Source organism: Ruania zhangjianzhongii, assembly GCF_008000995.1.
Classification (GTDB): Bacteria; Actinomycetota; Actinomycetes; order Actinomycetales; family Beutenbergiaceae; genus Ruania; species Ruania zhangjianzhongii.
Genome location: NZ_CP042828.1, coordinates 4860420 through 4918090 on the forward strand (window position 1 = coordinate 4860420; position 57671 = coordinate 4918090).

Genomic DNA, 57671 nt, shown 5'->3' on the forward strand with positions numbered 1-57671 from the left:
CACGGCGCGGATGGAGCTGCGCAACTGGTCCGGGGAGACGTCCTTGAGCAGGTAGCCGGAGGCGCCGGCGCGGATCGCCTCGAGGATCTCGGCATCCTCGTCGAAGGTGGTGAGGATGACCACCCGGACGTGGTCGAGCTCGGGGTCGGCGCAGATCGCCTCGGTAGCGTCGATCCCATTCATCTCCGGCATCCGCAGGTCCATCAGCACCACGTCCGGGCGGGTGCGACGCACCTCAGCGACCCCGGCCCGCCCGGTGCCGGCCTCGGCGACCACCTCGATATCGCCGTCGTGGCTGGCCAGGGCGGTCAGCCCGGTGCGCACCACGGCCGAGTCGTCCACCAGCGCGAGGGTGATCATGCCCCGAGCCTGCCAGGAAGGTCAGCCTGCACCAGATAGCCCCCGCCGGTCTGGGCACCCGCGCGCACGGTCCCGCCGAGCAGTCGGGCCCGCTCCACCATGCCGGTGATGCCGTGCCCGGCCGGCGCGTCACCGCCGCGACCGTCGTCGCGCACCTCGATCCGGAGCCGCTCACCCTCGAGCACGAGCCGCACCTGCACAGCGCTCGCCCCGGAGTGCCGGAGCACATTGGTCAGCGCCTCCTGCACGATCCGGTACCCGGCGGCCTCGATCGGAGCAGAGAGCCCGCCCTCGGCCACTGCCTGCTCCAGCTCGACGGCGATCCCCGCCTCCCGGATCGAGGTCACCAGGGCGCCCAGCCCGGCAAGGCCCGGGGAGGGCGCTGACGGTCCGGCGTCGCTGCGCAGCACCCGCACGGTGCCGCGCAGCTCCCCCAGGGCTGGCGAGGTGGCCGACTGGATCGCTCCGATCGCACGGCGAGCGGCGCCGTCGTCGTGCCCGATCGCCTCCTCGGCCACGTGCGCGTGCACGGACACCACCGAGAGCGTGTGGCCGATCACGTCATGCAGGTCGCGAGCGAGCTGGACCCGTTCGTCCTGGGCGTGCTCACGTGCCTGCCGGACGGCGGCCTCGGCGGTGAGCGCCGTGATTCGTTCCGCCTGCGCCCGCGCCTCCCGGCGCAGCCGCACGCTCACGCCGAGGGCGATGGCGGCGGCGATCAGGGCGACGTTGGTGATCAGCTCGTAGGAGACGAGGTAGGCGGTCGGCAGGCCCTCGTGCACCCGGAAGTAGGAGGCCACCGCGGTGAGGACGCCGCCGCCGAACTGCGGCGAGGGTGCGGGCCTGCTCCGCGCAGGAGTACAGCGCCGCCACTGCCGGCAGTGCGATACCGATCGGCGGGTAGTCCAGGGCGTAGTAGGCGAAGATCCCAAGCACGGTCAGGGTGAGGACGAGCCGCGGCGCGTACCGGCGCCAGAGGATGACCAGACCGAAGGCGAGCGCGAACAGGTACGCCCACGGGGACTGCGGGACCTCACGCTGCCAGTCGGCGGCGATCACCACGGCCACCCCGAGCGCGATCCCCGGCGCCGAGCAGCACGTCCGTCACGCGTGGGTTCACACCGGCAGCCTACGGAGCCGGCCTCAGATTGGGTATCGACCCCCGGAGCAAACCCGGGTCGCTCCGGGGCGACAGCGCGGGTCGCTTCGGGGCGACAGCGCGGGTCGCTCCCGTTCGACCCGCAGGTCCTCCCGCCGCGACCCGGATCGACCACACCGGGTGGATGTGCCGGCAGGTCCGGGATTCCTAGCGTCGAGGACATGCACACACCACCCCCACCCCCGCCGCCCGGCGGCCCCTCCCCAGCACCTCGCGATCCACACCGGCCGCAGGCCAGAGGGCCCGTCCCGCCGGCTGCTCAGCACCCCCGGCCGCCGATCGTCTGGCAGGCGGTGTTCGGCCTGGGCGCGCTGATGCTGCTCTGGCCCTTGACCAGCCTCACCGGGGTGGCCGACCTGATCGGCGCACCAGCGCGGGCGATCGCAGTGATGGCAGTCATCGGTGCCGCGTGCGTGGGTGTGGTGGGTCTGGGCGGACTGCCCCGGCCGATCCTGACCCTCGTGCTGACGGGAATGGCCGGCGGCGGTTATCTGCTCCTGGCCGACCTGTTCGTCGGGATGGGTGTCGCCGGTGGCGTCAGCGCTCTTGCGGTGCCGTTCGTCCTGCTGGAGCTGATCGGCGGCGGTGCACTCTGGGGCGGGCTCGCCGGGTTGGTGGCGGCCGGAGTGCAGAAGCTGCGAGGAGTGCGCTGATGGCGAGGAGCCGCAGCGAGGCGCCACAGCCTTCATCGCCGAGTGACCGAATGACCGGGCTGACCGGGCTGACCGGGCTGACCCGGCGCCGGCTGCTGCTGCTCGGCGGAGCCGGGCTGGCCGGGGCGGGCGTGGCCGTACTGGCCGGCTGCTCGACGGCGAGCACCAGCAGCGTGAGCGAACCGGAGGAGTTCGACACCCCGCTGCCGATCCCTCCGCTGGCGGAGAGCCGGTGGGAGGCCGGGACGCGCACGTTCTCGTTGCGCGCCCAGGAGGGCAGCTGGCAGTTCCAGCCCGGCGCGCACGGCGCCAGCACGTGGGGGTTCAACGGCCCCTACGGCGGACCCACGTTACGGGCGAACGTCGGGGAGCGAGTCGCTGTGGAGGTCGGCAACGACCTGCCGGAGGCCACCAGCACGCACTGGCACGGGATGCACCTGCCGGCGGAGATGGATGGTGGCCCGCACCAGATGGTCGAACCGGGGGATACCTGGCGCGCAGAGTGGGTGATCGGGCAGGCGCCGTGCACGCTCTGGTACCACCCGCATCCGCACGGGCAGACCGAGCGTCACGTCTACCGCGGGCTGGCGGGGATGTTCTGGCTGGACGACCCGCAGGACCCGGTGACGCAGGCTCTCCCGCACACCTACGCCGTCGACGATGTGCCGGTGATCATCGGCGACAAGACCTTCGATGACCAGGGCGAGCTGGTGATCGACGATGGTGGCAACGAGGTCGGTCTGCTCGGCGACGTCGTCACCGTCAACGGGGTAGCCGGTGCCCGGCTGGAGGTGACCACCACACTGGTGCGGTTGCGGATCCTGAACGCCTCGACGGCTCGCATCTACTCCCTCGGCATTGCCGACCGATCGATGCTGATGATCGCTTCGGACGGCGGCCTGTTGCGGTCTCCGCTCGAGCTCGAGCGGGTGCGGCTCTCCCCGGGCGAACGGGCCGAGGTGCTGGTGGCGCTGGACCCCGGCGACGATGTCCGGCTGCACTCCTTCGAACCGGAGCTGGGGTCCGTGGCGGCACCGTTCGCCGTGGGTGCGAACGACTCCTTCGACGTGCTCCGGCTGGTCGCCGCCGACGAGCTGGCCGCCTCGGCGGAGGTACCCGAGCAGCTCGCCTCGTTCGGCCTGGATGCCGCGGCGGTGGGCCCCCGGCGGCGGTTCGAACTGGAGGACCGGGAGATCAACGGTGCACGGATGGACATGGCCCGGATCGACGAGACGGTCGAGCTCGGCGACACCGAGATGTGGACCGTGGTCAACCGGAACCTCTTCCCACACAATTTCCATGTGCACGATGTGCAGTTCGAGGTGCGCAGCATCGACGGCGAGCCGCCCCCGCCGGAGCTCGCCGGCCGGAAGGACACCGTGTACCTGGAGCCACAGCGCGAGTACGAGCTGCTGATGCAGTTCATCGACTACACCGACCCGCAGATGCCGTACATGTACCACTGCCACCTGCTCCGGCACGAGGACGAAGGGATGATGGGCCAGTTCGTGGTGGTCCAACCCGGTGAGCGGGCTGACCCGTCGATGATCAGCGGCCACGGCGGGCACTAACAGCAGTCGCGAGCGCTCCCTCGTGCGAGGTGAATCGTCGCGAAAGCCGCGCAGGCGAGCGTTCGCGATCCCTGACCAGTCGCGAGCCTGGTCAGGCCGCGGACTTCTCCCGGACCTGGCGCTGGATCCGGCCGAGCATCCCACCCATGCCGCGCAGCCGCAGCGGGCTGACCGCCTGCGCCAGGCCGAGCCGGTCGGAGATGTCCCCCGGCACAGCGAGTACCTCGGCCGCGGTGAGCCCGTCCAGGCCTTCCTGGAGGATCCCGGCGAAACCGCGGGTGGTCGGCGCCTCGGCGGGGGCGGAGAAGATCAGGTGCACCACTGACTCTTCACCCACGCCGGCGGCGTCGTCGATCTCGGCGATCAGGAAGATCGGCGACTGACACTCCGGCACCGGCTCGAGCAGCTCCGGGTGTTCGGCATAGCGCTCCGGGAGGTCCGGCAGACCCTGACTGAACTCCAGCAGCAGCTGCAGCCGGTCCGGCTGGGACAAGGCGTTGAAGTCGTCGACGATCGTGGCCAGCGCGTCCGGGAGATCCGCAGTGGCTCCGGCAGTCATCGAGAGGGCACCTCTCCGGGTTCGCTACCCACGGCGATCGGGACGCGGACCGAGTTCCCCCACTCAGTCCACGAGCCATCGTAGTTCTTGACGTCCTCGAAGCCGAGCAGGTGCTCCAGCACGAACCAGGTGTGGCTAGAGCGCTCCCCGATCCGGCAGTAGGCGATCACCGGCTCCTCGGCATCCAACCCCTTCTCCTGCCGGTAGATCTCCTCCAGCTCGCCGCGGGACCGGAACGTGCCGTCCTCGTTCGCGGCGCGGGCCCAAGGCACCGACTGCGCTCCGGGGATGTGCCCACCGCGGACCGTGCCCTCCTCGGGATAGTCCGGCATGTGCGTGCGCTCTCCGGTGTACTCCGGCAGCGAGCGCACGTCCACCAGCTGACCGCCGAGGAAGGCCACCACGTCCTCCTTGAAGGCGCGCAGCGTGGTGTCGTCGCGCTCGACCACCGGGTACTCGGTAGGTGCCGGGGTGGGCGCTTCTGTGGTGAACTCGCGGCCTTCGGCCACCCACAGCGCCCGACCGCCGTCGAGCAGACGGACATCCTCGTGACCGAAGAGCGCGAACACCCAGAGCGCATAGGCCGCCCACCAGTTGTTCTTGTCGCCATAGATCACCACCGTGTCCGTGCGCGCGATCCCCTTGGCAGACATCAGCTGGGCGAACCCCGCACCATCCACGTAGTCCCGGGTGACCGGGTCGTTCAGCTCGGTGTGCCAGTCGACCTTGACGGCGCCCGGGATGTGCCCTGTCTCGTACAGCAGGACATCCTCGTCGCTCTCCACCACCACCAGGCCGTCACTGCCGAGGTGCTCGGCGAGCCAGGCGGTGCTGACCAGGCGCTCAGGGTTGGCATAGGCGGCGAACTTCGGGTTGTCGTCATAGGGCAGCGGCATGGGGGTCCTCCCTCGAGGCGGATCGGGCACTACCTCGATGGTCTCACCTGGATGGCACCGGGCTGACCTTCCGTCCCGCCAGTCCACACTCTGGTCGGTGCGGCACACCTTCCTCAGCCGCCTCGGCGACTGTGCCGAGACGGTGGCTGCTGTGGGTCGATCAGACCGGTCTCTTCGTCCACGTCCCCGATGTCGGTACCTGCGGTGTCCGCCTGACCGTCCTGGTTCATATCTGCCGAGCGAGCGCGGCTGGCGTCCCAGCGCAGCATGATCGCGGCGAGCAGCGCGGCCAGCACGGAGGCGATGAGAATCGCTGCTTTAGCTCCGCTGATGTGCGTCTCGTCGGTGAAGGACAGCTCGGCAATCAGCAGGGCCACGGTGAAGCCGATCCCGGCGAGCAGACCCACGGGCAGCAGGTCACGCACCCCGATCCGGTCCGGCAGACGCAGCGGAGAGAGCCGGGTGACCAGGAAGGTGACGCCCAGCACGCCGACGACCTTACCGAGCACCAGTCCGAGCACGATCGCCGGCACCACCGGCTGGGCGAGCACGGCCGCGATCCCCTCGCCGCCCACCAGCGAGACCCCGGCGGAGAAGAAGGCGAACACCGGGAGCGCGATCCCGGCGGAGATCGGCTTGACCCGGTCCTCGAGCTGGTGCGTGCGGCTGTGCTGCTCGCCGTGGCGGAGCAGCGCCGGAACAGTCAGCCCGAGGAGCACGCCGGCGATAGTGGCGTGGATACCGGCCTCGTGCATGAGCGCCCAGGCGAGCAGCGCCAGCGGCAGCAGCAGCCACCAGCGCATCCTGCGCATCCGCACCAACACCGCAAAGACGGCGATGACCACCAGCGAGGCAGCCAGATACTGCAGCTTGAGCTCGTCGGTGTAGAAGATCGCGATCACCACGATGGCGAGGAGATCGTCCATCACGGCGAGGGTGAGCAGAAAGGTACGGATCGCCGTCGGCAACCCGCGGCCGAACACCGCGAGCACGGCGAGGGCGAACGCAATGTCTGTGGCGGCGGGGATCGCCCACCCGCTGAGCGCGGCGGGCTCACCGGCGAGGACCACTACCGCGGCATAGATCCCGGCCGGAACGGCCATCCCACCGACCGCCGCGAGTATCGGCACTCCTGCCTGTTTCACGTCCCGCAGACCGCCGGCCACGAACTCGTGCTTGAGCTCGATGCCGACGACGAAGAAGAAGATCGCGAGCAGGCCGTCGGCTGCCCACGTGCCGAGGGAGAGGTCCAGGTGCAGTGCCGCCGGCCCGAGCACCGTCTCGGTGAGGGCGCTGTAGGCGTCCCGGATCGGGGAGTTCGCCCAGATGAGCGCGATTGCCGCAGCCCCGATGAGGAGCATGCCTCCGGTGGTTTCCCGGGTGACCCAGGCTCCGAGCCGCGCCCGAGGAGACAGACGCGGGGCGGGAGACGGCGGTTCGTGGTGGTTGGTCATCAGACTCCAGGGCGTTCATCGAGCACGTTGCTCATCGCACAACCGCGCACACTGGCACGGCTGCCGCCGACCAGACTTCCCGGCACACCACCGATCAGCCTAACGTCACTCGTTCCCGGAGGCCGCCCTGGCACCTGTGGTGGTACCGCCGCGCGCTGCCCTGGTGCTGTGCTGGCGCATCGGCACGGTCACCGGCGAATCGGCGGCACGGTTCTGGGCGTCACCCGCTGAGCAGGTCGCGACGGCGGAGCGTGGCAAACCCGAACAGCACCAGCACAGTGGCTGCCGCGGCGAGTAGCAGGTAGGTCAGCACGGTCGGCTGGTAGTAGGGGCTGATCGCGCCGAAGGGTGACACGGCCCGGTAGAGGCTGTCGGGCAGGCCGGCCTTGACGGCCAGCTCCGCGACGATGCCGAGGGTGAGGGCGAACCAGCCGGCGATCGGGGCGATGCGTGCGTGCAGACCGAACGCTGCGAAAGTCACGGCGATGATCACCCAGACGGCCGGCACCAGCGGCATGGTCCACGACAGTGCGCGCCACAGCTGGCCGGTGCCGCCCGTGCCGATCGAGCCGCCGAGCCCGAGCCCCAAGCCCAGGGCCAGCTGCAGCAGCACGGGAGTCATCAGGGCTACCGCGAGTCTGCTTGCCGCCCAGTGCGCCCTGGTGAGGGGAACGCTCAGCAGAGTGGCGGCCACACCCCCGGACTCCTCGCGGTGCAGCCGAAGCGTGGCCAGCACTGCTGGTATCGCGGCGATCAGTACGAAGACGAAGACCACGTAGACGAAGAACGCGTCGGCCGGGTCTTCGACTCGCATGGCGGCCGCCCACTCACGTACCCAGGCCAGATCGGCGTACTCGGCCATCGCGCGGGACCCGGCAGCACCCATCGCGAGACCCAACGCGAACAGCCCGCCGGTCCAGGCGACCAGCTCCGATCGCTGCAGTCGCAGGGCCAGCCGGAACGGGCCACGCAGCGATGGGGTCGCCGTCGCTCGGCCTGGGCGCGCGGCGAAGACCGCACCGCCGACATCGCGGCGGGCCGAGCACGCGAACGCCAGCGCGACCAGCGCGCCGGTCAGCAGGAGGGCGAGCAGCAGCGGCCACCAGCGCGTCCCAGCGAACGGTCGTACCTGCTCCAACCATGCGTTGGGGATCACCCAGCTCAGCCAGGACAGAGAGTCACCGGCGAGATCGGCGACACCACGCAGGTAGTGCATCGCGAAGAAGACGAGGAACGCACCCAGACCTGCAAGCCCCGGACGCTCGGTGAGCTGTGCCGCGACCGCAGCCAGTGCCGCCGAGACCACGATCGCCCCACCCCCGACCGCTCCGACGGCAGCCGAGCCGGTGACCGGCAGACCGATCCCGACGAGTCCCAGCCCGATGAGACCTGCGACGAGGACCCCGGCCGCCAGCGTCACCGTCAACGCCGCCGCCAGCGGCGCGTGCCGACCGACCCCTGTGGAACCGAGGAGTTCGCGCCGTCCGGTGCTCTCCTCCCCCCGGGTGTGGCGCGCCACCAGGAGGGCGGCGCCCAGTGCGCCCACCAGCGTGGTCACCGCGAAGGTCTGCTGCGCAGTGAGTGCAGCGATCGAGGACCCGAACGCCTGGCTCTGGAAGAGGACGAACATCGGTACGGCCTCGATCTGATCCAGCCTGTCCTGCCGGGCAGCCGCCGTCGAGTAGGTGCTCTGCACCGCCGAGGCGGCACCGAGCGCGCTCGCGAGGGTGAGAATCAACCAGACCGGGATGAGGGCCCGATCCCGTCGCACGATCAGTCGCATCAGGCCGGGCGTCCCGGTGAGCTGGGTGGCCATCGCACCCCCTCGTAGTGCCGGAGGAACAACTCCTCGAGCGTGGGTGGCGCAATGACGAGCCGGCGCGTACCGATGCTGGCGATCCGGGCCAGCAGTGGGTCGAGCCACTCGGTGTCGACCTCGCACCGGAAGGTGTCGCCGTTGATGTCGGCGTCGTGAACGCCATCCAGACGCATCAGCGGGCCAGGGTCACCGACCAGCTCAGCATCGACGACCGTCCGGGTGAGGTGTCGAAGGGCGGCGAGAGAACCGGATTCGGCAACGCTGCCCTGCCGAACGATGGTGACCTGGTCACAGATCGCCTCGACCTCGCCCAGGATGTGGCTGGACAACAGCACCGTGCACCCCTCGGCAGCTGCATCGGCGACACACGATCGAAAGACCTCCTCCATCAGTGGGTCCAGTCCCGCCGTCGGCTCGTCGAGGATCAGCAGTTCGACGTCCGCAGCCAGGGCGGCAACGAGCGCGACCTTCTGACGGTTGCCGGTCGAGTAGCTTCGGCACTTCTTGGTCGGATCGAGCTGAAACTGCTCGATCAAACGGTTCTTGCGGGCAGGATCGACGCCGCCTCGCATCCGGGTCAGCACATCGATCACCTCACCGCCGGTCAGGTTGGGCCACAGCGCGACGTCGCCAGGCACGTACGCGAGGTTCTCGTGCAGCGTGGGGTCGGACCACGGATCTCTGCCCAGCACCTCGACTCGGCCTGAGTCGGCACGCATCTGCCCGAGCAGGATCCGGAGCGTGGTCGACTTACCGGCACCATTCGGACCGAGGAAGCCGTGCACCTGTCCGCGTTCGACGGTGAGACCGAGACCGTCCAGTGCTCGGGTCCGGCCGAATGTCTTGACGAGGTTCTCGATTCGGACGGCCTTATTCGTCATCAGTTTCCTCCGCGCGCGGCGGGTACTCGTTCCGCAGCCGTCGCCCTTCGGGCGTGGCAAGGAAGCTCGCCATCGCTTGGTACACGTCCACCAGCGCGGCAGGAACGCGGACGTCGCCCAGGGTGTCGATACCCAGTTGACGCGAAAGGTGACGGTGCAGCACGAGCGTGCTCAGGTGCATGGCGCCCATGACGGCTGCGGCGTCGCGGGCACGGGCCGAGCCCACGGGAAATCGGTCCGGCCACCGGCTCGAGAGCCACCGCTCGGCGACGTCCACACCGGAGTCGAACAGCTCGTCCGCGGCAGCAGAGCCTTCCACCAGCACCCGCGCGAGGTACCTGGTGCTGAGCTCGGTCGCGGCCGTGCTGGCCACAGCGAAACCGGGCTGGGCGTGGCCAGCAGCCGCTCCGCTGGCGAGTTCGAGGTACTGGCCAACGGCGTACTCGTCACAAGCGCGGCGCAGACCGGCTTTTGAGCCGAAGTGGTGCTGCACCAGCCCGGTCGACACCCCCGCTTCCTGAGCGACTGCACGCAGCGACGCCCCCGCCACACCGTGTTCGGCAAACATCCTCAACGCCACGTTCCGCACCCGTGCGCGGGCGGTGAGGTCCAGGGTCGCGTGGTCGATACTCTGCGCATCCATGACATCGACCATACAAGTGCGCGGTATCCAATACAAGCGTGCGGTCGGGGTTCGGGGTGACCAACTGCGGCCGAGTCACCACGCTGGACGCGGGCTGGGTGACGGTGCCGCTGTCGGGCAGGAGGCAGGTCCGGGGCGGGTGGACGCGACTGGCGCCGTTGGTCTCGGCGACCGAGCGGGCTACCTATCGGTCGAGCTGTAGTCGACGCCAGGTGAGGCAGGTCAGCGCCACGAACGAGATCGGCACTACCGCGGTCAGGGCGAGCTGCCCGGCGTGGACCGTGCCGGGCTGGAGCGCCCAGAGGGCCGGGGCGGACACCGGCAGCCAGGCGGCGGTCTCGGGCGATGCGATGGCGGTGACCTGCGCCGCGATCAGGACGGCGAGGGTGACGGCGATACCGGGCAGAGTGCCGCGGCCGAGAGTTGCCGCCCAGCCGGCCGGAGTGGCGATCAGCCCGGTGAGGAACGTCAGGACGGCTTGGCGGGACAGTTGGCGCAGCACCTCGTCGTCGATGGGGCCGAGGCCGAGGATGCGGCCGGCGGCGAGGACGAGGAAGGTCAAGGCGAGCGCGACGGCGGCGGTCCAGACCAGGTGGATGCACAGTTTGCCGAGGGCGATCATCGGCCGCGTGACCGGCAGTGCGAAGAGGCCGGTGATGGTGCCGTCGGTGAATTCGCGCCCGAACGTCCAGCTGAGGGCGACGCCGAAGGCGAGAAGCGCTCCGGCTGCGGTGATCTGCGCGGTGACTCCGGTGAGCAACGTCCAGCCGGACTCGCCGGCGAGTGGACCCAACTGGGTCAGGATTTGCTCGTTGCCGGCCCGCGCTGCGGCGACCAGGATCAGGGCGAGCAGGGCGATGCCCATCACGACGAGGAGCGTGGTGGTCTGCAGCACCCGGGAGGCGAGGGCCTTGCGCAGCTCCACCTGCAGCGCGGTCCAGAAGGCGGTCATCGACGCTCTCGCTTCTCGTCGTCGGCGTGGACCATCTCGAAGAAGGCCCGTTCCAGGTCAGGTGTGCCGACATCGAGAGTGCCGACGACGCGGCCGTGGTTGAGGACGGAGATACGGTCCGCGATCCGGGCGACTTCGTCCAGATGGTGACTGGACACCAGAACCCCGGCCCCGGCGGCGGCCCGGCGCAGCAGAGTCTCCCGGAGCAGAATCACACCGGCCGGATCGAGGGCGTTGGTCGGCTCATCCAGCACGATCAAGGTCGGGTGGTGCTGGAGAGCGGCGGCTACGCCCAGGCGCTGCCGGTTGCCCTGCGACAGCCGACGTGCCGCGACAGCGGCATAGCGGCCGAGGCCCAGCTCGATGATGGCGGCATCGACCACAGCGGCGACGGCGTGGGACTCGACACCGTGGAGGCGGGCGGCAAGTGCAAGGTTGGTGCGGGTGTCGAGCTCGGGATAGGCGAAGGGCTGCTCCACAAGGTGGCCGACCTGGCGCCACGCGGCGGCCGGCATCCGGTCCAGGCGAGCGCCGTCGATGTGAATGTCGCCTTGACTGAGCCGCAGCATGGCGAGGATCGCGCGCATCACCGTGGTCTTGCCCGCGCCGTTCAGGCCGACGAGTGCGTGCACCCGGCCTGCTGTCACCGCGAGGTCGAGACCGAACAGGCCCGCGTCGGGCCCGAACGCCCGGGTCGCGCCGCGCACGCGCAGGAGATCCGTCACCGCTCGCCTTCTAAGGTACGCAGCGCCGTCTCGAGCGCTGCAGGCAGGGTGAGCTGCTCGTCGCGGGCCCACTCGAACAGCGCAGCCGTCAGCACCGCCAGGACCGCGGCTGCAGCCGCGCGGGCGGCCAGCGCCGAGGCGCCACCGGCGATGAGCTGGTCGCCGATGAGCCGTTCCGTGGCCGCGTTGACTCCGATGCTGCTCGCCCGCAACGACGGCGAGCCCGCGATGATGCGCACTCGCCGCCGCACCAGCTCCGATTCCGGCTCCGACAGCCCGCGCAACGCCTGCCGGACGCCACGCGTGGCCCGGATCACTGGCGCACCGCCTACCGGCTGCGCCGCCACCGCATCCGCGATCACCGGATCATACGGATCGGTCAGGATGACGAGCTCTTTGCTGGCGAAGTGCCGGAAGAACGTCATCTCCGTCACCTCTGCGGCGGCCGCGATCTGCGCCACCGTGGTCCGTTCGAAGCCCTGCGCCTCGAACAGCTCCAGTGCGCACGCGACCAACCGCGCACGCGTGCGCTCCGACCGAGACAAGACCATCCTCAAATGTTAGTGACTAACATTTGCTGTGTCGAGACTCGTGTGGAAGTCGTGCCAGGGTCGGCGCGCCGTCGCCATCCCTCTTCGGCCGGCGCGAGGCGAGGGCGTCCACACCGTGGTCGAGAATTCAGGGAGCGGCCTCAGCAGCCGGCAGCGGGGCAACGGCGACCACGCGGCGGCGAGCGCCCTCGAGCAGGAACCGCTGGCCGACGAAGGCCACGGCCAGGAGGACGAGGAGCACGATGCCGCCCCAGCTTGCCCCGGACGAGACAGCGGCCATCGCGGCGTTCAGCGGCGCCAGCGCGAGGGTCAGAATACCGAGGGAGCCGAGCACGAAGACCGGCCAGCGCACCACGAACAACACGCACAGGAGCAGGGCTACCGCGCCGAGGACGACAAGCCCTGGCAGGAATGCCGTGAGCAGCTGATCGGCAGTGAACTCCGTACCGGGAGTGGCCCCGGTGCCCAGATCCCGCCCCCTGCGGCTGAGCTGAAATCCATAGGTCATGACCCCCTGGGAGCCGACGGCCGCCTTCATCACCAGGATGCTCACCAGTCCGAGCACCGTGGGCAGAGCGGCCGCTGCGAGGTAGAACCAGAACGCGGGCAGAGTGAGCTTCTTCGAACGGCTGAGCATGATGCCTTCCCGCCAGGAGCGAATGGGCACCGAGGTCCGCTCCAGCGTCCCGTCGTCCCTGTTGACGAGCCAGATGCTAGCGAACCCGGTGAACGGCCGTCTAGCAGGGGTGAGGAACAAAGCGACGCACCCGGTCGTTGGAACCCGCGTCCGTCATCACTCGAGGCGAGAGGGGCTCCGTGTCGACCGAGGTCATCAAGCATGAACAGCAGCATCTGGATCGGCTGTACCAGCGTGTGGACGAACTGAGGGGGGAGGCGAGCCACCAGCTTGCCGAGACGCTGCGCGCGCCCGGCACAGATTCCACCGCGCTGCTGGACCGGGACGCCCGGATCAGCCAGCTGGAACAGCGCACGTCCGAGCTGGCGCGTGCGGAGCAGGGGCTGTGCTTCGGTCGGCTGGACCGCACCGATGGGTCCACCAGCTATATCGGCCGGATGGGCCTACGCTCGGCGGACCTCGACTCGCTGGTGATCGACTGGCGGGCCCCGGCCGCCGCGGACTTCTACACCGCTACCGCGGCCAGCGGCTCCGATGTGCGGCTGCGCCGCCACCTGCTCACCCGCGGGCGCTCGGTGGTGGGCGTCAACGATGAGCTGCTCGAGATCGATTCCGACGGCGGAGCACCAGGGGCACAGTCCAGTTCCGGTGCCAGCGGCGAGTTTGTCGGCGAGGCGGCGCTGATGCACGCACTGACCAGTGAACGCACCGGCAGGATGGCCGATATCGTCGCCACGCTGCAGTCCGAGCAGGACGCGATCATCCGGTCCGGGCCGGACGGCATGCTCGTGGTGCAGGGCGGCCCGGGCACGGGGAAGACGGCGGTGGCCCTACACCGCACCGCCTACCTGCTCTACAGCCACCCGACGATCGCCGACCGTGGTGTCCTGGTGCTCGGCCCGAGCCCGGCGTTCCTGGACTACATCGAGGCGGTGCTGCCTTCGCTCGGGGAGACCCAGGCGGTGACGGCCACGCTGGAGACGCTGCTGCCCGGAGTCGTGGCCACCCGGACCGAGACGGCCGCGGCCGCCGCGGTAAAGGCGCTGCCGCTGATGGCCGAGGTGGTGACCCGCGCGGTGCGGCGTCAGGAGGGCTCCGAGAACGCGACAGCGGTCACTTACCAGGGTGACGTCTACCGGATCGGCGCCGACCTGCTGTCCCGCTGCACCGAACGGGCCCGGCTCACCGGTCTGCCGCACAACGAGGCCCGCGCCACGTTCACCGGTGAGCTGCTCGATCACCTCACCGAGCGGGTGCTCGCCGGGGACCAGCAGCTCTACGACGACGCCGACCGCGGCTTCGAGGCCGAGCTCGCGACGCTGGACGCCGCGCTGGCGAAGGGCACCGACAGGCTCCCAGCCGCAGTCGAGGGAGCCGGTACCGAAGTGACCGGGCTCGCCGCCGGGCACGAGGCACCGCGGATCCGGCAGGAGCTGAGCGTCGATCCAGCGGTGCAGACATTGCTGGCCGAGCTCTGGCCGGAGCTGACCCCGGCGGCCTTGCTGGAGGAGCTGTATGCCGATCCGGCAGTGCTCGCCGAGGTGGCCCCCGAGCTTGATCCGGGTCAGCGGGAGGCGCTGCGGCGGCCGGCCGGCGGTGGCTGGTCCAGCGGTGACGTCCCGCTGCTGGACGAAGCCGCCGAGCTGCTCGGTGAGGACGACAGCGCCGCCGAGTCCCGCCGCCGCGCACAGCACGAGGCCGGGCTGGCCTATGCCCAGCAGGTGATCGCCGCCAGCGGCGGGCTCGGCGTCTCCGCCGCCGAGCTGGCGGACCGGTTCACCGAGTCCGACACCCGGCCGCTCGCCGAGCGGGCAGCCGCCGACCGCACCTGGGCCTACGGGCATGTGATCGTCGACGAGGCGCAGGAACTCACCGCCATGCAGTGGCGGATGGTGCTGCGCCGGGTGCCGACCCGGTCCCTGACCGTGGTCGGCGACGTCCACCAGACCGCGGCGGTCGCCGGCACCACGGCCTGGGACGAGCTCGCCGACGCGAACCCTTCGCTCGCGATCCGGCAGGTGGAGCTGAGCATCAACTACCGCACGCCGGAACCGATGATGGCGGCCGCCGTCGACCTGCTCCGCACAGTGGAGCCGGACGCATTGCTGCCGGAGTGCGCCCGCACCGCGGGCGCACCGCCCTGGGTGCGCCCCAGCCAGGGCGAGTTCGCCGAGGACTTGGCCCGCGCCGTCGTCGACGAACAGCACCAGGTGGCTGACGGCACGTTCGCCGTGGTCGCCCCGCACGAACGCCTGGTGGAGATCGCGATGATCGTGGAGGCCGCACTGCCGGGCGCCTCGTTCGGAGCGGACGTGGACTTGCGGGCACCATGCGTGGTGCTCACGCCGGAGCAGGCCAAGGGCTTGGAGTTCGACGGCGTCCTGGTGGCGGATCCGGCGACGATCCTGGACGGGCGGCGCGGGGTGAACGGCCTGTACGTGGCGATGACCCGCGCTACCCAGCGGCTCGGGCTGCTCTGCGACGGTCCGGTGCCGCCGGCGCTCGGCGGCTGAGCGGTCCACACCGACGATGCCGACGAACCGGCACGATCGTACCGGTTCGTCGGCTCCGTAGCTCCCGCACGACCGATCCCATCCCCAACCGGCACGATCGTGCCGGTTGGGGATGACGGAGCTCCTCCATCCGGCATACTGGCCACCACCGGCACGATCGTGCCGGTCTTGGAGGTAGTAGTGGGAGTCGGACCGGACTTGGCCGAGCAGGTTGTCGCGCGCCGCAAAGAGCTGGGCCTCAGGCAGGAGGATCTCGCACTCCTTGCCGGCGTCTCCGAACGGTTCGTGCGCCAGCTGGAAGCGGGGAAGCCGACCGTGCGGCTGGACACCCTGACTGCCGTCCTGGATGCCCTCGGCTTGGAAATCGCTCTGGTGCGCCGTGAGGTGGGCGGATGACCGCCGCACCCGACCCTCGCGAGGTGCGCACCGCCGTCGTGCTGAAGCAGGGAAAGCGCGCGGGGACGCTCCGGCGCGAGGACGACGGGGTCTGGTTCCGCTATGACGAGGACTACCTGGACAGCAACGGCCCGGCGGTGGCGACCACCCTGCCACTGACCGACGAGCCACGGGTGACCCGCAGCGGCGGGGTGCCCGCCTACTTCGCGAACCTGCTTCCCGAAGGACGCCGCCTGACCGCGCTACGGCATGCGGTCAAGACCAGTGCGGACGACGAGCTGTCGCTGCTCCTGGCGGTCGGATCCGACCCAGTCGGTGACGTGCAGGTAGTGGCGGAGGACGCTCGAGCCGAGGCGCAGGCCGGGCCGCCGGTGTCGGAACAGGTGGATGTGGCGGACTTCGCCACCATCGATTTTGCCGATCTCCTCGCGGAAGCCGGGGTCGGCGATCCCGCGGCGCTTGCCGGAGTGCAGGACAAGGTCTCCGAGCGGATGCTCTCCCTGCCGCTGGCCCATGGCGGGCGTCGGCACTTCCTGAAGTTTGAGGTCCCCGAGTTTCCCCGCGTCGTAGACAACGAGGCCTATTTCCTCACCTTGGCCCGGCGCCTCAGGCATCCGGTAACCGGGGCGCAGGTGGCTCGCGACCGCGCCGGCCGTGCCGGCTTGCTGGTCACCCGCTTCGACCGGGAGATCGAGGCCGCTGGGAAGGTGCGGGCACTGCCGGTCGAGGACGGGGCACAGCTACTCGATATCCACCCGGCGCAGAAGTACACAGCGACCAGCGAGGCGCTCGCCACGCGCATCGGCGCCGTGTGCGCCGCACGCCCGGTCGCGCTGCGCGCTGTGCTGCAGCAGCTCCTCTTCGCCTGGCTCACCGGGAACGGCGACCTGCACGCGAAGAACATCTCCGTGCTGGCCTCCGGGGCCGAGTGGCGCGTAGCGCCGATCTACGACGTGCCGAGCACCCTGATCTACGGGGACCACACTGCCGCACTCACGATCGCCGGCCGCCGGTCGAACCTGTCCCTGCGGGCGTTCGAGGAGTTCGCCGACGCCGTCGGGCTGCCCGCCCGCGCGGCGAGCGCGACAGTCGCCGCGGTGCTGGCGGCGACCGAGCCTGCGATCGCTGAGATCGAGAGCGGCCCGGAGTGGCTCGAGACCCGGGCGCGGCGGGACCTGCTGCGCGTGCTCCGGCGTCGGCGCCGCGACCTCGGCGGCTGACCGCGGCCCGGTCCGCCCGCGGCCGGGCCGTGCCGGTCAGCTCTCCGGCTGGCGCGGGGCGGAGCCGAGGGCACCGGCGATCCGCTGCTCCAGGGCGTCCGTGGTCGGCTGCGGCAGCACGATCAGACCCTGCAGCTCGCGGGTGGCGCGCTTGTAGGCGCTCTGCCGTTCGGCCTGGGTGGCGGCGGAGTCCTCGGCCAGCGCGAGCAGCTTCTTCGCCCGCTCCAGGCTCTGCCGTTCCTCCGGGGAGAAGTCGGTGGCGCGGCGGCGCCGGGCCTCCCGCTCGGCGATCTCGAAAGTGAGGGTGAACTCCCGGACCGCTTCCCGATAGCGCTCCAGCAGCTCCGGGTTGCGGAGCTCGGTGGGATCCTCCGGGCGGAGCCGGTCGACCTCCTGCTTCGCCCGGTGGAAGTCCACGGTGACCGGTTCGCGCATGTCCGTCATCACCGGGAAGTCGATCAGCTTGGCAACATCCAGCTCGTAGTCCAGCCAGCGGCGCTCGGTCTCGGTGTGCTCGGCGAGCAGCCGGTCGATCTCGCCGGTGCTCGGGCTAGCTGCGGCCGGAGGTGGCGGCGGGACTGCCTGCTGGCCCGCCTGTCCGTACTGGATCCGGGCCAGCTCGAGCTTGTCCTTCCGGCGCTTCTCGTCCCACTTCTGGGCGCCCTTGATCCAGCCGCCGATGATCCCGCTGAGCGGGAAGATCAGCCACCAGAAGCCCCAGATATTGTCCACAGGTCCAGGGTAGCGGCGGCGGCGCCCACCGCCGAGGCACATTTCCGCGTCCGAGGTCCGGGACACCAACCTCAGACCGCGTCCGCGACCTCCGCTGCCCCTCAGTCGGCAGTGGTGCGCGGGCTGTAATACTGGCTCGGTGCCGTCTCCGCCCGCCGGTCAGCGTGAGCCGACCGCGCACCATTCCTCATGAGCCTTGCTCGCGCCGTCCTCGACCTGAGCCCGCTGCGCGCCAGCCGGGCGTTCCGGGATCTGTGGCTCGGCTCCTCGGCTGCGGCGCTGGGTGGGCAGTTCGTCATGGTCGCCGTGCTGTTCCAGGTGTGGGAGCTGACCGCGAGCGCGTTCTGGACCGGAGCGATCGGGCTGGCACGGGCAGTGCCGCTGATCATCTTCGGCCTGGTCGGCGGCGCCCTCGCAGATGCGGCCGACCGCCGTCGAGTGGTGCGCTGGACCACGGCGGCACAGCTGGTCGCCGCACTCGGCCTGGCCACTCAGGCGCTCCTGCAGGTGGACTCGCTGGCGCTGCTGCTCGGCCTGGTCGCACTCCAGGCCGCTTTCGGTGCGCTCGGCATCCCGGCCAAACGGGCGCTGACACCACGGCTGCTGCCGGCGGCGCAGGTACCGGCCGGGATCGCGCTGCAGCACCTGAGCTTCCAGATCGCCATGCTGGTGGGCCCGGCACTGGCCGGGATCCTGATCGCCGAGCTCGGCCTGACCTGGGCGTTCACCGTGCAGGCGGTGACGTTCGTGCTGGCGTGGCTGGGCGTGCTGCGGCTGCCGAGCCTGCCCCCGCTGGAACGGCCGGACCGGCCGGGGCTGCGGGCGATGGCCGACGGCGTCCGGATGGTCTGGCGCCGTCCGGTGCTCCGGGGCTCGTTCGTCACCGACCTGTTCGCCACCCTCCTGGTGATGCCGATCTCACTGTTCCCACTGATCAACGAACTCCGGTTCGGCGGGTCGGCGAGCACTTTGGGACTCCTCCTGTCCGCAGTGGCGGTCGGCGGTATCGCCGCCGGCCTGTTCTCCGGCTCGTTCACCCGCGCCCGGCGCGCCGGGTTGGTCCAGCTGGTCGCGGCCGGCACCTGGGGGCTCGCCCTGGCGGGGTTCGGGCTGGCCCAGCCACTCTGGCTCGCCCTCGGGCTCCTCGCCGTGGCCGGGGCCGCGGACACGATCTCGGTGGTGACCCGTGCGGCGATGGTGCAGCTGGACACTCCGGACTCCCACCGGGGCCGGGTCTCCGCGGTGGAGTCGGTGATCGGACAAGCCGGGCCGGACGTCGGCAACTTCCGTGGTGGTGTGGTTGCCGGGCTGACGTCGGCGCCGTTCGCGCTGGCCACCGGCGGGATCGCCTGCGTGCTCGGGGTGGCATTCGTCGGCTGGCGGAACCGGGCGCTGCGGCAGTACGAGCCGCCGACGGCGGAGGTTCCGCAGTCGGGTCAGTGACCTGGCCATACGGTCACCATTCCCGTGTGGCCTGCGCGTACGGCTTGCCCAAATCGATCCGACACGACACTGTGGGACGGGCATCAGTCTCCGACGGGCGGATTGGACAGTGGCGACCAACAAGCGAACGGACTCCGAGGACCCCTCGACATCTCAGCAGGCGGAACCGGACGGTAACGGCGCCGCCGGCGGACTGACCGGCGCCGATGACGGTCTGCCGGAGTCCGTCCACCTCCCGCGGAAGATGCAGATCCACGACGAGGACAGCGACGAGGCGATCACCGCCAAGCTCCGCCACCATGGGGTGCGGATCGGCAAGGGACTGGTGGCGCCGCGCGTGTTCTGGCCCGCACTCATCCTGGTCATCGCTGTGGTGGTGTTCGCGCTCATCGCCCCGGCTGTGACCGACACGGTCTTCACGGGGATGAACAACTGGATCGTCGCCAGCCTCGGCTGGTACTACATGGTGGCGGTCGGCGTGTTCGTCGTCGTGGCGATCGGCATCGGCGTCTCGAGGATGGGCAAGATCCGCCTCGGCCGGGATGACGAGAAGCCCGAGTTCGGCCTGATGTCCTGGTTCGCGATGTTGTTCGCCGCCGGTATGGGCATCGGCCTGGTGTTCTACAGCGTGGGCGAGCCGCTCGGCTACATCACCACCGACATCAAGCCCGGCTGGGAGGGGAGCGAGGCGGACATCGCCGGCCTGGCGATGGCGCAGACCTTCATCCACTGGGGTCTGCACCCGTGGGCGATCTACGCCATCATCGGGCTCGGACTTGCCTATGCGATCCACCGCAGGGGCCGACCGGTCTCGATCCGGTGGGCACTCGAACCCCTGCTCGGCGATCGGGTGAAGGGCTGGATGGGCGATCTGATCGACGTCCTCGCGGTCGTCGGCACCCTGTTCGGGATCGCCACCTCGCTGGGCCTGGGGGTGCAGCAGATCTCCTCGGGAATGGCCGCGATGGGGGTCGTGGAGGAATCGAGCAACACGCTGCTGGTCGTGCTCATCGTGGTGATCAGTTTCCTGGCCACGCTGTCGGTGGTCAGCGGTGTGGGCGCGGGTATCAAGTGGCTCTCGAACATCAACCTCTCATTGGCCGGGTTACTGCTGATCAGTGTGCTGCTGCTCGGGCCCACCATCTTCCTGCTCCAGAACCTGGTGGAGTCGCTCGGGGTGTACCTGGCGAACCTGATGAGCATGACGTTCGATGTCGGCGCGTACCAGCGCGGTGAGGGAGCTGCCGGCTGGTTCTCGAAGTGGACGATCTTCTACTGGGGTTGGTGGATCTCCTGGTCACCGTTCGTCGGTGTGTTCATTGCCCGGATCTCCCGGGGCCGCACCATCCGGCAGTTCATCGCCGGCGTGCTGCTGGTGCCGACGATCGTGGGCTTCGTGTGGTTCTCGGTGCTCGGCGGGGCAGGGCTGTTCCTGCAGATGTTCACCGGCACCGACCTCACCGAGGGCAACCTGAACGAGGACGGCTTCCTGGTCGCCGAGAGTGTCCTGTTCGACGTCCTCGGCTCCCTGCCGCTCGGCACGGTGTTCTCGGTGATCGCGATCTTCCTGGTGGCGATCTTCTTCATCACCTCCTCCGACTCCGGCTCGCTGGTGGTGGACATGCTCGCCTCTGGCGGGCATCCGAACCCACCCACCTGGTCCCGGGTGCTCTTCGCCCTGCTCGAGGGCGCCATCGCCATCGCCCTGCTACTCACTCCGGGTGGTCTGGGCTCGCTGCAGGCGGCGGCGCTGGCCACGGCATTGCCGTTCAGCGTGATCCTGTTGCTGATGTGCTGGGCGAACATCCGCGCACTGCAGGTTGATCACCGGGTTCGAGAACGCGACGAGATGCTGGCACGGCTGGACCGGGTCACCGACCACGTGACCGAGGAGGTCACCGCGGACTTCTCCCGGTACCCGAAGCTGGAGACGTTTGTGGATGACCGGATCGACTACCGGATCTCCCGCACCCGGAACCCGTTGACCAAGGCGAGCCGGGCTGCTCGAGCGGCTGGCCGAGCCGGTGAGGGGCCTGACGGCGGCTGAGCCGATAGCGGTTCCGGCCTCTTCTGGCCGGAGCCGCCGGGGTTGGGACGCACCCAGCGGTCACGGGTCTCCGAGCGCGTAGGTATATCGCCCCGTGGTCCAGTTCATGGTGGCGTTGTAGCCGAAGCCGCTCATCGTGCCGTCTCCGTTGTCCTCGGTCGCCACGAAGCACTCGAAGACGGTGGTCTCCTGATCCAGGTCGCCGACAGAGCCGCCAGCCACCGGGGAACACATCACCGAAAGCACCTCTGCGGCATCGATCAGGTCGTCCCCGATGTGCTCTTCTGCCATGGTCTGGACTGACGCCTCAATCTCCGGCACCATTCCTTCGCGGAGCTCACGCTCCTGCTCGTCACGGCTCTCCTGCTCTTGCGCAGCCGCCTCTGCCGAGGCTTGTTCCGCTGCCTCTATTGAGGCCTGTTCCGCCGCCTGCGCGCTAGCCTCCTCCGCGGCCTGGGCGCTCTCGTCTTCGGCAGCTGCCGCGGCCGCCGCAGCACTCGTCGCCTGTTCCGCCGCCGCCCGCTGCTCCGCGCGGTCCAGCTGGAACAGGGCGACGCCGCCACCGATCACTGCCGCCACCACGAGCGAGGCGATGAAGGCCACCAAGGTTCGTGTGCGGCGGTTCGGGCCACCGGTAGAACCAGGGGGAGGAATGGCGAGCCACTGCCGGCCGTCCCAGTACTGCTGGCTCCCGTCCGAGGTGGGATACCACCCCGCGGGAGCACCTCGAGGCTCGTCCATGAGTGCTCACGTTCCCACTGCGAACCCGTCCGTCATTGGCCGGTCTCGGCAGTGTTGCTAGTGCCACAGTATTCCGTCTGAACAGCCGTCTTTGGCTGGTCGTGACCGCGAGCATAGACCACGCGCGGCCAACCCGTGGGGGGTTCGACCGTCCTGCCTGACCGCCGACGCCTCGCGCGGCCGTGCGGCTCGTACGCGGCCGCCGACACCACCTCAGCTGTGCCGGACCACCGTGGGGTGCACCTGCTGCGCCCCGTCCACCTGCACCTCGGTGCCCCGAACCTGCACCCGCAACGTTCCGCCGTCGAAATCGGTCAGCTCCAGGTCAGCATTCGCAGCACCGTACGCGTGCATCACCCACGGCCGGCCGACCAGCTCGTCGGTGTTGCGCACCTCGGCGCCGACCTCGACCCTGGGCAGCACGGTGCCGGTCCGAACCAGCACCGGCATCTGCTCCAGCCCCACCGTGCGGCTGTGGAAGCCCGGGCCGGTCACCACCGAGCCGTCCAGGATGTCCACCCATTCCCCCGCGGGAACGTAGAACCGTCGGGTCACCGGCGCGGTGCCGTCGTCCAGGACCGGCACCACCAGCAGGTCCTCCCCGAGCAGGAACTGATCGTCGATTCCGGCCGCGAACGGATCCGTCGGGAACTCCAGCGCCAACGGCCGCAGCATAGGCAGTCCGGCGGCCGCCGAACGGTGCGCGGCCTGCCAGAGGTAGGGCAGCAGCTCATACCGCAGCCTGATCCAGTCCCGGCAGATCGCCAGCGCCTGCTCACCGAACTGCCACGGCTCCCGCGGCCGCAGCCCGTGTGCGCGCATCAGCGGGGACAGCGCCCCCAGCTGGGTCCAGCGCACGTACAGACCCGGGGTGAGCTCGGGCCCGAAGAACCCGCCGATGTCGTGGCTCCAGAAGCCGGGGGCGCTCAGCGCGTAGGACAGTCCGCCGCGCAGCGTCGCCTGCAGCCCGGCGACGGTGGACTCCGCGTCCCCGCCCCACTGGCCCGGATAACGGTGTGAGCCGGCCCAGCCACTCCTCCCCCAGACCAGCGGTGCGCGGCCGGTGTGAGCGCCGAGGTGCTCGCTGACGGCGCGGTTGTACAGCAGCGGGTACAGATTGTGGGCGTGCACGGCCGGGGTGCCGTCGGCGAGGGCAGCATCGTCGGGAAGACCTTCACCGAAGTCGGTCTTGAACACGGCGACGCCGTCGTCGAGAAAGTCGTCGTGCAGGTGCTGCCACCAGCTCCGGGCCGCCGGGTTGGTGAAGTCGATCAGCGCCCGGTGGCGGCCGTCCGGGGTCGGCGTACCGGCCACTTCGGCGATCTGCCCCGCGGCGTCACGAACCAGGTAGCCCGCCTCCGCCGCTTCGGCGTACCGCGGGGAGTGCGGGTCGAGGTAGGGCAGCTCCCAGATCGAGAGCCGGCAGCCCTGCTCCCGCAGCGCAGCGACGAACTCGGCCCGGTCGCCGAACCGGTCGGTGTTCCAGATGAAGTCGGTGTTCAGCCGGTCGACCACCAGCCAGTCCGGGTCCAGGTGCAGCACATCGCAGGGCACCTCGTGCTGACGCATCGACCGCGCGACGTCGAGCATCTCCTCGGCCGAGTGGTACCGGCAGCGGCCCATCCAGTAGCCGAACGCCCACAGCGGCGGTACCGGGGCACGGCCGGTGATCTCGGTGTACTCCCTCAGCCGCTCCCGAGGGTCCTGCCCGGCGGTGAGCACCAGGTCAAGCTCGCCACCAGGCACCTGCAGGCTGAGCACCGAGGCACGCTCGTGACCCACGTCCGCCACCACCTGGGCGCCGGTGTTCAACAGTGCCGTGTACCCGGCAGTGGAGTGCCAGACCGGCACCGGCTTGTAGGCGCGTCCGGTACCGGTGCCGAGGGCATCCTCAGCGCGCAGCACCAGCTGCTGCCCGTTCTTGACCAGCCGGGAGAACTGCTCACCGAACCCGGTGATGTCCTCCTCGGCGGCCAGTTCCGCCTGCAGCTGCACCTGCCCGCCGTGCCACAGCACCGGCGGTGCCATCGGGAAGCCGGCCACCTGGCGCAGCCGCTCGGCGGTGCGCAGCACCCGGCGCCCGGCGGAGTCGAATGCTTGCAGAGAGAACGGCTGGCGATGGATCTCCAGCCGGATCATGCCGCAGTCGATCTCCACCCGGTCCTCGTGCTCGGTGACCTGCGGGGCGCGTTCCTCCTCAGCCGTGACGATCCCGAGCCAGCCGGCCTCCTCGCCGAGGACGCGGGCACCGGCCGGGGCGATCACCACCCGCGCGCTGCCGCTGCCGAGGGCACTGACCCGCATCTCGGCGCGCTGGGACTCCAGCGGCGGCAGCTGCAGCCCACGGGGCAGGTTCGGCATCTCGGTCTCGATGCCCTGGTCGGCCATCGACTCCCCGGTGAGCCAGCCCGGAGTACCCGGCAGGCTGACCGCCCGCAGCGCCTGCAGACCGATCCGGACTGCGCCGGGCTCCGTCGTCACCTCGGTGACCGACCGGAGGAGGTACGCCTGCTGAGCGTCCATCCCGGTGCTCACCCCTTCACCGCGCCCGCGGTGATCCCGGCGACGAAGTGCCGTTGCAGCAGGACGTAGCCGATCACCACCGGCAGGGAGGCGATCACCACTCCGGTGAACAGCAGCGGATAGTCGGTGAGGAACTGTCCCTGGAAGTCCAGCAGTGCCAGCGGGATCGTCTTCTTCCCCGGGGAGCTGATGAACAGCAGCGGATAGAGCAGGTCGTTCCACTGGATCACGAACAGGAAGATCGCGGTGGCCGCGATCGACGGCGTCGACATCGGCATCACGATCGACCAGTAGGTGCGCACCGGGCCGGCACCGTCCACCGAGCTCGCCTCATAGGTCTCCCGCGGCAAGGTGCGCATGAACCCGGCGAGGATGAACACTGCCACCGGCAGCCCGACGACGATATTGATCAGCACCAGGCCAAGCCGGGAGTCGAGCAGCCCGAGCTGGTCGAACAGCACGTACTGCGGAATCATGTTCGCCTGCGGCGGCACGGACATGCCGAGCACCAGGAAGCCGAAGATCAGCCAGCCCTTCCAGCCCGGGATCCGTGCGACGGCGTACGCCGCGAGGCTACCGATCAGCAGGGTGAGCAGCACTGACGCGCCAGTGACCAGCACGCTGTTCAGAAAGGCCTGCCGCAGGTTCTGCTGATTCAGCACCACGTCATAGTTCTCGAACGAGATCGAGGACGGCAGCCCGAACGGGGAGTCGAACAGCTCCGGGGTGGTCTTGAAGGACCCGAAGATCACCACTGTCACCGGCACGATGATCAGCACTGCGTAGACGGCGAGGACGGCACCGCGGCCGAGCTGGTAGCGCATCGAGGCCTCCTCAGGCTTCCTTCTGGGTGAGCTTGAGCATCCGCCGCTGCACCACCACGATCGCCGCGATGAACAGCATGAAGATGATCGACTGGGTGGCGGCGTAGCCGAACTCGGAGTTGGCGAAGGTGCTGTAGATCCGGGTGGACAGGATGTCCAGGCTGGTCTTCGGCGGGTTACCACCCAGACCCAGGATCAAGTCGAAAGCCTTGAAGGATTGGATGGTGGTGTAGGCGACGACGATGGCGGTCGCCGGGGCGAGCATCGGCCAGGTGATCGCGGTGAACTGCTTCCACCGGCCGGCACCGTCGATCTCCGCTGCTTCGTACAGCTCCCGCGGTACGGCCTGCAGCCCGGCGATGAAGATGACCATCATCTGCCCGGCGTGGAACCACACCTGCGTGATCGCCACCCAGTAGATCGCTGCCTCGTCGTTGCCGAGGTAGGAGCTGGTCAGCGCGTCCAGCCCGACCGCCTCCAGCACCCGGTTTCCCAGGCCGAAGTTCGGGTCGTAGATGAACTTGAAGATGTAGGCGACCGACACCGACGACAGGATCGTCGGGAAGAAGAACAGGCCACGCAGCAGCGTCGACCCGCGGGTGTTCCGGACCAGGAAGATCGCCAGGATCAGTGCCAGGATCGTCTGGAACACCACCACGACGACCATGAACTTCAAGTTGTTGGTCAGCGCGTTGAGGAACAGCGTGTCACCGGTGAGCAGGCGGTCGAAGTTGCCGATACCGACGTTCTCGTAGTCGGCGCTGAACCCGTCCCAGTCGGTGGCCGAGTACTGCACTGCCTGCAGGGTCGGGATGACGAAGAAGATCACGTAGATGATCAACGCCGGCAGCGTGAAGGCATACAGCAGCGGGTGCACCCGCGAGGAGGGGCCGCGGCGCCGGCGCCGGGGGCGTTCTGGCCGGCCCCCGGTGCCGGCACCGGTAGCGGTGGTGGCGCTGGCTGGTGTGCTCATGCGTCGCTCTTTCGCCAGAAGTGAGATCGCAGAAGGGGCGCCAGGGGCGCCGCTTCGGCAATGCTCAGGCGTTCACCCGTTCGTCGATGATCTGCTGCGCCCGCTCGGCCGCCTGCTCCGGGGAGGTGCCGCCGACCACGTCGATACAGGACTGCTCGGCGGCGTTGCGGATGTCCAGGTCGTTGAACTGGAACCGCGGGGCGAGCATGGTGTCCTTGTCCAGCCAGTCGGCGGTGGCGGCCAGGTCCTCGTTCTCATAGTTCACCTCGGCCACGGTGAGGTGCTGGGCGGTGCCGTTGGCGTAGGTGCTGGCGTGCTCGGTCTCGCTGAGGTACTCCAGCAGTGCCATCGCCGTGGCCTGGTTGTCCGAGGCACTGTTCACCCCGAGGACGAAGGTGGCGTTGTGGATGCCCACGTACTTCGCCTCGTCCGCGGACACGGTGATCGGAGCCATCATGCCGACCGGGAACTCGGCCCCGAGGGCACGCACAGCGGCGATGTGGAACGAGCCGGTCAGCAACAGGGCGGCGTCTCCGGAGGAGAACATCTGCTGTGCCGGCTCCACGGCGGTGCCGGTCGCGTTGTTCTGGAAGTACGGCCGCAGCTCGACGTACTGGTCCAGCGTGTGCAGGAACCAGTCGTCGGTGCACTTGTACTCACCGGACTCGATCTTGGCGCACATATCGTCGCTGGGGGCGTTGTTCATCATCATGCAGTTGAACAGGTGGCCGGCGTTGCCGATCTCCCCACCGGGCCAGGCCATCGGGATCTTGTCGATGGACAGGATGTCCTCGCACATCGACAGCCATCCGTCCCAGTCCGGCGGCGGCTCGGAGATACCGGCCTCCTCCAGGACGTCGAGGTTGGACACCGGCTGGTTGAACACCAGCTGGTACGGCAGCCCGTACTGCGTCCCGTCCTGCGCGCCGGCCTCGATCAGCGAGGGGTTGTACTTGCCGACCACATCGGTGCCGGACAGGTCGGCGTACAGCCCGGCGCTGACCATGTCCACGAACTGCGCGCCACGGAAGGCCACGAACAGGTCGCCGATGTTCCCGCTGCGGATCTGCTGCAGCGCGCTGGACTGGTAGTCGTTCGAGGGCGAGATGTCCTGGCGGACAGTAGCGCCGTCGTTCTCGGCGGAGAAGGACTCGATGATCTCCGCGAGCACCTCCTGGTCCTCAGCACGCCAGTGCGCGAACGAGATCTCACCGCCGATCTCACCATCGCCTCCGCCGGTGTCCGGTGGTTCGTCGCCACCGCCCCCGGATCCGGGCCCGGCGCAGGCCGCGACGGCGGCGAGCAGCCCACCGCCTCCGAACACGTGCAGGGCGCCTCGGCGGGACAGGTTGAACTTCTCACTCATCGGGTTCTCCTTTGAACGGGCTTGGTCACCATTCGATGACCGGGATACGGAGCTGGTCAGCGGCGGCGCGCAGGCCTGGGCGGACATCCGTCCAGGCCAGCACGGTGTGGTGCGGGAAGCCGCCGGCAACCAGTCCGTCGATGAACTCGGTCGCGTCGGCGTCCAGCACGACGTCGGCACTGTTGCCCTGGAACCGGTTCGGTGCCGGGATCGAGGTGCCGGAGGCGATCAGCAGGCGCAGACCGCCGGTCTCGTTGTCCTCGGTGAGCCGGGCGGCGATCACCGGACCGGTGCGCAGCGGGAAGTTTCCCGCCACACCGATCTTGCGGTTGCAGTGCACATACTGGGTGGCCTCAGCCGGGTCGGCAGCCAACTCGGTGGCGGCTGCACCGCAGTGCCAGAACCGGACCAGGTTCCGGTCAGCCTCCAGGTCGACGGTGTCGGCCAGGTAGGTCATCCCCGCACCGAGCTCGGCGAGCAGCAGCATGGTCGCCGCGCCGTAGACGTCGCGTTCGCACTGGGTGGGGATGCCGTCATCGGCCACCCGGGACAACGAGGAGCACGGGCACACCCCGCGCTGGGTGGGGAACTCCGGCCAGCAGCGCACTGCCACCGAATCGAGCCGGTCCTCGCCGATCCAGTCGCGCAGCGCCGTCGTGACCGCCGCGTGGCCGGCCACCTCGTCGCTGTCCAGTGCCGTGAGCGAGGGTTGTGCCGCACTGGCGGCCGCGACCTCGGCCACCTGCCGCTCGGCCGGGACGGCATCGATCCGGGCGAAGACCTCCGCCATGGTCAGTGGCTGAGCCGTCAGGCCGAAGTAGTCCTCGAGCAGCGCCGGGTCGTACTCGCTCGGGGTGAAACCCGGCGGGGCGTCGCCGACCACGCCGATCGTGCGTCCTCGCAACCGGGTGAGTGCCTCCGCGGCTGCCGCCGGATCGCCGCGCTCCCGGGCGGAGGTCGGCAGCTCGGGTGCCGCCGGCAGCCGCCCGGCCAGCACCTCCTGCAGCTTCTGGCGCACGGCCGGTTCGTCCGCTTCGCCATAGACCAGTCGGGCCTGGCGGCCGAGGCGGGCGAGGGCGTGCCCGAACAGGTTGGTGCCGCACAGCGAGTTCAGCCAGAGCTTGTCGCCCACCGGGCCGGGTTCGCGGAAGGCCCAGAGCAGCACCGGCTGCTCCAGGTCCGCATACAACGCCAGGGCTGGACCGGCGTCGGAGAACGAGGCGCACACGTGCACCACCTGATCCGCACCGTCCAGGTACGGTCGGGCCGCCTCGACATCCTCGGGGGTCATCACCAGCTCTTCGGGGCCGACCACCTCAGCACCGAGCTCGGTCAACAGCGCCCGGGCGGCGCGCGCCCGGTCCCGGGCGACGTCCACGACGAAGGTGGGGCGCGCCGTCGCGATCATCGCAATCCGCATCCGGGTCACCTCCCCACCACAGTGTCGACGAGGTCGCCGAGCCGGCGCAGCCGATCGACGGCGGCAGTGCGCAGCTCGTGGGCGACATCGGGTTTGCCGATGCACGAGGCCCAGACCGCTCGTCCGGCGAGGAACCCGGCGGCACCGGCCCGGCAAGCGGTCTCGACCGCCGTCGGAAAGACGTCCTCGCGCACGCCGCTGGAGAGCACCACCCAGGGCGAGTCGACAGTCGCGGTGATCTGTTCACATCGGCGGGCCACCTCGACGGCGGGTCCCTCCCCGTGCAGCGGAATCTCCGCCTTGTACAGGTCGGCGCCGAGGGAGCCGAGCTCCTCGGCAGCGGCGAGCACACCGGCATCCCAGTCCCAGTCGCCACCGCCCAGCGGTGATCGGGAGACCGGTTCGACGATGCTGATCAGTCCGGCGCCGCGGCACAGCCGGACGAACTCCTCGACCATCTCGACCCGCTCCGCGCCCCCACCGTCCGGCCGGTAGAGGACGAGCAGCTTCAGCGCCACCGCACCCTGCGTCCGCGCAGTCTGCGGGTCCACCTCGCGGTCGATCGTCACCCGGCCGACCACCTCGCCGTAGGCGGCCTCGAAATGGTCCGCAGAAGCGATCAGCCCACATCCCGGTGCCACTGCCTGCTGCGCCACTACCTGCTCCCAGGCGAACTGCCGGTCCACCAGCATGGCGGAGGCATAGGGGCTGAGCGCACGCGCCGCCTCGAGCTTGAACTCGGTGAGAGCGGCGTCCGGCACCGCTGAGTCGGTGTGCTCGGCGAACATGTTCCGTAGCGCCTCGCGCTGGTCGATCGCCACCATCGCGAACGCCCCGGACGGGCGTTGCAGGGCGGACAGGTCGACGGGCTCGACCGCGTTCGCGGTGCTCATCTGGCCTCCTCGGCTCGGTGGGCCGGGCGCAGCTCGGGCCGAGCTGCCAGTACCTCGGCTGGTGTCGGAATTGCAGATCGTCCGTCTACTCCGCGGCAGGACAGTGCGGCCACGACGCTTGCCCAGGAGACCGCGTGCGCGAGCTCGGTGGTGGTGACGTCGGTGGGACGGTGGCCGGCGAGCGCGGCGAGCAACCCGCCGTGGAAGACGTCGCCGGCACCGAGGGTGCTCAGGGCGTCCACCCGGTGCGCGGGCAGGTGCTCAGCGGTGCCGTCGGCGACGAACCAGGCACCCTGGGCGCCGTCCGTGGCCACGACGGCATGTGCGCCGTCCGCTCGAGCAGCAGCCAGGAGATCGGGCACCGGCCGGTCGCCGTACCGCTGGGCCAGGGAGGCCACAGTGGGTGCGTACAGGTCCACTCCGCCGGGGGTGAAGCCGTCGATGCCGTAACCGTCGTCGATGGACAGCCCCGGGCGGTCCTGGGTGGGCAACATGGCGAGGTGGGCCAGCAGCGGGCGGGCGCCGAGATGGTCGGCGTGCACCCAGCGGGCCTGTGCCAGCAGCGCACGAGCCTGCGGGCCGATCACCGGCGGTTCGGCCACGCGCGCGGCGATCGCGCGGGTGCCGGCGGAGGCATCGACCACCACCACGCTCGCCGCCGAGCGCTGCCCGGGCAGCACGCTCACCGCGTGGGTGTCTACCCCCTCGGCGCGCAGCTCGGCGAGGATCCGCTCCCCCTCCGCGTCCTCACCCACGGTGCCGACCAACGCGGCCCGCACTCCCTGGCGGGCGGCGGCCACGGCGGCAGTAGCGGCGGGCCCGCCGCCGGTGTGCACGATGTCGCGAGCGACCTGTCGGCTGTCCGGCTCGGGGAAGGTGTCCACCACCGCGATCGCATCGAGGGTGAGCGCACCGACAAAGACCACGTCGGCCGCAGACGTCATCGCGCGCTCCTCACCTGCTTGCTGGTCGGGAACAGTAAACACGATGATGTTGGAAAGTCAACAGAAGAGTGTGCATAATCAACACACGCTGACGATGGCAGGTGATGCAACGATGCCGGTTGACTCACGCGATCCGGTGCGCGGCACCGGACGCGGCGAACCGGTGCGCCGGGAGTCCCGACCGACCCGGAGGGAGTCCGGGCCACAGCGCCGGGACCGCATCCTGGCGCTGATGAGGGTGAACGGGTTCCAGTCGGTGAGCCAGCTGGTCGACCTCCTGGAGGTCTCCGACATGACGATTCGCCGGGATCTGCACCGGCTCGCCGAGCTGGGCGAGGTCCGGGTGGTGCACGGCGGGGCGAGCCTGCCGCACGCGACGCTGCGCAGTGCCGACTTCACTCGGCGGGGCCAGTACAAGCAGTCGGCCAAACAACACATCGGCCGTGCGGCGCTGGCCACCGTCGCTCCGCATGCCACGATCGGGATCGACGCGGGTACCACCACTTTCGAGATCGCTGCGGCGCTGCCGGTGACGTTCACCGGAACGGTGATCTCGCACTCGGTACCGGTGCTGCAGCACATGCGCACCTACACCGGCGCCCGAGTGATCGGCCTGGGTGGTGAGCTGCTCTCCTGGAGCCAGGCCTTCGTCGGCTCCGCCGCGATCAACGCCCTGGCCGAGCTGCACGCCGACACGGTGTTCGTGGGTGCCGCAGCGGTCGGCGCCAGCGGGTTGTTCGTGGCGACCGACCGCGAGCGGCCCACGAAGCGGGCCCTGATGGCCAGCACGGACCGAGTGGTCCTGCTCGCCGATCGGACCAAGTTCTCCGCCGCGGCGCCAGTGCGGCTGTGCCCGTGGGACGAGATCGATCTGCTCGTCACCGATGAGGAACCTCCGGCGGAGATCGCGCGCAGCTGCGCCAGATCGCAGGTGGAGATCATCGTGGCCGGCGCCGATACGCGAGGCAGCCAGTGACGGCGGAGCGTGCGGTGGTAGGAACCGGCACACCCGCCGAGGGGGTCAAGCGGGCAGCCGAGGGGGCCCAGCAGGCAGCCGCACGGGCAGCCGAGGGAGCCGAGCCGGCAGTCAAGCGGGCCCAGGGGGCAGCCGCGCGGGTCGAGCGGGCCCGGACCTTCGGTTTCACTGCCGACCAGGTGCCGGAGGCGGCGTTCCAGGCCAAACCGCGCAGCCACGACGACGGACCGCAGCACGGCATGCTCCTCGGGCCGATCGGAGGGCCGGCGTTCGGCCGGGACCTGACCGGCCACTTCTCCCGCTGGCACCTGTGGCCGGGAACCCATCTGGTAGCGGATATCGAAGCCGCCTTCCTGGCGGTGCACTGGACCTCCGGCGGTCACCATCACCACCGGGTGCTCCGGGCGGACCAGGTAGTCGAGCACCGCACGGCCACCCTGTTCCCGGTCAGCCACGAGACTTTTCGCGACCCGGAGATGCCGTTCACCGTGACGCTGACCGCGTTCTCCCCGGTGATCCCCTGGGACGAGGACGCCGCCGCCACCCCGGTGGTGCTCTTCGACGTGTCCGCCGCCCCGGTACCAGGCCAGACCGAGCTGCCGGCGCTGGACGTTGCCCTGTTCTGGCCGAACCTGAACGGGTGGCAGCCCGCCTGGGTGACCGCGGCCGACCGCGGTGACCGGTCCTGGCCCGGGCAGCACCATGCGGGCAACTACAACGTCCCGGCACCGCCGGGCCACGGGCTGGGGGTGCTGCAGCAGCGCACTCCGGCGCCGGGGATGGACAGCGCCGGTGCGGTCTGTGTGAGTGTGGCCGGTAGTGCGGACCGGTTCAGCCGGCAGGTGCAGTTCAAGACCGACCAGAACGCGACAGGCGTGCCACCGGCCGAGCAAGAGTTCACTCTCGGTGCGGTGTGGCAGGCCTTCGCCGGCACCGGCCAGCTCGGGACTACGGCCGACGGGTCGTGGCCGGCGCACTGGCACGAACCGGTGGGCTCGGCGGTCGCCGGGCACCTCGACGCCGGCAGGCCCGGGGCGCAGGTGCAGTTCGTGCTCGCGTTCGACTGGCCGACGGCGGGTTTCGGCCAGGGCCGCACCTGGTGGCGCCGCTACGCGGCCCGGGGCGAGGGGCCCGGCGCCGCAGCGCTGGCCGAGCTCGCGCACACCCGCGCCGACGAGTGGCTGGCGGCGATCGATGGCTGGCACACCAGCACGCTGAACCGGCTCACCGGCCGCGGCTGGGCGCCGCAGGTGGCCGGCACGGTAATCAACGAGCTCTCCCTGGTCACGGCGCTCGGCACGGCCTGGGTGGACGGCACGATCGACGGGCACGACCCAGGTCTAGACGCGTTGCTGCGCCGTCGCGAGCACCTCGGCCTGCTCGAGGGGTTCGACGAGGGCTACTTCTACTTCAACACGGCCGATCTGTGGCACTACGCCTTCCCGGCGCTGAGCCAGAACTGGCCGCGGCTGGCCGATGTGGTGTTCGCGGACCTGGCCGACGGCCTCGCCGGGACCGATCCGACCGAGCGGCCGGTGTACCGGCTGAACACCCACCGCCGCACCCTGGAACCGCTGCGCCTCCCGCACGATGTCGGCAGCGCGGCGGAGGACCCGTTCGTGCGGCTGAACGGGTACACGATGCGGGACGACCCGAACACCTGGCGGGATGCCACCCCGGCGCACGTGCTCGCCCAGCTCACCCACGCTCGGCTCACCGGCCGGCCCCTTCCGGACCAGCGCTGGTGCCTGCTCCGCTCCGCCGCCGAGCAGATCTGCGGTGACCAGGTGCCTGAGCACGCCGAGTTCGGCGACTCCACCTGGGACAACCTCGCGCTGCGCGGGCACTCCAGCTATGCGACGTCGCTGCTCACCGGCATGTGGGCGGTGGTCGCGGCCGAGGCGCAGCGGCGCGGGGAGGACGCCACCCCTCTGGTCGCCCGGCACGAGCGGGCCAGGGCCGTGCTGCAGAGTCTGTGGACCGGGGAGCACTACCGGGCGGCGTCGGCGGGTAAGTACACCGGCGCGGTGATGCCGGACTCGATCTGGGGTCTGTTCTACGCCGACCTGTGCGGGGCCGACACCGTGGCGCGGGAGCGGATCCGCGGCCACCTGCGCGCAGGCTACGAGATCTGCCACCGTGGCTACGCCGACGGTCAGGTCGGGCCGCTGCTGATCGGCGAACGGGACCGGACCAGCCGCTTCGACCAGGACGGTGGCGAGGAGCTACAGGTGAACGAGGTGCTGGTCGGGTCGGCGTGGATGTTCACCGCGATGCTGCGGCACTTCGGCCTGCACGCCGAGGCCGACGACGTGGCGGGCAGCTTGCACCGCACGCTCTACGGCGGTACCGGGCTGCAGTTCCGCACGCCGGCGGCGGTGGCAGCCGAGGGCCTGTTCCGGGCACCGCTGAACCTGCGGCCGCTGGCGATCTGGTGGCTGGCAGCGACCGCGCGCTGATCGCACCAGTCCTCTGATGCGGTCACGAGGCTCCTCTTCCCGTCAGCGGGATACCGAGGATCCGGGTAGGTTCCGGGACTATCTCGTCGGCAGGCGGTTCGGGCACCGCCGTCCCCGGCCAGCTACCGACCCAGATACGCCAGAGCCCGCTGTGCTCGCGCACCTCACCGTCGGCCACGAGCTGGGCCTCTCCGGCTTCGGTCAGCTGCCGGCGCAGTGCGGCGGCCCGGTCACCCGGGACGAATCCGGCGATCGTGTTGCGCCAGAGGATGACGACGCGCCCTTCGAGCCCAGCAGTGAACCGCAGCCGTGCCGAGACGACGGCCAGCCGCCGCTCCCCGGACAGCGCCGTGCTGCGGAGGATCTGTTGCATCGACTGTGCCTCGGCGGCCCAGAACCCCGAACCGACGTCGGCGTGCACCTCCGGTGTCCGCCACCGGTCGAAGAGCTTCACCCGACCAGTATCGCCCGGTGACGCGCCCGGGGCGCGGCGTCGCCGTGCACCCAGTTCGGCCCGCCCCTTCCACTGCTCTGCCTCCGGCCACTAGGCTTCTCGGCATGGTCGCCTTCCAGGAGCTGCTAACCGGGCCGCGCTGAGCCCGGTCCCCGAGCACGCCTCAGCGCGGCACACGCCCCCGATGATGGGGTTTCGCGGTGCTCGCCCCGACCAGCAGCTGAGGACCATGATGACTTCTTTGACCACCCCACCGGTCTCCCACGAGCGCGAGGAGCACTGGCAGCGCGTGTGGGACGCGCTCGATCCGTACACCGTGCCCACCGGTCCGCCCGATCCTGGTGCGCGGCCCCGCTATCTGCTCACCATGTTTCCGTACCCGAGCGGCGACCTGCACATGGGTCACGCCGAGGTGTTCGCCATCGAGGACGCGATCGCCCGGTACTGGCGGCTGCAGGGCCACCAGGTGCTGAACCCGATCGGCTGGGACTCCTTCGGTCTGCCCGCGGAGAACGCCGCGATCCGCCGCGGCGAGCACCCGGCCACCTATACCGAGGAGAACATCGCCACCCAGGCGGCGTCGATCCGCCGCTACGCGGTGAGCTTCGACTTCTCCCGCCGGCTGCACACGCACGATCCGGAGTACTACCGGTGGACCCAGTGGCTGTTCCTGCAGCTGCGTGCCCGCGGACTGGCCTACCGCGGCGCCGGCTGGGTGAACTGGTGCCCGCAGGATGCCACCGTGCTGGCGAACGAGCAGGTGGTGGCCGGCCGGTGCGAACGCTGCGGCAGCGCGGTGGTCCGCCGCGAGCTGACCCAGTGGTTGGTGGGGATCACCCAGTACGCCGACCGGCTGCTGGACGATATGGCTGAGCTCGAGGGCCGCTGGCCGGACCGGATCCTGACCATGCAGCGGAACTGGATCGGCCGGAGCGAGGGGGTGCAGATCCGTTTTGCCGGCGACGGCGGAGCTCGCCCGGGCCAGGGCTCTCACCTGGAGGTGTTCACCACCAGGCCGGAGACCCTCGCCGGGGTCACGTTCCTCGCCGTGGCGCCGGAGAGCGAGACGGCGTGGGCGTGGTGCGCGCCGGAGGCGCGCTCCGCGTTGACCACCTACCGGGAGCAGGTGGCGACGCGGACGGAGATCGAACGCTCCGCCGTCGGGCAGGAGAAGAGTGGGGTGCCTCTCGGTACCAGCGTGCGGCACCCGTTGACCGGCGAGCTGGTCCCGGTCTGGGCCGCCGACTACGTGCTCGCCGGGTACGGCACCGGGGCAGTGATGGGGGTGCCGGCCGGTGATGACCGGGACGCGGCGTTCGCGGCGGCGATGGGCCTGCCGAGCGTGCCGAGAGGGATGGCTGGGCCGGCCGCGGGTGGCGAACCGGACTGGCCGGACCCGGGCAGCGTCGTCGAGCAGCTCGAGGAGGCGGGAGCCGGAGAGCGGGCGCGCAGCTATCGGTTGCGGGACTGGTTGGTCTCCCGGCAGCGGTACTGGGGTGCGCCGATCCCGATGGTGCACTGCAGGGACTGCGGGGTGGTGCCGGTACCGGAGGCGGAGCTGCCGGTGCAGCTGCCGGACCTGCGTGGCGAGGAGCTGGTACCGGAGGGCGTATCGCCGCTGGCCGGGGCGACCGAGTGGCTGCAGGTGGACTGCCCTGCGTGCGGTGGGCCGGCGCAGCGGGACACGGACACGATGGACACGTTCGTGGACTCCTCCTGGTACTTCCTGCGCTACCTCTCCCCCGGGCGCACCGATGTGCCGTTCGATCATGCGGACGCCGACGGCTGGATGCCGGTGGATGCCTACGTGGGCGGAGTGGAGCATGCGAACCTGCACCTGCTCTACGCCCGGTTCATCACCAAGGTGCTCCACGATGCCGGCTGGCTGGCCGCCAACGAGCCGTTCGCGTCCTTGCTGAACCAGGGCCAGGTGATCAACCGCGGGGCGGCAATGAGCAAGTCGCTGGGCAACGGGGTGGACCTGGCCGAGCAGCTGGATACCTTCGGCGTGGACGCGGTGCGGCTGGCGATCCTGTTCTCCGGGCCGCCGGCCGACGATCTGGACTGGGCCGATGTGCGCCCCGAAGCCATGCACCGGTTCCAGGCGCGGGCGCTGCGGCTGGCGCAGGAGGTAGGCCCGGCCGGAGCTGCGGGCGCTTCCGCGGAAGCGGCAGAGGTGCGCCGCACCACCCACCGGGCGGTCGCTGAGATCACCGACCTGATGGACGCGCGGCGGCTGAACGTGGTGGTGGCCCGGCTGATGGAGCTGGTCTCCGCGGGACGCAAGGCGATCGATTCCGGGCCCGGTGCCGGGGACCCTGCCGTGCGCGAGCTCGCCGAGGCGGCGGCAGTGACGATGAGCCTGTTCGCGCCGTACACCGCAGAGGAGATGTGGGCGGCGCTGGGACATCAGCCGTCGGTGGCGCAGGCCCGCTGGCCGGAGGTGGACCCGGCGCTGGTCGCCGCCGATCAGGTCGAAGCGGTGGTACAGGTGAACGGCAAGGTCCGCGGCCATCTGCAGGTGCCGGCGGACGTCGACGCGGAGGAGCTGCGCCGGTGCGCCCTGCAGCTGGAGAAGGTGCAGCAGCTCCTGGCGGGCGGCGAGCCGCGCCGGGTGATCGTGCGCCCGCCGCACCTGGTGAACGTGGTGCCCTGACGCGGTCTGCCGTGTGCCCGGGACGCGTGGGAACCCCCTTGGCGCATTCGAACCAGGGTAGAACCGTGTTCGAATGCGCCAACGGTGTTCGAATGGGCTGTGGGCCTCAGTCACCCACCCTGGATGAGCTGCGTACTCGCGGGATGCGCCGCGGCGAGCGCTCGATCGAACGTTGCCAGACGTGCCCCGTGTCGTTCGGCGAGCGTTGCCAAGTACGAGTCGGTGACCTGGCGGTGGCCCTGGACATTGGCAAGAGGCACATCCCGGTACGACAGGTCGTCGCCCCAGAACTGGCAGCGAGGATGCGCCGCGAGTCGCTCGAGGATGCGGTGCGCGGTCATGGCCCCCTCCCCCATCCGCAGCAGGAACCGTACGAGGGCGCCCTCCACGATCGGGCACACTGCGAAGTCACCGGATTCTGACAGCCAGGCCGCAGCACGGTCGTGATGCTCATGCTCGGCCACGGTCAGTGCGATCAGCACGTTGGCATCGAGCAGGTAGGTCACTCGTCGTCCAGGATCTCGGCCACTTCGGCATCGGTCACCCGTCGCCCGATCGAGAGCACGGGCAGGCCAGTCCGGTCGTCGATGTCGAGTTCCACTGGCGCGTCGAGCTGCGCCAGTCCGCGGAGGGTGAGGTCCGCCAGGACTGTGGAGAGCGGTTGACCGCGCTGCTCGGCGATCTCCCGGGCCCGGCGATGCACGGCCGGTGGGAGGTTGACCGTCGTTCTCATCACTGCATCATATGCGATGCAGGCATGATTCGCGCGGTCGAACCCGTCGCAGAGCCACGTCGCAGCATCGCGTCGATGCCGGTCGGCTGAAGGAGGGACCCGGCTTGGGGCGTGGGGCAGGTCGGGAGGGGCGGGGGGCGATCAGTGCGCAGCGTCGCGCACGGCGGCATCGAACCAGCCGGTGATAGTGGTGGGGTGGGTGATCGCGGTGCCCACCACCACGGCGAACGCCCCGGTCTCGGCCGCAGCGCGGGCCTGCTCCGGGGTGTGGATGCGCCCTTCGGCCACCACCGCCAGCTCCGGCAGTGCCTGGACCAGCTCGGCGAGCAGCTCCAGGTCCGGACCGTCGGTCTTCGCGCGGGCCCCGGTGTACCCGGCGAGGGTGGTGCCCACGATCTCCACCCCGGCCTCGGCTGCCGCGAGCGCGGAGTCCAGACTGTCGCAGTCGGCCATGATCGGCGCGTCCGACTCGGCCCGGATCGCCCGGACGGTCTCAGCGAGGGTCAGGCCGTCCGGGCGCTCGCGCAGCGTGCCGTCCAGGGCGAGGATGTCCGCACCTGCGGCGAGCACCGCCTGGCAGTGCCGCAAGGTGGGGGTGATGAACACGCCCGCCTCGCCGTCCTTCCAGATACCGATCACCGGCACGTCCACCCGGCCCGCGACCAGGGAGATGTCCTCGAGTCCTTGTGCGCGTACGGCCACACCGCCACCGGCCACCACGGCGGCGGCCACCTGCGCCATCGTCTCCGGGTGCCGCATCGGCTCGCCCGGGTAGGCCTGGCAGGAGACGATCAGCCCACCGCGCAGCGGCTCGAGCATCGGGTGCGTCATCGGGTTCCTTCCCTCGGTCTGGCGAAGTGAGCGGCACCGAACAGTGCGGCGTCCGGCCCGGCCGTGGCGGGAAGCACCGCAGTGCCGGCGACGAGATCGATCGCCTCGTACGCAACGCCGTCGCGCATTCCCTGCCACCACAACGCACCCGCGCCGGCCATCCCTCCGGAGAGCACCACCACCTCGGGATCGGTCACGTTCAGCAGGCCACCGATCATTCGCCCGATCGCGAACGAACAGGTGCGCAGCACTCGGCCGGCGAGTCCCTCCCCCGCCTCGGCCCGGGCCACCACCTCGCGGGTGTCCTCGGCGCTGCCGCCAGCCCGACGATAGGCCGCGAGCACCCCGGGACCGGAGGCCAACCCCTCCACATGCCCACTACGGCCACAGGTACACGGCACACCGACCGCCTCCGGCACCGGTAGATGGCCGACATGCCCGGCCAGTCCGCGGGCGCCGGTGACCACCACGCCGTCGCGCACCACCGCGCCACCGACCCCGGTGCCCACCGCCACCAGCAGTAGCGAGGCCCTCCCCACCCCGGCGCCGAAGGTGGCTTCCCCGAGCGCATGGGCGTGCACATCGTTCAGGACCCGAGCATCCAGACCGAGCGCCCGGCTGACCCGGGGGCCGAGCTCGGTGCCCGCCCAGCCGGGGATCGAGTCGGTGGCCGAGACGATCCGTCCGGTGGCGGAGTCCACCACCCCGGCGCTGCCGATCCCGACCGCGACCGGCGCCGCTGCCCCGGCGGCCACCGCATCGTCCTGCACGGCCGCCAGCGCTCCGACCAGGGCCGCGACCACGGCGTCCGGGCCGCGCTGAGCCTGAGTGGGCACCGTGCACCGGGCGAGCAGGGTGCCGTCGGTGGTGACGAGGCCGGCGGTGATCTTCGTCCCGCCCAGGTCGGCGGCCAGCACCGGACCGGTAGCCGCCTGGTCCCCCGTCCCCACGCCGGTCATCGCACCAGCTCAACCCCGAGGCCGGAGAGCACCGTACGGATGCGGTCCACGTTCTCTCCTTCGAGCGCGGTCATCGGTGCGCTCATCACGTTGGTGTCGAAGATACCCATCAGGTACAGCGCGGTCTTGAACGATCCCACCCCTGCTGCGGGTCCGACCTTACCCACGGGGGCGAACGCGATCTCGAACAGGGCAGCGAGCCGCTCCTGCTCGGCGCACATGGCGGTGGTGTCGCCGGCGCGCGCCGCCCGGTCCATCCGGACGTACCCACCCGGGTCGACGTTGCCCAGACCGGGCACGCTGCCGTGCCCGCCGGCCAGATACGCGCCGTCCACCACCACCTCGTGCCCGGTAAGCACAGTGAGCGGCCCGCCGGCCGCCTCGTTCATCATCACCAGCCGGCGGAACCCGACGTCGTCCCCGGAGGAGTCCTTCACCCCGATGAGCACCCCCTCGCTACCGAGCCGCACCAGCAGCGCCGGGTCGAGCTTGGTGTGCACGCACGCCGGCAGGTCGTAGGCGAACACGGGCAGATCCGTAGCCGCAGCGATCGCGCGGAAGTGGGCCTCGATCTCCTCCGGCCCGGTGATCGCGTAGAACGGTGCGGTCGCCACCACACCGGCTACCCCGATCTCCTCCGCCCGGCGCAGGTGCGCCAGCACCCGCCGGGTCTGCATGTCGATGATCCCGGCCAGCACCGGCACCCGGCCCGCCACCAGGCGCACCGCAGCACGCAGCACCTGATCGCGCATCTCGTCCTCGAAGAACGCCACCTCGCCGCTGGAGCCGAGCACGAACAGCCCGTCCACCCCACCGGCAAGGTGGTGCTCGATCAACCGCGCCAGACTAGGTTCGTCCAGGCGCCCGTCCGGTGTCAGCGGGGTCACCAACGGCGGGATCACACCCTGGAAGGCCCGGGGCTGGGAGGACGACTGTGCTGCGGTGGTCATGGAGACTCTTCTTTCTGCTGGTGCGTGGAATCGGTGGTCCACAGATCTAGCGGCCTGGGCGATCGCCCCGTCTTCATACCGGTGTCGTCGCCAGGTCAGCACCGGTGATCTCGGCGACAGCAACTTGCCGGCCTTCCCGCAACGACAGGGTGAGCGCATCGGCGGTCGCGATCGACGCCGCTGCCGCACTGCCATCGGTCAGGCCGGCAAACTCGACTTCCGGCGACTTTCCCGAGAGGAGCCCGTGGAAATATCGCATCTCTTCTTCGATGATGCCGCGCAGCCACATCGGCGGGCGGCGGTGCGGATTGCCGTACTGGACAGCCCCATCAGTCCGACTACCGCTATAGATCGCACTGCGATCAGCGTCCTCCTGCTCGGTACGGTGCAGCAGGAATCGCTTCGACCCACCGCCAACCCGTAGCTCGACACCTGCCTCCTGCAGGTCGATGCGAATCGCACCCTTGGTGCCCTGGATCAGGACATAGTGCTCCGGCCACCGGAAGGCAGATCCATACTCCAGCGTCGCGAATCTCGAACCCGCGAACTGGAGCGAGATCAGCAGCATGTCATCCTCGTCACCGAACTCCGGGCCGGAATGCGCCACATTTCCACCCGTCATGAATGCATCCGTTGCCGGACCCAGGAGGGACTGCACGAAGTCCAGCTCATGAATGTGGTGGTAGAGGTGGCCGCCGGAGAGGGAGCGTTGCTTCTTCCAGCTCACGCTGTCCTGGGCGTCCTCCCAACCGTTCCGAATCGCGCGAACGAAGAGCAGGTCACCGATCTCGCCCGAGCCGATGATCTTCTTCGCCTCTCGGACACCGGCCATGAAGTTCATGACATGGCCCGCCATGAAGAGCACGTCGGCATCTGCCGTTGCCTGGATCATCGCGGAACAGTCCGCGTAGTTCAACGCAATGGGCTTCTCGGAGAACACTGGCTTGCCGGCCCGGGCCGCACCGAAGACACCCTCCTTGTGGATCCAGTTGGGCGAAGCAACGATCACTGCGTCGACGTCCGTGGCCGAACACAACTCCTCCACAGTCCCTGCGACGCGAGCAGCCAACTCGTCCGCGACCCGATCGGCGTGCTCCGGGTCGTAGACCGCGGTGACCGTCGCCCCATCGACCTCCATGAGGAACCGACCGATCTCGGCTCCGAAGTATCCTGTGCCGATAATTCCATACCTGACCATGAAAAATAGACCCCTTCTAGTTGTGTGCGAACCAGACCTACTTGCCGGCACCCTCGGTCAATCCACCTGCAATGTATTTCTGGATGGCCATGAAGAAAACCACCGACGGCACCACCACGAGCGCCGACGCCGCCATCATTGCACCCCAGTCGAGCACTTCTGCTCCGGTAATGGAATACAGGGCGACTGCGACGGGCATTCTTTCGGTGGAGCTGATGAACAGGAGGGCGTAGAGGAACTCGTTGAAGCAGTTGATGAACGTATAGACTGCCGTCGCAGCGATCCCTGGCGCAACGATTGGCGTACTGATTTTAAGAAAGATTCGCAGTTTCGTTGCACCGTCAACAGCCGCACTCTCTTCGATCTCTAATGGGACCGTCCGATAGAACCCAACGAGCATCCAGATCGCATACGGGAGGGTGAACGAGAGATATGCCAAGATGAGGCTTGCATAGGTGTTGATCAGGTTCAGCTGGATCATGATCGTCGCATACGGAACTGCCAAGAGGATCGGCGGGAACATATACGTAGCGATCAAAATGCGGGTGAGCCGCCGACCGACGCGGGGGAAGAACCGGACTACCCCATGGGCTGCCAGAGTCGCCAACACAATGGTGATAGCGGTAGACGCCAGGGAGATCAGGACGCTGTTTCGTAGATTCGTCAGGAACCCGAGATCCACGATCACCGTGCGGTAGTGCTCGATCGTGGCTTCGCTGGGGAGCACGCTCAGTGGGTCCGCAGTGAGTTCACCACTCGGCGTAAACGACGAGACGAGGATCCATACCAGCGGGAAGACGAAGGCGATCGAGACAATGATCAGGAATACGTGCCGCGCTGTAGTCGCAGCCAGGGTGGCCGGATTTCGTGTACTCATGCGGAGGCACCTCCCAGTCGGACTCGAGGACAGATCTGCAAACTCACGAGTCTTCACGCTCCCAGTAGTTCAATGCTGCGAACGCGATTCGCGCCATGAGCAAGAGGAAGACCAGCAACAGCACGGTGATCGCTGACGCCATACCGAGCTGGTGAAGTCCCCAACCCGTCCGATAGGCGAAGATGGGCAACGTTGTCGTCATGTCCCCCGGACCGCCACCGGTCAGGAGGAACAACAACTCGAAGTTGTTGAAGACCCAGATGATGCGGAGAATGACCAGCAACCCGATGACGTTTCGGATGTGCCGCAGGGTGATGAACGAGAACTGCTGCCAGGCGTTGGCGCCGTCCATGAGAGCGGCTTCGTACTGCTCCCTGGGGATGGTTTTCAACGCAGCCAGGATGTTGACCATGAACAACGGGGCGCCAAACCATATGTTGATCGCCAGAACGGTCCAGAAGACCGTGTCTGGGTTTGCCAACGGACTGACGTTCTCGGCCGTGATCCCGAGCGAGGTCAGCAGGTTGGGTAGGAACCCGTACACGTCATCGAGAATCCACTGCCAACCGAAGCCGATGACGATCGGGGGAAACGCCCACGGCACGATGAGCAGTACCCGGTAAAGGCCGGAGAACCGCCGTACCTTGTCCAAACACAGCGCGAGGAGGAGACCTAGCAGGAGCTGCCCCACTATCGATCCAGCAGTCCACCGGATCGAGGTCACGAACGCTGACCAGAAGTCCGCGTTGGTGATCAGCGTCTGGAAGTTGTCCAGCCACACGAGCTCGTGGTCCCGCCGCAGCAAGCTCTGATCCGTCAGGCTGTAGTACACACTCGAGAGGACGGGGTAGATCAGGAGGCCGACGACGGCGACCATGCTCGGCAGCACGAAAGCCAGGCCGACCTTGTCTGCCTTGGCGAGCCTGCTCCACAGACCCTTCAGCGTCCGGCGTCGCGGGGCTGGCCCGTCAGCGCGAGGCTTGCGCGTGTGGGCGATGCTGGCCGTCATTGTCCGAACTCCACACCGGCCATCTCGAAGAGCGAGTTGAGCTGCTCCTCCGCATCCCGGGCAGCGTCGGCGATGGGAGTCCCGTTCAAGACGATGTCCTGAAAGAGTCCCTCGATGATGCCCTGGCCCGTCATGATGCTTGCCTGCACTGTCGGCCCGTCCTCCATCCCGATCGCGGACCCGCGCGGAACTGCCTCGTCGATCACCTCAACGGTGTCAGCGAACTGATCGAGGATGGGATCGTCCACGTAAGCCGGCTCGTCGGAGATGTCGGCCAGCGCGGGCAGCATTCCACCTGGCACCGAGTGGAGGAACTCGATGTACTCCTCAGTCTCATAGAGGGAGAGGAGGAAGGCCTTCGCCTCTTCCTGCATGCTCGATGCCTCCCAGACGACCATCGGAGTATTCGATGTCTCGCCTCCGTACAAGTCGTCCGCCGCTGTGAGCCGAGGCAACGGCGCGGCAGCAACGTACTCCAGCAGATCCGGACTGGTCTGCTGAACCCCTCCGATCTGGAAGCCAGAGTTGAAGTCGAAAGCGGTCCTGCCCTGGTAGTACAACGTCGCCTGCTGCAGCACGTCGTAGTTGATCGAGCCTTCCGGCGAGGTGTTTCGGTACATGTCGACCCAATAGGCGATGCCGTCCAGAACCGCCGGTGAGGTCAGGTTCGCCGACCCATCGTCATTGAGGAGGCGCTCACCGGCGGATTGGACGTAGTAGTTCAGAAACCGGGTCGCCATCATGTCGCTCGAACCGAGCGGGACGGAGAGGCCGTAGACATCGTCTGTGGTCAGGACCTCGGCGGCATGACGCAGCTCCGCCCAGGTCGTGGGTACCTCCAGACCTGCTTCTTCGAGCAGGTCGGTCCGGTACCACATCACCTGCGCGTGCGTGTACAGCGGCACTGAGTAGCTGGCGCCATCGACCTGACCCTCCGCCAGCGCCGCCTCGGCGAACCGGTCTCTGCCGATCTCATCGATCACGTCATCAACCGGTGCGAGCGCCTCCACGCTGAGCAGCTCAGCAACATGGGTCGGTAGCGCGCTGGAGATGTCGGGAACCTGACCGGCGGCCAGCCCCATCGTCCACTTCGTGTAGAAGTCCGGCCAGGAGAACGTCTCGATCGTCACGCGGACATCCGGATGAGCCTCCTCGAACTTCTGCGCCATGTGCTCCATCCATTCGGCGCGCGGCCCCTGGGTGAAACTGGTCCACACCAACAGGTCCCCAGCCAGGACACCATCGGGCGCACCGGACCGGCCAGTGTCAGCACGGCACGCCGCGGCGCTGAGCGCAACGGTTGAGGCAGTCAATGCTGCGAACTCGCGCCTACTTGGCAAGCGCCCGCTTCGATAGCCCGTTCTGGACATCTAGCCTCCTTCGCTGCGTCCGATGTCTGATGTCTGTTGTCCGGCCCAAGATTGGCACGTCAACTAGTGTCCGTCAAGGCTGGAGCGGCACGACATCTGACGTCCTATCTGCCTAGACTGGCCGGGAACTGCGGGAAGGCATCTCTCATGACGACGGCATCGACCACCACGAGCACACCAGGCAGCACGCGCAAGTCCGCCTGGTCGGCCACCGACGCGATCAAGGACCTCATCCTCGCCGAGGGGCTCCGTCCCGGTGACCCGATGCCAACCGAGACCTCCCTGTGCGACCGTCTCGGCATCTCGCGATCCTCGGTCCGCGAGGCGATCCGTACCCTGGCCAGCCTGGATATCGTCGAGGTGCGCCACGGTCACGGCACGTTTGTCGGAGAGCTCAGCCTGTCGCCGCTGGTGAACGGACTGATCTTCCGCGCTCGCTCCGATGCGCACGAGGACCTGCGAACGCTGCGCGAGGTGCTAGCCGTACGCATCGCGCTCGACCTAGCGATGGCCGAACGTCTCGTCGACGAGTACGCCGGCACCAAGGATGATGAGCTCACCGCACTGGTGGAAGCGATGACGCGGAAGGCCGCTAACGGAGAGCTCTTTATCGACGAGGACCGCACGTTCCACCACCTCCTGCTGGAGAAGGTGAACAATCGACTCATCAGCGAGTTGGTCGGAGCGTTCTGGACCATTCACACCGACCTGCAGCCACATCTCGGAGTAGCCCCAGGGGCCGACATCGTCGAGACTGCTCGAGCTCACGGGGAGATGCTCGCTGCCGTGCAGGCCGGCGACGCCGGCGCCTATCGCGAAGCGGTTCAGGCCCACTATGCGCCGCTCCAGCGAGCCGTGGAACGCGCAGTGACCGAGCGGGAACAGTAGCCGGCGCCGCGGGCCCGGCCGCGCCCTCGTCGGAATCCCTCTAGCGCCTCGGAATCCACTTCTGCCCGGATTCCGAGGCGCTAACTGGATTCCGATCAACGAGGGACGAGCACGATATTCGGACGCCCGTCAGTGCTGGGGTCGCTGGGCTGAGACTCGTCCACGGGTTCCCCCTCCTCATCTGGTGATGAATCGGATCTCGGGGGTCTTCGCTGTCGGCCGAGGGCACCCTCGCTTCTCTTGCTCGGCCTCACTCGGGCGCGCGAGCCGCCCGGCGGGCCGCGTCAATCGCCTCAGCGGGCACCGAACGGGCGGGCCGGCCCAGAATCTTTCGCACCACCTCGACGGGCACCTTGGGCTGGCGGTCCGCAGTGAGCAGACCGTTGCGTTCCTGCTCGGTGTCGGTCAGTTGCGTCCAGCACAGGCCGGCAAGCTCCGGACTGTCCAGGACGGCGTCCACCAGTTCCCGGAACGTCTCGGCGAGTGCATCGACGGAGTCGACGGCGTCGTAGCCGTGCCAGCTCTGGTCCGGCCGCGGGCGCAAGCTGGTCCCGCCGAGTTCGGTGAGCATCACCGGCTGGCCACGATGGACCGGGTCACCGAGCAGCGCGACCCGGCGAGCGGGCGGGCGGTCACCCAGAACCCGGGCGATCGCGTCGCGATCCGCGTACCGCTCCCGCACCGACTCCCCGCTCGGGGCATAGTCGTGCAGCCCCCAGATATCGCTCTCGGTGTGCTCCCAGCCGTCGTTGGAGATCACCGGCCGAGTAGCGTCGAGGGCCTTGGTCAGGTGATACAGCGCCGTCGTGGCATGGCGCTGCTCGGCGATGTCCAGCCCGTGCCAGACCCCCCAGCTCTCGTTGAACGGCACCCAGGTGACCACGCACGGGTGGCTGCGATCACGAGCCACCACCTCCAGCCACTCACTGGTCAGTCGCTCGAGCATCGTGGGCGAGTACTCGAACGCGCTCGGCATCTCGTCCCAGACCAGCATGCCGAGCCGGTCACACCAGGCCAGGAACCGCGGATCCTCCACCTTCTGATGCACCCGCACGCCGTCGAAACCCAGCTCCTTGGCGAGCTCCACCTCGCGCCGCAGCGCATCCGCGGAAGGTGCGGCAAGGTGCGACTCAGGCCAGTAGTTCTGGGCGAGAACCATCCGCAGGAACCGCGGGTGGCCGTTGAAGAGAAAGCGACCATCCCTGATACCCACGCTGCGCAGCCCGACGTAGGAGCTGACGACGTCGAGCGGCCGACCCTGCGCACGTAGTTCCACGCGGGCATCCAGCAGCGTCGGCTGTTCCGGGCTCCACAGCAGCCGGCTCTGCTCCAGCTGGTGCCGCAGCGCCGGCACGGAGATCACCCAGCTGTCCTCACGCCGCTCACTGCGGCAGGTCTGGACGGCGAGCACCTCCTCGCCCAGGCTCAACACCACCTGCACCTCCACGGCCGACTCCGGCCGGCGGGACAGCTCGACCTCGATCTGCACTGCTGCTCCCGGGATGTCCGAGGTCCAGTGCAGCCGGCGCAGGTGCAGGTCCGGCACCACTTCCAGCCATACCGGCTGCCAGATGCCGGTGGTGCGCTGATACCAGACACCGTGTGGCTGCGTGCGCCAGTCCTGCTTGCCGCGCGGCTGGGTCGCGTCCTCGCGATGGTCTTCGGCGCGCACCACGAGGACCTGCTCACCCCCGGCGACGACGGCCTCGGTCACGTCGAGGGTGAACGGTGTGTGACCACCCTCGTGACCGCCGACGTACACGCCGTTGCACCAGACCTGGGCCTGATAGTCCACCGCCCCGAAGTGCAGCAACAATCGTTCACCCGGTCCGGGTTCGCGATCCAGCGGCACCGAGCGGCGGTACCAGACCACTGGCGGGCAGTCCGGCTCGTGCACACCGGACAGCTCGCTCTCCGGCGGATACGGCACCGTGATGGTGTGCGTGAACGGCCCGGGGTCCTGGTGCCAGCCAGCGCTGCGACCCTGATCGTGGCTATCGGTGGCGAAGCCCCACGTCCCGGACAGGTCCTGCCAGGTCGGCCGGACCAGCAGCGGCCGAGGGTAGTCGCCATCGGTGCTGCCGATGGCCCGTTCTGGTGCGCGCACCGGTATCACCAGTCTGCCATTCGCGGGTTGCTCCGGTCCTCGGTGGCGACCATGACGTCGATCAGCTTCTCCTGCAGCGCCGTTCGGCGGCCGGAGTAGCCGGGCTCCGCCCACAGGTTCACCAGCTCGTCCGGGTCCGCCGCCAGGTCATAGAGCTCGCCGGTGCGCTCGCGGCTACTGGCCGGCTCGCCATGGTGCACCACCAGCTTCCAGGACTCGTGCCGCAGCATGGTCACATGCACCGGCGGGTCGTACTGGCCGCCACTCTCCCGGTAGTGGCACAGCGCCCAGTCACGCCACCCGGCGGCCTCGCCCCGGGTCAGGCCGGCCAGGCTCTGGCCCTGCATCGTTTCCGGCACATCCAGCCCTGCGGCTGCCAGGAAGGTCGGTGCGAGGTCGATCCACTGGACGAGCTCGGAGGGGCGAGTTCCGGCGCCGGCCGTCCCGGGCCAGCGCACGATCAACGGCACGCGAACGGCACAGTCGTACATGAACGGACCTTTGAGCATCAGCTGGTGGTCGCCGAGCATCTCTCCGTGGTCGCTGGTGAAGACGACGATCGTGTCCTCCGCGAGACCGGACTCCTCCAGGGTGCCCAGGATGCGGCCCACCTCGTCGTCCACCATCGAGACCATCGCGTAGTAGGCGCGGCGGACCTCCATCAGTTCGGATTCGCTGTAGTCGACGTAGCCGCGAGCCGCACCCGCGTAGGACTCCTTGGACGCCTCCGTGAAGATCGGCGGCTTGGCCTCGAGCTCACCGTCACGGGTGACCGGCGCCGGCAGGTCGGCGACGTCGTAGCGGTTGAGGTGTTCGGCCGGTGCGCCGAAGCCGTGGTGCGGGTCGAAGAAGTTGGCGACGAAGAAGAACGGCTGGTCCGCGCGGCGCGAGGTGCGCAGGAAGTCGATCGTCTCCTCCCCGATCCAGTGGGTGTAATGCGCCTCGGTGGGCATCGTGTCCCAGACGGAGCGGTCGCGGGAGTTCATCGCCGAGGCGTACAGCTCGGGGTACCGAGCGCGCAGCCACCGGTGGTAGGCGTTCTCCGAGGACCCCGGGTACGGTTCGTGCGACCAGCGGAACACGCGGAAGCCGTCGTCGAGGCGTGGCTCGATCCGGCCGTGGCGGCAGGAACCCAGGTGGAGCTTGCCGACCAGACCGCAGTCATAGCCGGCATCCGCGAGGCGCTTGCTGAACAGCTCTTCGTGCCTGGCCAGGTCCACACCGTTGGCGTGCAGCCCGTGGCTGGGCACGTATCGCCCGGTCATCAGACTGGCGCGGGACGGTCCGCAGACCGGATTCTGCACGTAGCAGTTCTCGAACAGCACGCCCTGGCCGGCGAGACGATCCAGGTTCGGGGTGGAGATCGCCGAGTTGCCGTAGGCACCGACAGCATCGAAACGCTGCTGGTCGGTACAGATCAGCAGGATGTTCGGGCGGTCCATCTCAGCGGCCTTCATCGTCGAGGGTGAGCACGCTCACGGAGTGCGGGGGGACCGTCCAGGCCCCGCCGACGGCGTCCACCTCACCCAGGTCGCGGACGCCGATGGCGTCCGGTGCGCTGAACAGGTTGACGGCGTCCAGGTCGCTCACATCCCCACCGATCACCCGGACTCGTGCGCGAGGCGGCGTGCTCTCGGCGCTGCCGTCGAGCACCGGGCGCACCCGGATCGCCTCTGAGCGGTGCCGGTTCACGACGGCGAGACGCACCGAGCCGTCCTCGGCTCTCGTCGCCGAGATGTCCAGGTAGGGCACGGTCATCGGCGCGGTGAGCAGCTCACCGTTGGCGTCCCGGTTGTCACCGAGGGTGACCGAGGCCGACCGGGCCGGTCCGTCCACCTCCGCGCGGAGCGCGATCCGGCCGGTGTGATGCCGGTAGAGATGCCACACGTGGTAGAGCGAGGAGCGCAGGGCGCCGTCCGGTCGGGCCACGATCAGGCCGTTCGCATTGACCAGGTTGACCGGGTTAGCCATCGCTACCGGCGAGGGTAGGCCTGCGGTCCGGTGGATGGCGTGAAACACACCCGCGGCGAACACCGCGTCACCGAGCGTGCGCGGGCTCCACCGGTTCACCCGCAGCCGGGTGGGCCACCCGTCCACCGCCGGCGTCTCCCGGGGCGCTGTCCCGCCGTCCGCACCGGCCTGCGGTTCCGGCCAGTCGGCGGGCTCGAGGTGACGCATGTTCCACTCGTCGAAGGCAAGCGCCGGTGGCGCGTCCAGGCCGACGTCGTCGGCGATCGAGGCGACCAGCTGGGAGTATCCGGTGATCCGCTGCTCGAAGAACACCGCCTGCGCCACCACGTCGTCGTAATCGTCACCGGTCCACAGCCCAGTGCTCGCGCCGTAGTGGTGCAGGGAGAGATAGTCCAAGAAGCGACCGGCGCGCTCCAGGACCGGGCGGGTCCACTCCTCCTGCCGCCACGGGATGCCCACGCCGACCAGGCGGATGTCCGGGTCGACGGCGCGCATGAATCGTGCGTGCTCCCGTGCCGAGGCTGCGTACTCCTCGGCCGACCGATGGCCCATCTGCCACGGCCCGTAGACCTCGTTGCCGATGCCCCAGTACTTCACCCTCCAGGGTTCGGCCCGGCCGTTGGCTTTGCGACGTTCGGTCAGCGTGGTCGCACGATCGGAGTTGGTGTACTCGACCCAGCGCACCGCTTCGTCGACGTCGCGGCAGGAGTGCGCCAGGTACGCCTCGGAGCCGACCGCCTCGCACCAGGCGAGGAACTCGTCGGTGCCGAAGCGATTCGTCTCCTCGCCACCCCAGGCCAGGTCCAGCCGGGTCGGGCGCGCCTCGCGCGGACCGACGCCGTCCTCCCAGCGATAGCCGGAGGTGAAGTTGCCGCCCGGCCAGCGGATCGCACCCGGCTCCAGCTCCCGAACCAGCTCCAGGACGTCGGAACGCACTCCCTGCAGCAGGCCGGGCTCACTGATCGAGTGCGGCGAACCCTCATCGAACACCCCGCCCTCGATGTTGTCGAAGAACGCGGACTCGAGGAAGTGGCCGTAGATGTCCTCATCGATAGTTCCGACCGGCCTGCGCGTGTCGACCGTGACGACGGCCTCGCGGCCGGTACCTGTGTGCTCGGACTGTGCCGGCATGTGAGGTGACTCCGTTCTGTAGGGGTGGGTCATTGCTTCACCGCTCCGGCGATGCTGTCCACGAACTTGCGCTGCAGGACCACGAACACGGCGATCACCGGTACCAGGGAGATCACGGCCGCTGCCGTCATCCCCGCCCAGTCCGTGCCGTACTCGCCCACGAAGACCGTCATGCCGACAGCCAGCGTGCGCAGACTGGGCTCACTGAGGGTGAACACCAAGGGCAGCAGGAACGCATTCCAGGCGAACAGGAAGGTCAGGATCACCACGGTCGCGGTGATCGGCCAGGCGAGCGGGAACATCACCTGGCCGAAGGTCCTGATCGGTCCTGCGCCATCGAGGCGTGCGCACTCCTCGAGCTCCTTCGGCAGTCCCCGGAAGTAGCCCGCGTACAGCAGGGTCGAGGCGATCTGCCCACCGGCGCCGAGCCCGAGGATCACTCCGAGGTGAGTATTCAGCAGACCGAGCTGGTCGGTGAGCTGAGTGACCGGGATGATCGTGTACCCCTCCGGCAGGAAGAAGGTGACCAGGAAGATCCCGATGAGGAGTTTCTTGCCGGCGAAGCTGTAGCGCCCGAGGACGTACCCGGCCAGTGAGGAGCGGATCACGATAAGGAGCACGGTCCCCGCGGTGATCAGCACGGTGTTCATGAAGTAGGTCGCGAAGCCCACCTCGGTCCAGGCGCGGGCGTAGTTCTCCCAGAGCGGGCTCTCCGGCAGCAGGCTGAGCCCGCTGCCGAAGATCTCCGAGGTGGACTTCAATGATGCCGAGAGCAGCCAGATGAACGGATAGACCCAGCAGAACGCCAGCACCAGCAGTCCGAGGAACACCATCACCTGGCCCGCGCTCGGGCGTCTGCGCACCCCCTGAACGGGCTGTCGACGTCCTGGCCGCCACGGCCGCGGTCCCTGGCGCGGCGCCGGCGAGGCCACGCTCACCGGGCGGGCCTGCGTGTGCGGTGTGGTCATGAGGTCCTCATCTCGCGGCGTGCCCACCGGACGCCGAGGGCCTGGACGACGGCGAGGACCACCGTCAGGAGGCCGAATAGTACGGCGGCCGCAGAGGCGTAGCCGAGGTCGGGAACAGTGGCCTCGAAAGCAGTACGGAAGATGAAGATCTCGATCACCTCGGAGGAGAAGGAGGGGCCGCCCGCCGTCATGGTCTGCATCAGGTCGAACACGTTAAGTGCAGCGACGGTGTCGATCAGGGTGATGATCACCAGGAACGGCACCAGCAACGGCAGGGTGATGTGCCGGAACTCCCGCCACCCGCTCGCCCCGTCGAGCATCGCCGCCTCGTGCACGTCCTGCGGGATCGTCTGCAGGGCCGCGAGCCAGTAGATCATCGTGATCCCGAGCCACTTCCACACCCACACCGCGATACCGGCGAAGAGTGAGGTGTCGGCGTCGGCCAGAAAGTTCGCCGGAGTCTCCAGCAGGCCAGCCTTGACCAGGGCGAGGCTCACCGGCCCGCTCGCGTCCAGCAGGAGGGTGAAGACCACCCCCACGATCGCACCGGTGGTGACCACCGGGAGGAAGAACAGAGTCCGGAAGAATCCCTTGAACGGGGTCTTCTTCCGGTTCAGCACCAGCGCCAGGAGCAGCGCCAGCCCGACCCGCAGCGGCACCGAGACCACCAGGAACACGAGCGAGTTCTTGAAGGCATTCCAGAACAGGTCGTCGGTCATCAGCCGTTCGAAGTTGCCAATGCCGATGAAGGTCCCCTGCGCGGCGAAGCCCGGCCAGTCGAGGAGTGCGAACCACCAGGACGCCAGCAGCGGGTAGACCGTGTAGGCGCCGTAGCCGAGCAGGGTCGGCAGCAGGAACAGGTAGATCCACCAGTCCTTGCGGATCCGATGACGCAGCCCCTGCGGCCGGACCCGGGAGTCCTGGGCCGCAGCGGTGCGCAGCTCGTCAGTGGTGGTCACGTCAGCGTCCGTCGTAGGCCTGCTGGTCGTAGTCGGCGGCGGGGTCCCAGTTCGCAAACACCCAGTCGTCCACCCCGACGTCGATACCCTCGCCCGCGACGGCCTCGAGCGCGCGGTCCCGCTCGGCCATCTGCTCGTCGTTGAAGCGCCGCAGCTCACCAGCGATGTCTGTCGTCGATCCGGTCAGCACGGACTGGACGATCTCGCCCAGATCCGGGTGGATGTCCCGCATCTCGGTGGACACGCGCCACACGCCCTGGTTGCCCACCTCGGGCACCGGACCGATCCGCATGTCCTCCTCCAGGAACGCGATCGAGCGCTCGTAGGCGGGGTGCACGTCCGCTTCCGCGACGACGTCGAGCAGGGCGGGGGGCTGGTCCATGGCCGCCGCGAGCTCGGCCTGGAACTCCCTCGTGGTCATCTGCAACAGGAGATCGGCGGCCACCTCGGGCTGGTCGGACTGGTTGGACAGCCAGAACACCCCCGGGGCCGGGCCGCTGTAGACGAAGTTTCGGGTGGTCTCCGGGCACGGCACGTGCCACACGCCGAGTCCTCGTTCGACCGAGTCCGGTTCGTCCACCAACAGACCGCCGATGAACCACGGACCCCACATGTAGATGGCCGCCTCACCGGCCGCCCAGCGGGCCCGGGCATCCCGGGGGCCCATCGACGGTGAGGACGGGTGGATCACGCCGTCGGCCTGGAGGGCGAGCAGGAACTCGATCGCATCGATGTAGGGCTGAGAGTCGTAGATGTACTCGCCGGTGGCCCAGTCGACGCCACCGGGGCCGGGGGCACCGGCCGCCATGGCAAGCCGTCCGGTGAGCGCATCGAGGTAAGGCGTTTCCTTCATCGGCACGACGATCCCGTGCGCATCGGTGCCACTGGTGATCGAGCGGGCGGCTTCCCGCAGATCGTCCCAGGTGGCAGGACTCTCCTCGGGGTCGACGTCGGCCTGCTCGAGCAGCGCGGTGTTCAGCCAGGGGATCGCATCGTGCCAGCGCCCGGAGAACAGTGGGACGGCATAGATCTCATCGTCGAACCGGTGGATACCGTCGTAGATCTGCTCGGCCAGCGGGCTACCGGTGAAGTCGGCGAGACCGCCGATCGGTTGGAACCAGTCCTCGCTGACCAATGCAGCAGCCGAGCTTCCCAGGCCGGCGGTGGAGTGCACATCCGGTAGCTGGTTGCTCCGGCGCCCGACCTGCAACGCGGTGCCCAGGCTCGCCGCGTCCATCTGCCGCCGCTCGATCGTCACCTCCGGGTTCTCGGCCATGTATGGGTCGAACAGGTAGCTCTGGAACAGGTCGGTCAATGGCCGGAACTGGTCCCACCACTGCAGCGTGCCCGGGTCACCGCCTGCCGCCTGGGACTGCTCCTCGCTGCTCTGGCCGCCACCGGTGCAGCCGGCGAGAACGGCGCCCAGGGCCGCGGCGCTCGTCCCACCGACGAACTTCCGTCGGTCGATTCGGTGTTCCTGACCCATGGGGACTCCCTCTTCGTCTTCGTCGACTCAGTGACCGAATGAGTGAGTTCACTCGGCGTTCGGAATAGGCATGTTTGCGCTAACCTAAAGCACTCCATAACACCGGTCAAGGCCTGTGATACAAAGTTTTTTGACGGTCACAGGCGGCTAAATTCACCATCGAGAAGAAATGACACGAAGCGAGAACATAGAGTGGCTCGTGCACGCAGAAGGGACCGATCGTGAGTCGACTACCAGGCACTCGCGCCGCCAAGGGCGCCTCCATGGCGGACGTCGCGCGGCTCGCAGGCGTCTCCGGCCAGACCATCTCCCGGGTGGCGAACGGCAACTCCCGGGTGACACCGCAGACGCGGCGGCGAGTCGAGGCAGCCATGGAGCAGCTCGGCTATCGCGCGAACATCGCCGCCCGGGCGCTGGCGACCGGCAGGTTCGGATCGATCGGCGTGGTCACGTTCAACCTGGCCGCAGTGGGCAACATCCGTATCCTCGAAGCCGTCATCGCCGGCGCCCAGCGCCGCGACTACTCGATCAGCCTGGCGGTGGTGGACACCCCGACCGAGCACGACGTCCAGGCGGCCGTCCGCGGCCTGACCGACCGGGCTGTCGACGGGGTGATCGTGCTCGAGGCGCGGGTGCTGGACACTCCGCAGCTCCAGCTTCCTGCCGAGGTTCCCGTCGTCATCGCCGATAGCAGGTCCGCCCACCCACACCCGACGTTCGGCATGGATGAAGCCGCCGGTGCCCGGGCCGCCGTCGGGCATCTCCTCGATCTGGGGCACGCCACCGTCCATCACCTCGCCGGGCCCACCGGCTCCAACCCCGCGGAGCGGCGCCGCTCGGCGTGGAAGCGCATGCTGAAGCGGGCGGGGCGACCGGTTCCGCCGGCGATGACCGGCGACTGGACCCCGAAGTCCGGTTACGAGTGCGCGCTTCAGCTGTTGCGCGACGACGCGGTCACCGCGATCTTCGCCGCCAACGACCAGATGGCGGCCGGTGTCTTGCGAGCTGCCGCGGAGCTGGGCCGCGGCGTGCCCCACGATCTGAGCGTGGTCGGCTACGACGACTTGGACACCAGCCCGTATCTGTCTCCGCCGCTGACCAGCGTCAGCCAGGACCTCGGTGCCGTGGGCACGCGATGCCTCGATCAGGTGATCACGATGATCGAGGCCCCCGCCGAGGCTCCACCGCACAGCGGCCCCGACCGACTCGTCCGACCCGAGCTGATCGTCCGTGAATCGACGGCCCCGCCGCGAAATTGATCCCCCAAAAAACCTTCTCCATCATTCTGCCGGCCTCTTGACGACAAATTGTGTGAGCGCAAACATGTGTGTTTCAGTCGCATCATTGCCGACGCGACTTGTCCACAATCAGGGAGTGATTGCACATGCTCGGCCGTCTTCCTCTGCTCGCCCTGACCGCAGCGATCGCGGTCATGGCTCCGCTGTCGTTAGCACCGGCAGACGGCACTGGCGATGCCAGGTCACCCGAGAGAGTAGCGGCAGAGCCCTCTGTGTCCGCCGGGACTGCTGCTGAGGCGGCGTCCCAGTTCGAGAATCCGGTCGGCACAGACGACGTTCCCAACTTCGCCGACCCCACAGTGATCCGCGGGCGGGACGGCTTCTGGTACGCGTACGGCACCGGCGATCCCCTGTTCCCGGGTGATCACTACCGAAAGATGAAGATCGCCCGGTCGGACGACCTCGTTGACTGGGAGTACGTCGACGACGTGTTCACCCCGGAGACCGAGCCCCGCTACGACGGCCACGGCGAGGGCGCCCGCCGGATGTACTGGGCCCCTGCCGTGGAGTACTTCGACGGCCAGTACCTGCTGTACTACTCCTACGTCGTCAACCCTGCTGAGGGGCCACAGTGGTTGGCCATCGGTGTCGCCACTGCGGACCATCCGGCCGGGCCCTGGATCGACTCCGGCGCCTATGTCACCGGCCCGGAACGGTGGGAGCCTCGGCCGGGCGAACAGGCGTGGCGCAACGTGATCGATCCCGAGGTGGTCAGCACGCCCGAGGGTGAGCGCTACCTCTACTACGGCTCCGTCAACGGCGGGGTGACCGTGGCACAGCTGTCTGGCGACGGTCTCCGGGTGACCGGGGAACGCATCCCGGTCACTCTCGAGAACCGCTACGAGGGCGCCCACATCGTCCACCGGGACGGCTACTACTACCTGTTCTTATCCATCATCGGCGGCTGCTGTGCGGGACCGGTCTCGGGCTACCCGGTCCAGGTCGCTCGTGCGCAGAGCCCGGTCGGCCCCTTCTACGACCGGGACGGTATCCCGGTGCTGGGTCGGCACGCCGGCGGCACCCCGGTGCAGGTACCGAACGGGAACCGATGGGTCAGCGTCGGCCACAACACGATGGCCACTGATCTGTCCGGGCAACCATGGCTGGTCACCCACGGTATCGACCGGCACGACCCCTACCTGCAAGGACGGCTGAACGGTCGTGTCCTGGTGCTCAGCAGGCTGGACTGGGTGGACGGCTGGCCCACGGCGAACGCCGGACAAGGCGTGCTCGACGGTCCGCAGCCTGCTCCGGTCGCCGGTGGGCGGATCGTGGACAGCTTCGAGGACGGCGCGCTCTCCCCGCGAGTGTGGCGTCAGGGGCGCGGCTGGACGATCGGGTCCGAACCCGCCGGCGGGTTCCTGCAGAGCCCGGAGGCGGCAGGAACCGAAACGCTGCAGGCCACCAGGCCGGTGCTCGGGGACGCGCGGATCCGAGGAACCGTCCGTCTCGGCCAGGGCGGGAGCGGATCGGCCGGATTCCTCCTCGACCGCGGC

At 69.1% G+C, this 57671-nt stretch carries 50 protein-coding genes (2 of these 50 cut by a window edge); 13 read left to right on the plus strand and 37 right to left on the minus strand.

Features of this window, described 5'->3' with window-relative positions; translation table 11 throughout:
- Together FU260_RS22455 and FU260_RS22460 are read right to left on the minus strand one after the other, a co-directional pair.
- Positions 1 to 360, minus strand: the 5' portion of a protein-coding gene (locus tag FU260_RS22455; protein ID WP_147919075.1) for a response regulator transcription factor. Its footprint begins 300 nt before the window's first position; the window shows 360 of its 660 coding nt (coding positions 1–360); it begins with the start codon at positions 358 to 360; the stop codon falls past the left edge of the window.
- Entirely contained in the window at positions 357 to 1160 is an 804-nt protein-coding gene (locus tag FU260_RS22460; RefSeq protein WP_210418155.1) for a sensor histidine kinase, read from the minus strand. Before FU260_RS22460 ends, FU260_RS22455 begins: the two co-directional genes overlap by 4 nt.
- A 520-nt stretch (positions 1161 to 1680) precedes the next feature.
- Between FU260_RS22460 and FU260_RS22465 the strand changes: the two genes are divergently transcribed.
- A complete protein-coding gene (locus FU260_RS22465) occupies positions 1681 to 2172 on the plus strand; it encodes a hypothetical protein (RefSeq protein WP_147919076.1) in 492 nt (163 codons plus the stop codon).
- Positions 2173 to 2222: 50 nt separating this feature from the next.
- Positions 2223 to 3743, plus strand: coding sequence for a multicopper oxidase family protein (locus FU260_RS22470; RefSeq protein ID WP_147919077.1), 1521 nt, complete (start codon positions 2223 to 2225; stop codon positions 3741 to 3743).
- Positions 3744 to 3834: 91 nt separating this feature from the next.
- Here the strand turns inward: FU260_RS22470 and FU260_RS22475 are convergent, their stop codons facing one another.
- The 10 genes from FU260_RS22475 to FU260_RS22520 form a co-directional block, all read right to left on the minus strand.
- On the minus strand, positions 3835 to 4302 hold the full coding sequence (locus FU260_RS22475) for a SufE family protein (protein WP_147919078.1): 468 nt from the start codon (positions 4300 to 4302) through the stop codon (positions 3835 to 3837).
- Complete coding sequence (locus FU260_RS22480; RefSeq protein ID WP_147919079.1) at positions 4299 to 5198, minus strand: sulfurtransferase; 900 nt, start codon at positions 5196 to 5198, stop codon at positions 4299 to 4301. Before FU260_RS22480 ends, FU260_RS22475 begins: the two co-directional genes overlap by 4 nt.
- A 113-nt stretch (positions 5199 to 5311) precedes the next feature.
- Positions 5312 to 6652 (minus strand): Na+/H+ antiporter NhaA, encoded by a 1341-nt coding sequence (gene nhaA, locus FU260_RS22485; protein WP_147919080.1) that lies wholly within the window; start codon positions 6650 to 6652, stop codon positions 5312 to 5314.
- A gap of 220 nt (positions 6653 to 6872) precedes the next feature.
- Complete coding sequence (locus tag FU260_RS22490) at positions 6873 to 8468, minus strand: ABC transporter permease (protein WP_147919081.1); 1596 nt, start codon at positions 8466 to 8468, stop codon at positions 6873 to 6875.
- A complete protein-coding gene (locus FU260_RS22495; protein ID WP_147919082.1) occupies positions 8435 to 9352 on the minus strand; it encodes an ABC transporter ATP-binding protein in 918 nt (305 codons plus the stop codon). Before FU260_RS22495 ends, FU260_RS22490 begins: the two co-directional genes overlap by 34 nt.
- Complete coding sequence (locus tag FU260_RS22500; RefSeq protein WP_147919083.1) at positions 9342 to 9995, minus strand: TetR/AcrR family transcriptional regulator; 654 nt, start codon at positions 9993 to 9995, stop codon at positions 9342 to 9344. Before FU260_RS22500 ends, FU260_RS22495 begins: the two co-directional genes overlap by 11 nt.
- Positions 9996 to 10179: 184 nt before the next feature.
- Entirely contained in the window at positions 10180 to 10947 is a 768-nt protein-coding gene (locus tag FU260_RS22505) for an ABC transporter permease (RefSeq protein WP_147919084.1), read from the minus strand.
- On the minus strand, positions 10944 to 11672 hold the full coding sequence (locus tag FU260_RS22510; RefSeq protein ID WP_147919085.1) for an ABC transporter ATP-binding protein: 729 nt from the start codon (positions 11670 to 11672) through the stop codon (positions 10944 to 10946). Before FU260_RS22510 ends, FU260_RS22505 begins: the two co-directional genes overlap by 4 nt.
- Positions 11669 to 12223, minus strand: a complete 555-nt coding sequence (locus FU260_RS22515; RefSeq protein ID WP_222847954.1) for a TetR/AcrR family transcriptional regulator — start codon at positions 12221 to 12223, stop codon at positions 11669 to 11671. The genes FU260_RS22510 and FU260_RS22515 overlap by 4 nt, the downstream gene beginning before the upstream one ends.
- 127 nt (positions 12224 to 12350) lie before the next feature.
- A complete protein-coding gene (locus tag FU260_RS22520; protein WP_147919086.1) occupies positions 12351 to 12860 on the minus strand; it encodes a hypothetical protein in 510 nt (169 codons plus the stop codon).
- Positions 12861 to 13039: 179 nt separating this feature from the next.
- Here FU260_RS22520 and FU260_RS22525 point away from each other — a divergent pair, with 179 nt between their 5' ends.
- The 3 genes from FU260_RS22525 (at position 13040) to FU260_RS22535 (ending at position 16989) form a co-directional block, all read left to right on the plus strand.
- The gene (locus tag FU260_RS22525) at positions 13040 to 15373 is read left to right on the plus strand and encodes a HelD family protein (protein ID WP_147919087.1); all 2334 of its coding nucleotides are present in this window, start codon (positions 13040 to 13042) and stop codon (positions 15371 to 15373) included.
- Between the two features lie 180 nt (positions 15374 to 15553).
- Complete coding sequence (locus FU260_RS22530) at positions 15554 to 15769, plus strand: helix-turn-helix transcriptional regulator (RefSeq protein WP_147919088.1); 216 nt, start codon at positions 15554 to 15556, stop codon at positions 15767 to 15769.
- Positions 15766 to 16989, plus strand: coding sequence for a type II toxin-antitoxin system HipA family toxin (locus tag FU260_RS22535; RefSeq protein ID WP_147919089.1), 1224 nt, complete (start codon positions 15766 to 15768; stop codon positions 16987 to 16989). The genes FU260_RS22530 and FU260_RS22535 overlap by 4 nt, the downstream gene beginning before the upstream one ends.
- 36 nt (positions 16990 to 17025) lie before the next feature.
- Here FU260_RS22535 and FU260_RS22540 read toward each other — a convergent pair whose 3' ends face one another.
- Positions 17026 to 17721 carry a DUF2786 domain-containing protein gene (locus FU260_RS22540; protein WP_147919090.1) on the minus strand — a complete coding sequence of 232 codons (696 nt, stop codon included), beginning with the start codon at positions 17719 to 17721 and terminating at the stop codon, positions 17026 to 17028.
- A 189-nt stretch (positions 17722 to 17910) separates the two neighbouring features.
- Between FU260_RS22540 and FU260_RS22545 the strand changes: the two genes are divergently transcribed.
- Together FU260_RS22545 and FU260_RS22550 are read left to right on the plus strand one after the other, a co-directional pair.
- Entirely contained in the window at positions 17911 to 19164 is a 1254-nt protein-coding gene (locus FU260_RS22545) for an MFS transporter (RefSeq protein ID WP_147919091.1), read from the plus strand.
- A 244-nt stretch (positions 19165 to 19408) separates the two neighbouring features.
- Positions 19409 to 21211: a BCCT family transporter gene (locus FU260_RS22550; protein ID WP_147919681.1), complete on the plus strand. Its 1803-nt coding sequence runs from the start codon at positions 19409 to 19411 to the stop codon at positions 21209 to 21211.
- Positions 21212 to 21271: 60 nt separating this feature from the next.
- Here FU260_RS22550 and FU260_RS22555 read toward each other — a convergent pair whose 3' ends face one another.
- The 8 genes from FU260_RS22555 to FU260_RS22590 form a co-directional block, all read right to left on the minus strand.
- Positions 21272 to 21952: a DUF2510 domain-containing protein gene (locus FU260_RS22555; protein WP_147919092.1), complete on the minus strand. Its 681-nt coding sequence runs from the start codon at positions 21950 to 21952 to the stop codon at positions 21272 to 21274.
- A 213-nt stretch (positions 21953 to 22165) separates the two neighbouring features.
- On the minus strand, positions 22166 to 24487 hold the full coding sequence (locus tag FU260_RS22560; RefSeq protein ID WP_147919093.1) for a glycoside hydrolase family 31 protein: 2322 nt from the start codon (positions 24485 to 24487) through the stop codon (positions 22166 to 22168).
- The gene (locus FU260_RS22565; RefSeq protein ID WP_147919094.1) at positions 24484 to 25299 is read right to left on the minus strand and encodes a carbohydrate ABC transporter permease; all 816 of its coding nucleotides are present in this window, start codon (positions 25297 to 25299) and stop codon (positions 24484 to 24486) included. The genes FU260_RS22560 and FU260_RS22565 overlap by 4 nt, the downstream gene beginning before the upstream one ends.
- 10 nt (positions 25300 to 25309) lie before the next feature.
- Entirely contained in the window at positions 25310 to 26272 is a 963-nt protein-coding gene (locus FU260_RS22570; RefSeq protein ID WP_147919095.1) for a carbohydrate ABC transporter permease, read from the minus strand.
- 64 nt (positions 26273 to 26336) lie between these two features.
- On the minus strand, positions 26337 to 27638 hold the full coding sequence (locus FU260_RS22575; protein ID WP_147919096.1) for an ABC transporter substrate-binding protein: 1302 nt from the start codon (positions 27636 to 27638) through the stop codon (positions 26337 to 26339).
- Positions 27639 to 27663: 25 nt separating this feature from the next.
- On the minus strand, positions 27664 to 29058 hold the full coding sequence (locus tag FU260_RS22580; protein WP_147919097.1) for a hypothetical protein: 1395 nt from the start codon (positions 29056 to 29058) through the stop codon (positions 27664 to 27666).
- A 5-nt stretch (positions 29059 to 29063) separates the two neighbouring features.
- The gene (locus tag FU260_RS22585; protein WP_147919098.1) at positions 29064 to 29951 is read right to left on the minus strand and encodes an aldolase; all 888 of its coding nucleotides are present in this window, start codon (positions 29949 to 29951) and stop codon (positions 29064 to 29066) included.
- The gene (locus FU260_RS22590; RefSeq protein WP_147919099.1) at positions 29948 to 30895 is read right to left on the minus strand and encodes a PfkB family carbohydrate kinase; all 948 of its coding nucleotides are present in this window, start codon (positions 30893 to 30895) and stop codon (positions 29948 to 29950) included. Before FU260_RS22590 ends, FU260_RS22585 begins: the two co-directional genes overlap by 4 nt.
- 112 nt (positions 30896 to 31007) lie before the next feature.
- Here FU260_RS22590 and FU260_RS22595 point away from each other — a divergent pair, with 112 nt between their 5' ends.
- Together FU260_RS22595 and FU260_RS22600 are read left to right on the plus strand one after the other, a co-directional pair.
- Positions 31008 to 31871, plus strand: a complete 864-nt coding sequence (locus FU260_RS22595) for a DeoR/GlpR family DNA-binding transcription regulator (protein ID WP_168211912.1) — start codon at positions 31008 to 31010, stop codon at positions 31869 to 31871.
- Complete coding sequence (locus FU260_RS22600) at positions 31868 to 34330, plus strand: GH116 family glycosyl hydrolase (RefSeq protein ID WP_147919101.1); 2463 nt, start codon at positions 31868 to 31870, stop codon at positions 34328 to 34330. The genes FU260_RS22595 and FU260_RS22600 overlap by 4 nt, the downstream gene beginning before the upstream one ends.
- Before the next feature lie 22 nt (positions 34331 to 34352).
- Here FU260_RS22600 and FU260_RS22605 read toward each other — a convergent pair whose 3' ends face one another.
- Positions 34353 to 34784: a hypothetical protein gene (locus tag FU260_RS22605; protein ID WP_147919102.1), complete on the minus strand. Its 432-nt coding sequence runs from the start codon at positions 34782 to 34784 to the stop codon at positions 34353 to 34355.
- 232 nt (positions 34785 to 35016) lie between these two features.
- Here FU260_RS22605 and FU260_RS22610 point away from each other — a divergent pair, with 232 nt between their 5' ends.
- On the plus strand, positions 35017 to 37440 hold the full coding sequence (locus FU260_RS22610; protein ID WP_210418156.1) for a leucine--tRNA ligase: 2424 nt from the start codon (positions 35017 to 35019) through the stop codon (positions 37438 to 37440).
- Between the two features lie 110 nt (positions 37441 to 37550).
- On the opposite strand, the gene FU260_RS22615 is transcribed toward FU260_RS22610, so the two are convergent.
- From FU260_RS22615 to FU260_RS22655, 9 genes are all read right to left on the minus strand, one after another.
- A complete protein-coding gene (locus tag FU260_RS22615; RefSeq protein WP_147919104.1) occupies positions 37551 to 37946 on the minus strand; it encodes a TA system VapC family ribonuclease toxin in 396 nt (131 codons plus the stop codon).
- A complete protein-coding gene (locus FU260_RS22620) occupies positions 37943 to 38173 on the minus strand; it encodes a hypothetical protein (protein WP_147919105.1) in 231 nt (76 codons plus the stop codon). The genes FU260_RS22615 and FU260_RS22620 overlap by 4 nt, the downstream gene beginning before the upstream one ends.
- A gap of 141 nt (positions 38174 to 38314) precedes the next feature.
- On the minus strand, positions 38315 to 39004 hold the full coding sequence (locus FU260_RS22625) for an N-acetylmannosamine-6-phosphate 2-epimerase (RefSeq protein WP_147919106.1): 690 nt from the start codon (positions 39002 to 39004) through the stop codon (positions 38315 to 38317).
- Complete coding sequence (locus tag FU260_RS22630) at positions 39001 to 39963, minus strand: ROK family protein (RefSeq protein WP_147919107.1); 963 nt, start codon at positions 39961 to 39963, stop codon at positions 39001 to 39003. The genes FU260_RS22625 and FU260_RS22630 overlap by 4 nt, the downstream gene beginning before the upstream one ends.
- Complete coding sequence (locus FU260_RS22635) at positions 39960 to 40913, minus strand: dihydrodipicolinate synthase family protein (RefSeq protein ID WP_147919108.1); 954 nt, start codon at positions 40911 to 40913, stop codon at positions 39960 to 39962. The genes FU260_RS22630 and FU260_RS22635 overlap by 4 nt, the downstream gene beginning before the upstream one ends.
- A 73-nt stretch (positions 40914 to 40986) precedes the next feature.
- Positions 40987 to 42111, minus strand: coding sequence for a Gfo/Idh/MocA family protein (locus FU260_RS22640; RefSeq protein WP_147919109.1), 1125 nt, complete (start codon positions 42109 to 42111; stop codon positions 40987 to 40989).
- A 37-nt stretch (positions 42112 to 42148) separates the two neighbouring features.
- Complete coding sequence (locus FU260_RS22645) at positions 42149 to 42988, minus strand: carbohydrate ABC transporter permease (RefSeq protein ID WP_147919110.1); 840 nt, start codon at positions 42986 to 42988, stop codon at positions 42149 to 42151.
- Between the two features lie 43 nt (positions 42989 to 43031).
- A complete protein-coding gene (locus FU260_RS22650; protein WP_147919111.1) occupies positions 43032 to 43997 on the minus strand; it encodes a carbohydrate ABC transporter permease in 966 nt (321 codons plus the stop codon).
- Positions 43994 to 45367: an ABC transporter substrate-binding protein gene (locus tag FU260_RS22655; protein ID WP_147919112.1), complete on the minus strand. Its 1374-nt coding sequence runs from the start codon at positions 45365 to 45367 to the stop codon at positions 43994 to 43996. The genes FU260_RS22650 and FU260_RS22655 overlap by 4 nt, the downstream gene beginning before the upstream one ends.
- Positions 45368 to 45514: 147 nt before the next feature.
- Here FU260_RS22655 and FU260_RS22660 point away from each other — a divergent pair, with 147 nt between their 5' ends.
- Positions 45515 to 46255, plus strand: coding sequence for a FadR/GntR family transcriptional regulator (locus FU260_RS22660; protein ID WP_147919113.1), 741 nt, complete (start codon positions 45515 to 45517; stop codon positions 46253 to 46255).
- Between the two features lie 250 nt (positions 46256 to 46505).
- Here the strand turns inward: FU260_RS22660 and FU260_RS22665 are convergent, their stop codons facing one another.
- Genes FU260_RS22665 through FU260_RS22690 form a run of 6 tightly spaced genes read right to left on the minus strand, consistent with a single transcriptional unit; the run spans position 46506 to position 54877 of the window.
- Positions 46506 to 48362: a glycoside hydrolase family 2 protein gene (locus FU260_RS22665; RefSeq protein WP_235912111.1), complete on the minus strand. Its 1857-nt coding sequence runs from the start codon at positions 48360 to 48362 to the stop codon at positions 46506 to 46508.
- A 5-nt stretch (positions 48363 to 48367) separates the two neighbouring features.
- On the minus strand, positions 48368 to 49819 hold the full coding sequence (locus FU260_RS22670; protein WP_235912112.1) for a sulfatase family protein: 1452 nt from the start codon (positions 49817 to 49819) through the stop codon (positions 48368 to 48370).
- Complete coding sequence (locus tag FU260_RS22675; RefSeq protein ID WP_147919114.1) at positions 49806 to 51464, minus strand: alpha-L-arabinofuranosidase C-terminal domain-containing protein; 1659 nt, start codon at positions 51462 to 51464, stop codon at positions 49806 to 49808. Before FU260_RS22675 ends, FU260_RS22670 begins: the two co-directional genes overlap by 14 nt.
- A 29-nt stretch (positions 51465 to 51493) precedes the next feature.
- On the minus strand, positions 51494 to 52432 hold the full coding sequence (locus tag FU260_RS22680; protein ID WP_235912113.1) for a carbohydrate ABC transporter permease: 939 nt from the start codon (positions 52430 to 52432) through the stop codon (positions 51494 to 51496).
- Positions 52429 to 53391 carry a carbohydrate ABC transporter permease gene (locus FU260_RS22685; protein WP_235912114.1) on the minus strand — a complete coding sequence of 321 codons (963 nt, stop codon included), beginning with the start codon at positions 53389 to 53391 and terminating at the stop codon, positions 52429 to 52431. The genes FU260_RS22680 and FU260_RS22685 overlap by 4 nt, the downstream gene beginning before the upstream one ends.
- A gap of 1 nt (position 53392) precedes the next feature.
- Entirely contained in the window at positions 53393 to 54877 is a 1485-nt protein-coding gene (locus FU260_RS22690; RefSeq protein WP_147919115.1) for an ABC transporter substrate-binding protein, read from the minus strand.
- A 221-nt stretch (positions 54878 to 55098) separates the two neighbouring features.
- Here FU260_RS22690 and FU260_RS22695 point away from each other — a divergent pair, with 221 nt between their 5' ends.
- Positions 55099 to 56136, plus strand: a complete 1038-nt coding sequence (locus FU260_RS22695) for a LacI family DNA-binding transcriptional regulator (RefSeq protein WP_235912115.1) — start codon at positions 55099 to 55101, stop codon at positions 56134 to 56136.
- A gap of 251 nt (positions 56137 to 56387) precedes the next feature.
- On the plus strand, positions 56388 to 57671 hold the 5' portion of the coding sequence (locus FU260_RS22700; RefSeq protein ID WP_168211913.1) for a family 43 glycosylhydrolase. Its footprint extends 972 nt past the window's final position; only the first 1284 of its 2256 coding nucleotides appear in the window; its start codon is at positions 56388 to 56390; its stop codon lies beyond the right edge, outside the window.

Bases quoted from the DNA above. Each gene is read 5' to 3' on its own strand.
- FU260_RS22570 (WP_147919095.1), bottom strand. From the start codon at position 26,272: ATGAGCACACCAGCCAGCGCCACCACCGCTACCGGTGCCGGCACCGGG.
- FU260_RS22630 (WP_147919107.1), bottom strand. From the start codon at position 39,963: ATGACCGGCGTGGGGACGGGGGACCAGGCGGCTACCGGTCCGGTGCTG.
- FU260_RS22545 (WP_147919091.1), top strand. From the start codon at position 17,911: ATGAGCCTTGCTCGCGCCGTCCTCGACCTGAGCCCGCTGCGCGCCAGC.
- FU260_RS22680 (WP_235912113.1), bottom strand. From the start codon at position 52,432: ATGACCACACCGCACACGCAGGCCCGCCCGGTGAGCGTGGCCTCGCCG.
- FU260_RS22555 (WP_147919092.1), bottom strand. From the start codon at position 21,952: ATGGACGAGCCTCGAGGTGCTCCCGCGGGGTGGTATCCCACCTCGGAC.
- FU260_RS22465 (WP_147919076.1), top strand. From the start codon at position 1,681: ATGCACACACCACCCCCACCCCCGCCGCCCGGCGGCCCCTCCCCAGCA.
- FU260_RS22650 (WP_147919111.1), bottom strand. From the start codon at position 43,997: ATGACGGCCAGCATCGCCCACACGCGCAAGCCTCGCGCTGACGGGCCA.
- FU260_RS22660 (WP_147919113.1), top strand. From the start codon at position 45,515: ATGACGACGGCATCGACCACCACGAGCACACCAGGCAGCACGCGCAAG.
- FU260_RS22550 (WP_147919681.1), top strand. From the start codon at position 19,409: ATGCAGATCCACGACGAGGACAGCGACGAGGCGATCACCGCCAAGCTC.
- FU260_RS22645 (WP_147919110.1), bottom strand. From the start codon at position 42,988: ATGAGTACACGAAATCCGGCCACCCTGGCTGCGACTACAGCGCGGCAC.
- FU260_RS22490 (WP_147919081.1), bottom strand. From the start codon at position 8,468: ATGGCCACCCAGCTCACCGGGACGCCCGGCCTGATGCGACTGATCGTG.
- FU260_RS22505 (WP_147919084.1), bottom strand. From the start codon at position 10,947: ATGACCGCCTTCTGGACCGCGCTGCAGGTGGAGCTGCGCAAGGCCCTC.
- FU260_RS22655 (WP_147919112.1), bottom strand. From the start codon at position 45,367: ATGTCCAGAACGGGCTATCGAAGCGGGCGCTTGCCAAGTAGGCGCGAG.
- FU260_RS22500 (WP_147919083.1), bottom strand. From the start codon at position 9,995: ATGGATGCGCAGAGTATCGACCACGCGACCCTGGACCTCACCGCCCGC.
- FU260_RS22575 (WP_147919096.1), bottom strand. From the start codon at position 27,638: ATGAGTGAGAAGTTCAACCTGTCCCGCCGAGGCGCCCTGCACGTGTTC.
- FU260_RS22675 (WP_147919114.1), bottom strand. From the start codon at position 51,464: ATGCCGGCACAGTCCGAGCACACAGGTACCGGCCGCGAGGCCGTCGTC.
- FU260_RS22565 (WP_147919094.1), bottom strand. From the start codon at position 25,299: ATGCGCTACCAGCTCGGCCGCGGTGCCGTCCTCGCCGTCTACGCAGTG.
- FU260_RS22670 (WP_235912112.1), bottom strand. From the start codon at position 49,819: ATGAAGGCCGCTGAGATGGACCGCCCGAACATCCTGCTGATCTGTACC.
- FU260_RS22620 (WP_147919105.1), bottom strand. From the start codon at position 38,173: ATGAGAACGACGGTCAACCTCCCACCGGCCGTGCATCGCCGGGCCCGG.
- FU260_RS22580 (WP_147919097.1), bottom strand. From the start codon at position 29,058: ATGCGGATTGCGATGATCGCGACGGCGCGCCCCACCTTCGTCGTGGAC.
- FU260_RS22480 (WP_147919079.1), bottom strand. From the start codon at position 5,198: ATGCCGCTGCCCTATGACGACAACCCGAAGTTCGCCGCCTATGCCAAC.
- nhaA (WP_147919080.1), bottom strand. From the start codon at position 6,652: ATGACCAACCACCACGAACCGCCGTCTCCCGCCCCGCGTCTGTCTCCT.
- FU260_RS22625 (WP_147919106.1), bottom strand. From the start codon at position 39,004: ATGACGCACCCGATGCTCGAGCCGCTGCGCGGTGGGCTGATCGTCTCC.
- FU260_RS22515 (WP_222847954.1), bottom strand. From the start codon at position 12,223: ATGGTCTTGTCTCGGTCGGAGCGCACGCGTGCGCGGTTGGTCGCGTGC.
- FU260_RS22535 (WP_147919089.1), top strand. From the start codon at position 15,766: ATGACCGCCGCACCCGACCCTCGCGAGGTGCGCACCGCCGTCGTGCTG.
- FU260_RS22585 (WP_147919098.1), bottom strand. From the start codon at position 29,951: ATGAGCACCGCGAACGCGGTCGAGCCCGTCGACCTGTCCGCCCTGCAA.
- FU260_RS22690 (WP_147919115.1), bottom strand. From the start codon at position 54,877: ATGGGTCAGGAACACCGAATCGACCGACGGAAGTTCGTCGGTGGGACG.
- FU260_RS22590 (WP_147919099.1), bottom strand. From the start codon at position 30,895: ATGACGTCTGCGGCCGACGTGGTCTTTGTCGGTGCGCTCACCCTCGAT.
- FU260_RS22495 (WP_147919082.1), bottom strand. From the start codon at position 9,352: ATGACGAATAAGGCCGTCCGAATCGAGAACCTCGTCAAGACATTCGGC.
- FU260_RS22595 (WP_168211912.1), top strand. From the start codon at position 31,008: ATGCCGGTTGACTCACGCGATCCGGTGCGCGGCACCGGACGCGGCGAA.
- FU260_RS22640 (WP_147919109.1), bottom strand. From the start codon at position 42,111: ATGGTCAGGTATGGAATTATCGGCACAGGATACTTCGGAGCCGAGATC.
- FU260_RS22635 (WP_147919108.1), bottom strand. From the start codon at position 40,913: ATGACCACCGCAGCACAGTCGTCCTCCCAGCCCCGGGCCTTCCAGGGT.
- FU260_RS22520 (WP_147919086.1), bottom strand. From the start codon at position 12,860: ATGCTCAGCCGTTCGAAGAAGCTCACTCTGCCCGCGTTCTGGTTCTAC.
- FU260_RS22470 (WP_147919077.1), top strand. From the start codon at position 2,223: ATGACCGGGCTGACCGGGCTGACCGGGCTGACCCGGCGCCGGCTGCTG.
- FU260_RS22610 (WP_210418156.1), top strand. From the start codon at position 35,017: ATGACTTCTTTGACCACCCCACCGGTCTCCCACGAGCGCGAGGAGCAC.
- FU260_RS22475 (WP_147919078.1), bottom strand. From the start codon at position 4,302: ATGACTGCCGGAGCCACTGCGGATCTCCCGGACGCGCTGGCCACGATC.